General features: G+C 71.9%; 54 protein-coding genes, 2 CRISPR repeat arrays and 1 riboswitch (2 of these 57 running past the window's edge). Of the genes, 27 read left to right on the top strand and 27 right to left on the bottom strand.

Annotation, left to right across the window (positions count from 1 at the left end; genetic code table 11):
- The 5 genes from ACH4TL_RS31005 to ACH4TL_RS31025 all read right to left on the bottom strand — a co-directional run.
- Positions 1–623, bottom strand: the beginning of a protein-coding gene (locus ACH4TL_RS31005) for a putative cobaltochelatase (RefSeq protein WP_398323215.1). 1,558 nt of this gene lie to the left of the window's left edge; 623 of the gene's 2,181 nt are visible here — the first part of the coding sequence; the start codon lies at positions 621–623; its stop codon lies off the left edge, out of view.
- Positions 624–696: 73 nt separating this feature from the next.
- Entirely contained in the window at positions 697–2,226 is a 1,530-nt protein-coding gene (locus tag ACH4TL_RS31010) for a cobyric acid synthase (protein WP_398323217.1), read from the bottom strand.
- Positions 2,223–3,185, bottom strand: coding sequence for a cobalamin biosynthesis protein (locus tag ACH4TL_RS31015; RefSeq protein WP_398323219.1), 963 nt, complete (start codon positions 3,183–3,185; stop codon positions 2,223–2,225). The genes ACH4TL_RS31010 and ACH4TL_RS31015 overlap by 4 nt, the downstream gene beginning before the upstream one ends.
- Positions 3,186–3,329: 144 nt before the next feature.
- Positions 3,330–3,472: riboswitch (cobalamin riboswitch) on the bottom strand.
- Between the two features lie 177 nt (positions 3,473–3,649).
- A complete protein-coding gene (locus ACH4TL_RS31020) occupies positions 3,650–3,916 on the bottom strand; it encodes a hypothetical protein (RefSeq protein WP_398323221.1) in 267 nt (88 codons plus the stop codon).
- Between the two features lie 15 nt (positions 3,917–3,931).
- Entirely contained in the window at positions 3,932–5,221 is a 1,290-nt protein-coding gene (locus ACH4TL_RS31025; RefSeq protein ID WP_398323223.1) for an anion permease, read from the bottom strand.
- 288 nt (positions 5,222–5,509) lie between these two features.
- Here ACH4TL_RS31025 and ACH4TL_RS31030 point away from each other — a divergent pair, with 288 nt between their 5' ends.
- From ACH4TL_RS31030 to ACH4TL_RS31055, 6 genes are all read left to right on the top strand, one after another.
- Positions 5,510–6,187 carry a class II aldolase/adducin family protein gene (locus ACH4TL_RS31030; RefSeq protein WP_398323373.1) on the top strand — a complete coding sequence of 226 codons (678 nt, stop codon included), beginning with the start codon at positions 5,510–5,512 and terminating at the stop codon, positions 6,185–6,187.
- Positions 6,188–6,233: 46 nt separating this feature from the next.
- Positions 6,234–7,379 carry an alpha/beta hydrolase gene (locus ACH4TL_RS31035; protein ID WP_398323226.1) on the top strand — a complete coding sequence of 382 codons (1,146 nt, stop codon included), beginning with the start codon at positions 6,234–6,236 and terminating at the stop codon, positions 7,377–7,379.
- Between the two features lie 122 nt (positions 7,380–7,501).
- The gene (locus ACH4TL_RS31040) at positions 7,502–8,929 is read left to right on the top strand and encodes a hypothetical protein (RefSeq protein ID WP_398323228.1); all 1,428 of its coding nucleotides are present in this window, start codon (positions 7,502–7,504) and stop codon (positions 8,927–8,929) included.
- A gap of 162 nt (positions 8,930–9,091) precedes the next feature.
- Positions 9,092–10,690, top strand: a complete 1,599-nt coding sequence (abc-f, locus tag ACH4TL_RS31045) for a ribosomal protection-like ABC-F family protein (RefSeq protein WP_398323230.1) — start codon at positions 9,092–9,094, stop codon at positions 10,688–10,690.
- A 333-nt stretch (positions 10,691–11,023) separates the two neighbouring features.
- Positions 11,024–11,245 (top strand): helix-turn-helix domain-containing protein, encoded by a 222-nt coding sequence (locus tag ACH4TL_RS31050; protein WP_009718933.1) that lies wholly within the window; start codon positions 11,024–11,026, stop codon positions 11,243–11,245.
- A 129-nt stretch (positions 11,246–11,374) separates the two neighbouring features.
- A complete protein-coding gene (locus ACH4TL_RS31055) occupies positions 11,375–12,154 on the top strand; it encodes an enoyl-CoA hydratase/isomerase family protein (protein WP_398323232.1) in 780 nt (259 codons plus the stop codon).
- Positions 12,155–12,166: 12 nt separating this feature from the next.
- On the opposite strand, the gene ACH4TL_RS31060 is transcribed toward ACH4TL_RS31055, so the two are convergent.
- The 3 genes from ACH4TL_RS31060 to ACH4TL_RS31070 all read right to left on the bottom strand — a co-directional run bounded on the left by ACH4TL_RS31060 (position 12,167) and on the right by ACH4TL_RS31070 (position 16,771).
- Positions 12,167–13,309, bottom strand: a complete 1,143-nt coding sequence (locus ACH4TL_RS31060) for an NAD(P)-dependent alcohol dehydrogenase (RefSeq protein ID WP_398323234.1) — start codon at positions 13,307–13,309, stop codon at positions 12,167–12,169.
- A gap of 16 nt (positions 13,310–13,325) precedes the next feature.
- Positions 13,326–14,786: an aldehyde dehydrogenase family protein gene (locus ACH4TL_RS31065; RefSeq protein ID WP_398323236.1), complete on the bottom strand. Its 1,461-nt coding sequence runs from the start codon at positions 14,784–14,786 to the stop codon at positions 13,326–13,328.
- 128 nt (positions 14,787–14,914) lie between these two features.
- Positions 14,915–16,771 carry a SpoIIE family protein phosphatase gene (locus ACH4TL_RS31070; RefSeq protein WP_398323238.1) on the bottom strand — a complete coding sequence of 619 codons (1,857 nt, stop codon included), beginning with the start codon at positions 16,769–16,771 and terminating at the stop codon, positions 14,915–14,917.
- Between the two features lie 95 nt (positions 16,772–16,866).
- On the opposite strand from ACH4TL_RS31070, the gene ACH4TL_RS31075 reads away from it, so the two are divergent.
- Together ACH4TL_RS31075 and ACH4TL_RS31080 are read left to right on the top strand one after the other, a co-directional pair.
- Positions 16,867–21,177, top strand: coding sequence for a HAMP domain-containing protein (locus ACH4TL_RS31075; RefSeq protein ID WP_398323240.1), 4,311 nt, complete (start codon positions 16,867–16,869; stop codon positions 21,175–21,177).
- Complete coding sequence (locus ACH4TL_RS31080; protein ID WP_398323242.1) at positions 21,174–21,800, top strand: two-component system response regulator; 627 nt, start codon at positions 21,174–21,176, stop codon at positions 21,798–21,800. The genes ACH4TL_RS31075 and ACH4TL_RS31080 overlap by 4 nt, the downstream gene beginning before the upstream one ends.
- Before the next feature lie 26 nt (positions 21,801–21,826).
- Here the strand turns inward: ACH4TL_RS31080 and ACH4TL_RS31085 are convergent, their stop codons facing one another.
- A complete protein-coding gene (locus ACH4TL_RS31085; RefSeq protein WP_398323244.1) occupies positions 21,827–22,324 on the bottom strand; it encodes a MarR family winged helix-turn-helix transcriptional regulator in 498 nt (165 codons plus the stop codon).
- A gap of 161 nt (positions 22,325–22,485) precedes the next feature.
- On the opposite strand from ACH4TL_RS31085, the gene ACH4TL_RS31090 reads away from it, so the two are divergent.
- The 4 genes from ACH4TL_RS31090 to ACH4TL_RS31105 are packed head-to-tail and all read left to right on the top strand — an operon-like array spanning position 22,486 to position 26,273.
- On the top strand, positions 22,486–23,415 hold the full coding sequence (locus ACH4TL_RS31090; RefSeq protein WP_398323246.1) for an SDR family NAD(P)-dependent oxidoreductase: 930 nt from the start codon (positions 22,486–22,488) through the stop codon (positions 23,413–23,415).
- Positions 23,412–24,284, top strand: a complete 873-nt coding sequence (locus ACH4TL_RS31095) for an amidohydrolase family protein (RefSeq protein WP_398323249.1) — start codon at positions 23,412–23,414, stop codon at positions 24,282–24,284. Before ACH4TL_RS31090 ends, ACH4TL_RS31095 begins: the two co-directional genes overlap by 4 nt.
- 7 nt (positions 24,285–24,291) lie before the next feature.
- A complete protein-coding gene (locus ACH4TL_RS31100; protein ID WP_398323251.1) occupies positions 24,292–25,776 on the top strand; it encodes a long-chain fatty acid--CoA ligase in 1,485 nt (494 codons plus the stop codon).
- Between the two features lie 38 nt (positions 25,777–25,814).
- Positions 25,815–26,273 (top strand): MaoC family dehydratase, encoded by a 459-nt coding sequence (locus ACH4TL_RS31105; RefSeq protein WP_398323253.1) that lies wholly within the window; start codon positions 25,815–25,817, stop codon positions 26,271–26,273.
- On the opposite strand, the gene ACH4TL_RS31110 is transcribed toward ACH4TL_RS31105, so the two are convergent.
- Positions 26,261–26,971 (bottom strand): hypothetical protein, encoded by a 711-nt coding sequence (locus tag ACH4TL_RS31110; protein WP_398323255.1) that lies wholly within the window; start codon positions 26,969–26,971, stop codon positions 26,261–26,263. The two genes, ACH4TL_RS31105 and ACH4TL_RS31110, sit on opposite strands and share 13 nt — an antisense overlap.
- 87 nt (positions 26,972–27,058) lie before the next feature.
- Between ACH4TL_RS31110 and ACH4TL_RS31115 the strand changes: the two genes are divergently transcribed.
- Genes ACH4TL_RS31115 through amaP form a run of 5 tightly spaced genes read left to right on the top strand, consistent with a single transcriptional unit; the run spans position 27,059 to position 29,209 of the window.
- Complete coding sequence (locus ACH4TL_RS31115; protein WP_398323257.1) at positions 27,059–27,538, top strand: Asp23/Gls24 family envelope stress response protein; 480 nt, start codon at positions 27,059–27,061, stop codon at positions 27,536–27,538.
- A gap of 41 nt (positions 27,539–27,579) precedes the next feature.
- On the top strand, positions 27,580–27,771 hold the full coding sequence (locus ACH4TL_RS31120; RefSeq protein WP_358623384.1) for a hypothetical protein: 192 nt from the start codon (positions 27,580–27,582) through the stop codon (positions 27,769–27,771).
- Between the two features lie 9 nt (positions 27,772–27,780).
- On the top strand, positions 27,781–28,101 hold the full coding sequence (locus ACH4TL_RS31125; protein WP_398323260.1) for a hypothetical protein: 321 nt from the start codon (positions 27,781–27,783) through the stop codon (positions 28,099–28,101).
- On the top strand, positions 28,098–28,655 hold the full coding sequence (locus ACH4TL_RS31130; protein ID WP_398323262.1) for a DUF6286 domain-containing protein: 558 nt from the start codon (positions 28,098–28,100) through the stop codon (positions 28,653–28,655). The genes ACH4TL_RS31125 and ACH4TL_RS31130 overlap by 4 nt, the downstream gene beginning before the upstream one ends.
- Before the next feature lie 8 nt (positions 28,656–28,663).
- A complete protein-coding gene (gene amaP, locus ACH4TL_RS31135) occupies positions 28,664–29,209 on the top strand; it encodes an alkaline shock response membrane anchor protein AmaP (RefSeq protein WP_398323264.1) in 546 nt (181 codons plus the stop codon).
- 268 nt (positions 29,210–29,477) lie between these two features.
- Here the strand turns inward: amaP and ACH4TL_RS31140 are convergent, their stop codons facing one another.
- The 5 genes from ACH4TL_RS31140 to ACH4TL_RS31160 all read right to left on the bottom strand — a co-directional run bounded on the left by ACH4TL_RS31140 (position 29,478) and on the right by ACH4TL_RS31160 (position 34,242).
- Positions 29,478–30,233, bottom strand: a complete 756-nt coding sequence (locus ACH4TL_RS31140; protein ID WP_398323266.1) for an SDR family oxidoreductase — start codon at positions 30,231–30,233, stop codon at positions 29,478–29,480.
- 4 nt (positions 30,234–30,237) lie between these two features.
- Entirely contained in the window at positions 30,238–32,019 is a 1,782-nt protein-coding gene (locus ACH4TL_RS31145) for a glycoside hydrolase family 15 protein (RefSeq protein ID WP_398323268.1), read from the bottom strand.
- Between the two features lie 30 nt (positions 32,020–32,049).
- Entirely contained in the window at positions 32,050–32,871 is an 822-nt protein-coding gene (locus ACH4TL_RS31150) for an SURF1 family protein (protein ID WP_398323270.1), read from the bottom strand.
- Between the two features lie 78 nt (positions 32,872–32,949).
- Positions 32,950–33,183, bottom strand: a complete 234-nt coding sequence (locus ACH4TL_RS31155; protein WP_398300358.1) for a hypothetical protein — start codon at positions 33,181–33,183, stop codon at positions 32,950–32,952.
- A gap of 63 nt (positions 33,184–33,246) precedes the next feature.
- Positions 33,247–34,242 carry a DEDDh family exonuclease gene (locus ACH4TL_RS31160; protein WP_398323272.1) on the bottom strand — a complete coding sequence of 332 codons (996 nt, stop codon included), beginning with the start codon at positions 34,240–34,242 and terminating at the stop codon, positions 33,247–33,249.
- 162 nt (positions 34,243–34,404) lie between these two features.
- Between ACH4TL_RS31160 and ACH4TL_RS31165 the strand changes: the two genes are divergently transcribed.
- A complete protein-coding gene (locus ACH4TL_RS31165; protein ID WP_398323275.1) occupies positions 34,405–35,295 on the top strand; it encodes a sterol desaturase family protein in 891 nt (296 codons plus the stop codon).
- Entirely contained in the window at positions 35,292–35,945 is a 654-nt protein-coding gene (locus ACH4TL_RS31170; protein WP_398323277.1) for a lysoplasmalogenase, read from the top strand. The genes ACH4TL_RS31165 and ACH4TL_RS31170 overlap by 4 nt, the downstream gene beginning before the upstream one ends.
- Here ACH4TL_RS31170 and ACH4TL_RS31175 read toward each other — a convergent pair.
- Positions 35,920–36,366, bottom strand: coding sequence for a hypothetical protein (locus ACH4TL_RS31175; RefSeq protein WP_398323375.1), 447 nt, complete (start codon positions 36,364–36,366; stop codon positions 35,920–35,922). The two genes, ACH4TL_RS31170 and ACH4TL_RS31175, sit on opposite strands and share 26 nt — an antisense overlap.
- 165 nt (positions 36,367–36,531) lie before the next feature.
- Positions 36,532–38,079 carry a S8 family peptidase gene (locus tag ACH4TL_RS31180; protein ID WP_398323279.1) on the bottom strand — a complete coding sequence of 516 codons (1,548 nt, stop codon included), beginning with the start codon at positions 38,077–38,079 and terminating at the stop codon, positions 36,532–36,534.
- Between the two features lie 326 nt (positions 38,080–38,405).
- On the opposite strand from ACH4TL_RS31180, the gene ACH4TL_RS31185 reads away from it, so the two are divergent.
- The 3 genes from ACH4TL_RS31185 (at position 38,406) to moaA (ending at position 41,589) form a co-directional block, all read left to right on the top strand.
- Positions 38,406–38,762 (top strand): DUF485 domain-containing protein, encoded by a 357-nt coding sequence (locus tag ACH4TL_RS31185; protein WP_398323281.1) that lies wholly within the window; start codon positions 38,406–38,408, stop codon positions 38,760–38,762.
- Positions 38,763–38,877: 115 nt separating this feature from the next.
- Complete coding sequence (locus tag ACH4TL_RS31190) at positions 38,878–40,497, top strand: cation acetate symporter (RefSeq protein WP_398323283.1); 1,620 nt, start codon at positions 38,878–38,880, stop codon at positions 40,495–40,497.
- Between the two features lie 102 nt (positions 40,498–40,599).
- The gene (gene moaA / locus ACH4TL_RS31195; protein ID WP_398323285.1) at positions 40,600–41,589 is read left to right on the top strand and encodes a GTP 3',8-cyclase MoaA; all 990 of its coding nucleotides are present in this window, start codon (positions 40,600–40,602) and stop codon (positions 41,587–41,589) included.
- On the opposite strand, the gene ACH4TL_RS31200 is transcribed toward moaA, so the two are convergent.
- Together ACH4TL_RS31200 and ACH4TL_RS31205 are read right to left on the bottom strand one after the other, a co-directional pair.
- Positions 41,572–41,808, bottom strand: coding sequence for a hypothetical protein (locus tag ACH4TL_RS31200; protein ID WP_398323287.1), 237 nt, complete (start codon positions 41,806–41,808; stop codon positions 41,572–41,574). The two genes, moaA and ACH4TL_RS31200, sit on opposite strands and share 18 nt — an antisense overlap.
- A 193-nt stretch (positions 41,809–42,001) precedes the next feature.
- Complete coding sequence (locus ACH4TL_RS31205; RefSeq protein WP_398323289.1) at positions 42,002–42,403, bottom strand: DUF3099 domain-containing protein; 402 nt, start codon at positions 42,401–42,403, stop codon at positions 42,002–42,004.
- Positions 42,404–42,616: 213 nt separating this feature from the next.
- On the opposite strand from ACH4TL_RS31205, the gene ACH4TL_RS31210 reads away from it, so the two are divergent.
- The gene (locus tag ACH4TL_RS31210) at positions 42,617–42,898 is read left to right on the top strand and encodes a GlsB/YeaQ/YmgE family stress response membrane protein (RefSeq protein ID WP_398323291.1); all 282 of its coding nucleotides are present in this window, start codon (positions 42,617–42,619) and stop codon (positions 42,896–42,898) included.
- Positions 42,899–42,972: 74 nt separating this feature from the next.
- Here ACH4TL_RS31210 and tyrS read toward each other — a convergent pair whose 3' ends face one another.
- The 8 genes from tyrS to ACH4TL_RS31250 all read right to left on the bottom strand — a co-directional run bounded on the left by tyrS (position 42,973) and on the right by ACH4TL_RS31250 (position 51,485).
- A complete protein-coding gene (gene tyrS, locus ACH4TL_RS31215) occupies positions 42,973–44,391 on the bottom strand; it encodes a tyrosine--tRNA ligase (RefSeq protein WP_398323293.1) in 1,419 nt (472 codons plus the stop codon).
- 95 nt (positions 44,392–44,486) lie between these two features.
- Positions 44,487–45,881: a metallopeptidase TldD-related protein gene (locus ACH4TL_RS31220; RefSeq protein WP_398323295.1), complete on the bottom strand. Its 1,395-nt coding sequence runs from the start codon at positions 45,879–45,881 to the stop codon at positions 44,487–44,489.
- Positions 45,878–47,404 (bottom strand): TldD/PmbA family protein, encoded by a 1,527-nt coding sequence (locus ACH4TL_RS31225; RefSeq protein ID WP_398323298.1) that lies wholly within the window; start codon positions 47,402–47,404, stop codon positions 45,878–45,880. The genes ACH4TL_RS31220 and ACH4TL_RS31225 overlap by 4 nt, the downstream gene beginning before the upstream one ends.
- A 107-nt stretch (positions 47,405–47,511) precedes the next feature.
- Positions 47,512–47,845: direct repeats of the CRISPR family, unit length 29 nt; unit sequence CGGACCACCCCCGCCTGCGCGGGGACCAC.
- 258 nt (positions 47,846–48,103) lie between these two features.
- Positions 48,104–48,304 carry a hypothetical protein gene (locus ACH4TL_RS31230; protein ID WP_398323300.1) on the bottom strand — a complete coding sequence of 67 codons (201 nt, stop codon included), beginning with the start codon at positions 48,302–48,304 and terminating at the stop codon, positions 48,104–48,106.
- Positions 48,301–48,741: a hypothetical protein gene (locus tag ACH4TL_RS31235; protein ID WP_398323302.1), complete on the bottom strand. Its 441-nt coding sequence runs from the start codon at positions 48,739–48,741 to the stop codon at positions 48,301–48,303. Before ACH4TL_RS31235 ends, ACH4TL_RS31230 begins: the two co-directional genes overlap by 4 nt.
- A 93-nt stretch (positions 48,742–48,834) precedes the next feature.
- On the bottom strand, positions 48,835–50,007 hold the full coding sequence (locus tag ACH4TL_RS31240) for a helix-turn-helix domain-containing protein (protein WP_398323304.1): 1,173 nt from the start codon (positions 50,005–50,007) through the stop codon (positions 48,835–48,837).
- Between the two features lie 70 nt (positions 50,008–50,077).
- Complete coding sequence (locus ACH4TL_RS31245) at positions 50,078–50,716, bottom strand: HAD family hydrolase (protein ID WP_398323306.1); 639 nt, start codon at positions 50,714–50,716, stop codon at positions 50,078–50,080.
- A 244-nt stretch (positions 50,717–50,960) separates the two neighbouring features.
- Positions 50,961–51,485, bottom strand: a complete 525-nt coding sequence (locus ACH4TL_RS31250) for a MarR family winged helix-turn-helix transcriptional regulator (protein WP_398323308.1) — start codon at positions 51,483–51,485, stop codon at positions 50,961–50,963.
- A 212-nt stretch (positions 51,486–51,697) separates the two neighbouring features.
- On the opposite strand from ACH4TL_RS31250, the gene ACH4TL_RS31255 reads away from it, so the two are divergent.
- The 4 genes from ACH4TL_RS31255 to fabI all read left to right on the top strand — a co-directional run.
- The gene (locus ACH4TL_RS31255) at positions 51,698–52,771 is read left to right on the top strand and encodes an alkene reductase (protein ID WP_398323310.1); all 1,074 of its coding nucleotides are present in this window, start codon (positions 51,698–51,700) and stop codon (positions 52,769–52,771) included.
- A gap of 92 nt (positions 52,772–52,863) precedes the next feature.
- Entirely contained in the window at positions 52,864–53,250 is a 387-nt protein-coding gene (locus ACH4TL_RS31260; protein WP_398323312.1) for a nitroreductase/quinone reductase family protein, read from the top strand.
- Between the two features lie 10 nt (positions 53,251–53,260).
- Positions 53,261–53,587: direct repeats of the CRISPR family, unit length 16 nt; unit sequence CCTGCGCGGGGACCAC.
- A 347-nt stretch (positions 53,588–53,934) separates the two neighbouring features.
- Entirely contained in the window at positions 53,935–54,639 is a 705-nt protein-coding gene (fabG, locus tag ACH4TL_RS31265) for a 3-oxoacyl-[acyl-carrier-protein] reductase (protein WP_055554041.1), read from the top strand.
- A 5-nt stretch (positions 54,640–54,644) separates the two neighbouring features.
- On the top strand, positions 54,645–55,198 hold the 5' portion of the coding sequence (fabI, locus tag ACH4TL_RS31270) for an enoyl-ACP reductase FabI (RefSeq protein WP_398323315.1). It continues 217 nt past the right edge of the window; the window shows 554 of its 771 coding nt (coding positions 1–554); the start codon lies at positions 54,645–54,647; its stop codon lies beyond the right edge, outside the window.

A 55,198-nucleotide genomic window follows, 5' to 3' on the forward strand; every position in this document is an offset into this window, starting at 1 on the left:
GTGTCCCGCGACGCCGTGACCTCGACGGTGAGCCCGAAGCGGTCCAGCAGCTGCGGCCGCAGCTCGCCCTCCTCCGGGTTCATGGTGCCCACCAGCAGGAAGCGCGCGGCGTGCCGTACGGAGACGCCCTCGCGCTCCACGTAGGAGGCGCCCATGGCGGCCGCGTCGAGCAGCAGGTCGATCAGGTGGTCGTGCAGCAGGTTGACCTCGTCGACGTAGAGCACCCCGCGGTGCGCGTCCGCGAGCAGCCCCGGCTCGAACGCCTTGACGCCGTCCGACAGCGCCCGCTCGATGTCGAGCGACCCGACCAGGCGGTCCTCGGAGGCGCCGACCGGCAGCTCCACCATCCGCGCGGGGCGCGCGTCCCCGCCGGTGGTCTCGTGCGGTCCGTCCGGGCAGCCCGGGTCGGGCGCGGCCGGATCGCACGAGAAGCGGCACCCGGGGACGACCTCGACCGGCGGCAGCAGGGTGGACAGCGCGCGCACCGCCGTCGACTTGGCCGTGCCCTTCTCGCCGCGCACCAGCACGCCGCCCACGGCGGGCGAGACGGCGTTGAGGAGCAGGGCGAGCCGCATGTCGTCCATTCCGACGACCGCGGTGAACGGGTAGGCAGCGGTGGTCATGCTTCGGTACCTCCTACGGTGCGTGCGCGGTCGGTGCGTACGGGTGCGGGGCGTACGGGGGCGCGTCGTGTGCTCAAGACGTCCCTCCCGGCGCTCCGGGCGGTACGAAGGGCAGCTCGTCCGGTACGCCGCCCTCGATGAGCCGCAGCAGCGCGTCCGTGTCCGCGTGTTCCTCGATCAGATCGCCCAGCCGGTCCAGCTGCTCCTCGCGCAGCTCCCCGAAGCGGGTGTCGGGGGCGGGGACGAACGCCCGGCCCGCCGCCCGCGCGACCCGCCGCAGGAAGGCGCGGCGGAAGCCGTCGCTCTCCAGCGAGCCGTGCCAGTGGGTGCCCCACACCGCGCCCACCCGGCAGCCGTCCAGGAACGGTTCGTCGCCCCCGTCGAGCAGTTCGGCGACCCCGTGGTGGATCTCGTAGCCCTCCACCCGCTCGCCCAGCGCCTCGCCCACCGGCCGGGCCAGGGTCTTGTCCGTGGCGAAGCGGACCCGTACGGGCAGCAGTCCGAGGCCCGCGACCGTTCCGGCCTTCGACTCGACCTCGTCCTCGATGTGCTCGCCGAGCGCCTGGAAGCCGCCGCAGATGCCGAGCACCGGCCGCCCCTCCGCGGCCCGCCGCGCTATCGCGTCGGCGAGACCGCGCTCCCGCAGCCACTCCAGCGCCCTGACGGTGCCCCGGGTGCCCGGCAGCACCACCAGATCGGCGTCGGTCAGCTCCTCCGGGCGGTCCACGAAGCGCACGACCACGCCCGGCTCGGCGGCCAGCGCGTCCACATCGGTGAAGTTGGACATCAGCGGTACGGCGGCCACCGCGACCCGCAGTACGTCCGCGCCGTGCGGTGGTGCGACGACGCTCTCGCGCACCGTGCCGCGCAGCGAGACCCGCAGCCCGTCCTCCTCGTCGATGCCGAGGCCGTGGGCGTACGGCAGCACGCCGACGGTCGGCCGTCCGGTGAGGTCGCGCAGCATGTCCAGGCCGGGTTCCAGCAGGCTCACATCGCCGCGGAACTTGTTCACCACATAGGCGGCGACATGCCGCTGGTCCTCCCGGGACAGCAGCGCGGTGGTGCCGAAGAACGACGCGAAGACGCCGCCGCGGTCGATGTCCCCGACCACGACGACCGGCAGCCCCGCGGCCCGGGCGAGACCCAGGTTGACGATGTCGGTGCGGCGCAGATTGATCTCGGCCGGGCTGCCCGCGCCCTCGCAGATCACCGCGTCGTGCGTGCGCCGCAGCTCGCTCAGACAGCCGGTGACGGTCTCCAGCAGCCCTTCGCGCCGCTCCGAGTGATAGCCCCTGGCGCTCATCTCGCCCACCGGCTTGCCGAGCAGCACCACCTGGCTGCTGCGGTCGCTGCCCGGCTTCAGCAGGACCGGGTTCATCAGGGCGCTCGGTTCGACGCGCGCGGCGGCGGCCTGCATGGCCTGCGCCCGGCCGATCTCGGCGCCGTCCCGGGTGACGAAGGAGTTGAGCGACATGTTCTGCGCCTTGAACGGGGCGACCCGGAGCCCTTTGCGCGCCAGCCAGCGGCATATGCCCGCCGTGACGACGCTCTTCCCGGCGTCCGAGGTCGTCCCCGCGATGAGCAGTCCGCCCCCCGAGGTCATCGGGTCACCCCTCTCTGGCTTGCCGCGGAGCGCCCCACGGCGGTGGCGAGCAGGGCGAGCGCCGACACCTGCCGCGAGAGACGGATCGCCCGCGGAATGTCGGCCACCGCCACGGGACGGCCGCCCGGATTCAGTACGGGACGGTGCTCGACCCGGCCCGCGTACGCCAGGGTGCCGCCCAGCCGCACCCCCAGCGCGCCCGCGAACGCCGCCTCCACCGGGCCCGCGTTGGGGCTCGGATGGCGTCCGCCGTCGCGCCGCCAGGAGCGCCACGCGCCGCGCGGATCGGGCCCGGCGAGGGCGGCCAGGGCGGCGGTGAGCCGGGCGCCGGGCCAGCCCGCGACGTCGTCCAGCCGGGCCGCCGCCCAGCCGAACCTGCGGTAGCGGGCCGACTTGTGGCCCACCATGGCGTCCAGGGTGTTGACGGCGCGGAAGCCGACGAGCCCAGGCACCCCGGCCACGGCCCCCCACACCAGCGCGCCCACGACCGCGTCCGAGGTGTTCTCGGCCACCGACTCGACGACCGCCCGCGCGATCTGCTGAGCGTCCAGCGCCTGCGGATCGCGTCCGCACAGATGCGGCAGCCGCTCCCGCGCGGCGTCGACGTCCCCGGCGGCCAGCGCGTCACCGATGGCCCGGGCCTCCCGTACGAGCGAGGTGCCGCCCAGCACGGCCCATGTGGCGGCGGCGGTCAGCGCGGCGTCGGCCGTACGGCGGGGCCCGGTGAGGGTGCGTACGGTACGGGCCAGCAGCGCGGCACCGGCGGCCGCGCCGCCCGCGCACAGCGCGGTGTGCAGGGCCCCGGAACCGCGGTGGTCGCGCCACAGCAGCCGCTCGGCGGACGCGGCGGCGCGCCCGAACGCGGCCACCGGATGGCCGCGGCGCGGATCGCCCGCGGCGAGATCACCGAGGAAGCCGAGAGCGGCGCCGCACGCGTACGAGGCGTGGTCGGCACGCATCCCTCAGACCGCCGTCACGCCTCTGCGGACGGGACCGCCGCCGGGCATATGGACAACGGATGGAGCTGACGGCGTGGCAGTGCCGGGCATGGCGGTATGTCCTCACTCAGGGTCCGCGCCCTGGCTCGACGTGACCGGCGGTGCGAGTCTCCTGGCTCCCGGATCCGCGGCTCTCCCGGTCTTCCAGCCCTCCTCGTGTACGGACGGCCGTGACCCCTCGCGGTGAGGGGAGAGCGCTCCCCGGTGACAGTGGCGGGACCGCGCCGGATTCTCACCGGCTTCCTCTTCTGCCGCCGTTTGGCTCGGGAAGTCCACCATGGGGCGCGAATGGGCGTCAACTCGCATGTGACCTGCGATGCCGGAGTGTGCCGAGGCCCACAGGCGCCCATCCGGCAAACGGCCGCGGGGCGGTGGGCGCCGATCCGCACCCACCGCCCCGCGGCCTTCTGTGGCGTTCCGTGGCGTCAGGCCACGATCAGATAGATGCCGTACGCCACCACCGCGGCGCACAGCGCGAAGCAGGCGTACGCGCCGGTGCGCGCCACCTGGGACGCGCCGCCAGCGCCGCCAGCGCCGCCAGCGCCGCCAGCGGCGGACGCCGCGGCCTGGGGCTGCGGCTGTGCCGTACGGGAGGTGCCGATGATGCCCAGGGTGAAGACCCCTACGACGCCGACCGTCACCGCGAGGCTGACGCCGAAGACCTGGCCGAGGGCCGCCCAGTCGATGTGCATGGTGTGTGCTCCCTGTCAGCTGGTGGAACGGGTGCCCGCGGTGGCGGGGGTCGGGGCGGAGGCGGACGAGCCGTCGTTCGTGTCGTCGTCGCCATCGGTGGCGGACGCGGCGGACCCGGCGGACGTGGTCTTCCCGGCGGGCGGCGGGGACACCGTCCGCAGCGCGGTGGTGATGACACCGGGCGACTCGACGGGCTCCACGCTCGGCGCGTTGACGTTCCCCGCGTCCACCGGCTTGCGGCGCGAGAGCACCCAGATGACGCTGCAGCCCACCACCGCGAGGACGGCGACGGCGGCGATGCCCCCGTTGCCCTGGTCGGCCAGCAGCGCCGCACCCGCGGCCACCAGACCGGCGGCCGGGAGGGTCAGCACCCAGGCGGCGACCATGCGGCCCGCGGTCGACCAGCGCACCACACCGCCCTTGCGGCCGACGCCCGCACCCATGACGGCGCCCGAGCAGACCTGCGTGGTGGACAGCGCGAAGCCGATGTGGGAGGAGGCGAGGATGACGGTCGCGGCGCCGGTCTGGGCGGCGAAGCCCTGCGGCGGCTGGATGTCGGTGATGCCCTTGCCCATGGTGCGGATGATGCGCCAGCCGCCCAGGTAGGTGCCGAGGGCGATCGCGAGACCGGCGGAGACGATGACCCACATGGGCGGGTCGGAGTCGGGCGCGATGACGCCGCCGGTGACCAGTGCGAGGGTGATGACGCCCATCGTCTTCTGGGCGTCGTTGGTGCCGTGGGCCAGGGAGACCAGGGCGGCCGAGGCGATCTGCCCGGCGCGGTAGCCCTTCGCGGTGTCCTCCGCGGCCCGGTTGTGGGCCAGCCGATAGGTGAGCCGGGTGGCGGCCACCGTGGCGATGCCCGCCACGACCGGCGCGGCCACGGCCGGGATGAGGACCTTCATGACGATCGCGTCGCTGTTGACCCCGTCCATGCCCACGGAGACCACGGTGGCGCCGATGAGGCCGCCGAAGAGGGCGTGTGAGGAGCTGGACGGAAGACCGGCCAGCCAGGTCACCAGGTTCCAGAGGATCGCGCCGACCAGCCCCGCGAAGATCACTTCGGGCCGGATACCGGATCCCTCGTCGATGATTCCGCCGGAGATGGTCTTGGCGACCTCCACGGAGAGGAAGGCGCCGACGAGGTTGAGGACTGCCGACATCGCCACCGCGACCCGAGGACCGAGTGCTCCGGTGGAGATGGTGGTGGCCATGGCATTGGCCGTGTCGTGGAAGCCGTTGGTGAAGTCGAACACCAAGGCCGTGACGATCACGATCCCGATGAGAAGCGTGATGTGTTCCATACACCCGGTCAATCAGTTCGGAGGGCGGTCAGTGCACGGTGAACGTAGGGAAACTGGGTGAACGGGAGATGAACTGAGGCGGGCTTCACGGTGACGCGGGCGCGGGGGTGTGAAAACGGCTTGTTTTCGACCGTATTCCCTTTCGTCATACGGCATTTGGTGTCCGTACATCGACCCGGCGTAACGGGCTTCGCGCCCGGGTCCGTATGGAAGGATCGCGCCCGGAGGTGAGGGCCCGTGACGGAGCCGCGATCGGTGCGACGGCCGCAGCCGAGGCTGAGCCAGCCCCTGCGGCAGGCGTGGACGCATGTGGTGCGGACGGCCCGCAGGACCACCGCCGACGGGCTCGTCGTCGGCACCTCGGGCAATGTGTCGGCCCGGGTCGGCGACACCGTCCTGGTCACCCCGAGCGGCGTCCCGTACGACCGGCTCGGCCCGCGCGACATCGTCGGCGTCGACCTCGACGGCCGACAGGTGCTGGGCACGCTCTCGCCCACCAGCGAGCTGCCCATGCACCTCGCCGTCTACCGTCACACGGACGACGCCGCGGCCATCGTGCACACCCACGCGGTTCACGCCACCGCCGTCTCCACGCTGGTCGACGAACTCCCCGCGATCCACTACATGACCGCCGCCCTCGGCGGGCCGGTCCGGGTCGCTGACTACGCGCTGTACGGCAGCGATGAATTGGCCGAAAACATGCTGTCCGTGCTGCGCGACCGCTCGGGCTGTCTGCTGCGTAACCACGGCACCGTCGTATACGGCGCGACCCTGGACCAGGCGTACGACCGCACCGCCCAGCTCGAATGGATGTGCCAGGTCTGGCTGGCCGCGGCGTCCGTCCCCGGCCGCACCCCCACCCTCATCCCGCCCGCCGAGCTGGACCGCGCCGCGGCCAAGCTCAGCGGTTACGGCCAGCAGCGGGGCAGGGATACGGACGGTGAGGGAGCGGGCGGCTCGAAATAACCAGTTCCGCTGGCCGCCGCGCGGGTACCCGCCGACACTGGGAGGGATGCGTGTGCGGACAACGGCGGTCGCTGCCGCCACCACTCTGCTCGGTGTCGGCGCGGCCGCGGTGGCGGCGGGCCGGTACCTCACCGACGCTGCGCTCCGACCGGCCCCCGACCGGCCGCTGCCGAAAGAGCCGCCGCTCACCGTGCACGCCGTGGATGCCGCGGACGGCACGGACCCCGGGCGGATCACCCTCACCCGTTCGCTCGCCTCGCTGCGCCCCGGCACCTACGGGCTCGTCGGCCGGAACTGCCACGCCGTCGTCGGCCCGGTGGACGAGGACGTCGCGCACCCCGCCGACTGCGTCGTACGCCGCCTGGAGCGGGTCACCCACGGCACCCTCGACGCGGGCGCCCGGGTGCGGCTCACCCCGCAGGTGTACCTCGGCAACCCCAGGGACGCGCTCGGCATCGAGCACGCCGATGTCGACATTCCCGGTGAACTCGGTCCGCTGCCCGCCTGGTTCCTGCCCGGCGAGCGCGCCACCTGGGTGATCGCCACCCATGGCCTCGGCACCACCCGGGAACACCCCATGGTCGTCATGCCGCTGCTGCACCGGCTGCGCATCCCGGTGCTCGACCTCGCGTACCGCGGCGATCCCGGCGCCCCGCGCCCGCCCGACGGCATCGGCCACCTCGGCGAGACGGAGTGGCGCGATCTCGACGCCGCGATCCGCTACGCGGTCCGCTACGGGGCGCAGAGCATCGTCCTGCACGGCTGGTCCACCGGCGCCTCCATGGCCCTGCACGCGGCCGCCAACTCCGCACTGCGGCACCGGCTCAGCGGCATCGTCCTGGACTCCCCGGTGCTCGACTGGCGGGCCACCGTGCGCGCCCTCGCTGCGGCGCGCCGCGTCCCGGCCGCCCTGCTCCCGCTCGTCGTACGGGCCGCGGAGGGGCGCACCGGGCTCCACGACGGCAAGCTCGCGGAGGCGGCCGACCCCGAGAGCCTGCCGGTGCCCACGCTCATCGTGCACGGCCCCGGCGACACCCTCGCGCCCTGGGACGCCTCCCGCGAACTCGCCGACGCCCGGCCCGAGCTGGTCACCCTTCATCAGGTCCGGCACGCCCCGCACGCCGCCATGTGGAACGCCGACCCCCCGGGTTACGAAGAGGCCCTGCGCCGCTTCCTGACGCCGCTCCTCTAGCGCGTCGGGGCCGCGTCGTCCCGGGCCCGCGGCGGCCTCGGCTACCCGTCGGAATCCGGCCGCGGCGACCGCCGTACGGGTGCCGATTGGGCTTTCGGGCCGTCAACGGCGAGACTGCTTCTGTGACGTCCCGTACTCCGCGCGACTCCCGGCTCCGACTCGTCCGCCAGCGGCCGATGGCCACCGCCACCCGGCCCGCGCCGAACCGCTCCCGGCCGGCGCCACGCCCGCCCGAGGGCACGCCGCCCCGGCCGGAATTGGCCCGGCAGGCCCGTGCGGGGCTTGTCGGGGCCGTGGAGGTGGCGCGCTGGGCCGCGGCCGAGGACGACTCGCTCGGGGCCCTCTCCGACGAGGCGGCCGCCCGTGCCGCCGCCGCGCTGGGGCGCAGCTCGGAGGAGGTGCGCAGCGACTGGGACCGGGCCCGGCTCGTCGGGCTGGTCGATCTGCACGGCGGCACCGCCCGCCCCGGCTGGCGGCTCCAGGCGTGGGACCGTGACGACAGCGCGGTGCTGCGCGGCTGGGTCGCGCTGCTCGATGCCTGGTCGCTGGCCAGCCCCGCGCCGGAGACCGCCGAGCCCACGGCCGTCGCCGAGGTGGTCGAGGCCGTACCGCAGCTGCTCCCGCTGCTCCAGCTGTCCGCGGGTCCGGTGCAGATCTCCACGCTGCTGGACATGCTGCGCAAGCGGGTCGCCGAGCTGCGCACCGAGCGCTGCGAGGTGCCGTACGGGGTGGCCTCGCCGGTCGACGGCGACGCCCCCGCCCAGGCCCCGGACGCGGCCGACCACGGGGCCGCTCATGAGGAGCGGGACGGCGCCGAGGGCGACGACGAGGCGTTGGAGGACCTGCTCGGCTGGGCCCTGGACGCGCTGGCCTCGGTCGGGGCGCTCACCGTCCTCGAAGGCGACGCCGTCCTCACCGCGCTCGGCAACTGGGCGGTGTGGGTCAAGCTGGAGCAGATCTGCGTGGCCGCCCAGAGCCCCGCCGGGAACATCGAGCACCCCGCCGCCGACATGCTGCGCGGCTGCGCGGGCCTCACCCCCGGGCCCGCCCGCGCCGAGTACCGGGCCTGGCTCGCCGCCCGCCCGGTGGGCAGCGCCATCACCGAGCTGCTGGACGCGGCCCGCGGCGACGACGCGCTGCTGCGCGGGCTCGCGTTCGAGGCGCTGCGGGTCGCCGGGGCGCCCGCCGAGCCCGCGGTGCGGGCCGTCGTGGACGAATCGTGCCTGCGGCCGTACGCGCTGCTGTGGATCGCCGAGCACGAGGGCGCCGACCCCGAGGACGCGCTGGACGTGCTCACCCGCGAGGAGGCCACCTGGCTGTGGGTGGACACCGCCGCGGCCATCTCCGACCACGGCGAGAGCCCGCTGCTGGTGCGCCACCTGGAGTCCGCGGTGCAGGGCACGGTGCCCGCGCTGCTGGCGGAGGTACGCGCCGTCGGCCACCCCCGTACGGTGCAGGTGCTGGTGGCGCTGGCCGCCGCCCACCCCGATCCGGCCCTCGCCAAGGCGGTGCGTCGGGCGGCCTTCCAGGTCCACACCGGCGGTGTCTGACCCGGGGCCCGCAGGTGGGGGAGGTCCCGGCCCCCAGGGGAAAATCCGGTTGCCCGCACCGCTAAACTGGCCGCATGGCAATTCTCCTCGTGCATTAGACGGCGTCGGCCCCGCCCGCTGGTCCGTCCCGTCCGCCGTCCAATCTGCCCAGGAGTAATTCCCGTGATCACCGCATCCGGCGTCGAGCTGCGTGCCGGCGCCCGTGTTCTGATCGAGTCCGCCAACTTCCGCATCGCCAAGGGCGACCGCGTCGGCCTGGTCGGCCGCAACGGCGCGGGGAAGACCACGCTCACCAAGTGCCTGGCGGGCGAGGGCGTCCCGGCCGGGGGCAGCATCACCCGCTCCGGCCAGGTCGGCTATCTGCCGCAGGACCCGCGCACCGGTGACCTCGACGTCCTCGCCAGGGACCGCATCCTCTCCGCCCGCGACCTCGACTCCGTGCTGCGCAAGATGCGCGAGAACGAGGACCGCATGGCCAACGGCAAGGGCGCCACCCGCGAGCGCGCGATGAAGAAGTACGAGCGCCTGGAGACGGAGTTCCTGACCAAGGGCGGCTACGCGGCCGAGGCGGAGGCCGCGACCATCGCGGCCAGCCTGGGCCTGCCCGACCGGGTGCTCGGCCAGCCGCTGCACACCCTCTCCGGCGGTCAGCGGCGCCGCGTCGAGCTGGCCCGCATCCTGTTCTCGGACTCCGACATCCTGCTGCTGGACGAGCCGACGAACCACCTCGACGCCGACTCCATCACCTGGCTGCGGGACTACCTGAAGACCTACAGCGGCGGCTTCATCGTCATCTCCCATGACGTCGACCTCGTCGAGACGGTCGTCAACAAGGTCTTCTACCTGGACGCCAACCGCTCGCAGATCGACATCTACAACATGGGCTGGAAGCTCTACCAGGCCCAGCGCGAGGCCGACGAGAAGCGCCGCAAGCGCGAGCGCGCCAACGCCGAGAAGAAGGCCGCCGCGCTCAACTCGCAGGCCGACAAGATGCGCGCCAAGGCCACCAAGACGGTCGCCGCGCAGAACATGGCCCGCCGCGCCGAGAAGCTGCTGTCAGGACTGGAGGCGGTGCGGCAGTCCGACAAGGTCGCCAAGCTGCGCTTCCCGGACCCGGCCCCGTGCGGCAAGACCCCGCTGACCGCCGAGGGCCTGTCGAAGTCGTACGGCTCCCTGGAGATCTTCACCGATGTCGACCTGGCCGTCGACAAGGGCTCCCGGGTCGTCATCCTGGGCCTCAATGGCGCGGGCAAGACCACCCTGCTGCGGCTGCTGGCCGGGGTCGAGAAGCCGGACACCGGCCAGGTCACGCCCGGCCACGGGCTGAAGCTCGGCTACTACGCGCAGGAGCACGAGACGCTGGACCCGGACCGCACCGTCCTGGAGAACATGCGCTCGGCCGCCCCGGACCTCGACCTGGTCGACATCCGCAAGACGCTCGGCTCGTTCCTGTTCTCCGGCGACGACGTGGACAAGCCCGCCGGGGTGCTCTCCGGCGGTGAGAAGACCCGGCTGGCGCTCGCCACCCTGGTCGTCTCCTCGGCCAACGTCCTGCTGCTCGACGAGCCCACCAACAACCTCGACCCGGCCAGCCGCGAGGAGATCCTCGGCGCGCTGCGCACCTTCACCGGCGCGGTGGTGCTGGTGACCCACGACGAGGGCGCGGTGGACGCGCTCCAGCCGGAGCGGATCATTCTGCTGCCGGACGGGATCGAGGACCTGTGGGGCGCGGACTACGCGGATCTGGTCGCGCTGGCCTGACCCCCGGCCGGTAGATCATTCGGCCTAGGCGTGATCCGTCATCTGAGTGAGAACGGCTCGTATCGCGGCGCGCCGTCCACCACCGGCGCGCGACACGTGCCGTGCGCCGGTCGATATCCACCCATCCTCTGGCACATGGGCCTTGACCTGCTCTTTCTTAGATGATCAAGAACGAGTGGAAGGGCGGAAGTCGCCGGAATCCTGGATTCCGAAGGCTCGTACGGTGCCATTTCTCGGAATCCTTCCTCCATAGGTCTTGCCGAATGGGTGGCCAGGAAGCCGCCTAGGGGTGATCATGAGAGTCCAGAGCGCACTTCCCATGAGGAGGCACGGGTGGCCGAGACTCTGAAGAAGGGCAGCCGGGTGACCGGCGCCGCGCGCGAAAAGCTCGCGGCAGACCTGAAGAAGAAGTACGACTCCGGTGCGAGCATCCGGGCGCTGGCCGAGGAGACCGGCCGTTCCTACGGATTCGTCCACCGGATGCTCAGCGAATCAGGAGTGTCCCTACGTGGCCGCGGTGGCGCGACACGAGGCAAGAAGGCCGCATCGGCCTGATCGCGCGTCTCGCGTCAGCGGTTCGTCGCCGGAAGCAGGTGTGGACAGTGCCACCCGGTTGATCGTCCATTCGACCGGGTGGTTACTGTGCAGTCACTTGTACTGACTGCGGCCGACCGGAGGCTTCCTGTGACCCTGCTCGACAAGGACGGCGTATCGCTCATCGTCGATGACGCGGTCGCCACGGTGACTCTCACCAATCCGGCCAAGCGCAACGCCCAGTCGCCCGCGTTGTGGCGCGCGCTGGCCGAGGCGGGGTCGCTGCTCCCCGGCAGCGTGCGGGTCGTCGTCCTGCGCGCCGAGGGCATGTCCTTCTCGGCGGGGCTCGACCGGCAGGCGTTCACCCCCGAGGGATTCGAGGGCGAGCCGTCCTTCCCGGAGATGGCCCGCCGCCAGGACGCCGAGCTGGACGGGATCATCGCCGCCTACCAGGACGCGTTCACCTGGTGGCGGCGCAACGACATCGTCTCCATCGCCGCCGTGCAGGGCCATGCGATCGGCGCCGGTTTTCAGCTCGCTCTCGCCTGTGACCTGCGGGTCTGCGCGGAGGACGCGCAGTTCGCGATGCGCGAGACCAGCCTCGGGCTGGTGCCCGACCTGACCGGCACCCATCCGCTGGTAGGGCTCGTGGGGTACGCCCGGGCGCTGGAGATCTGCGCGACCGGCCGCTTCGTCCACGCCGAGGAGGCCGAGCGCACCGGCCTCGCCAACCTCGTGGTGCCCGCCGCCGACCTGGACGGGGCGGTCCAGGACCTGGCCGCCGCCCTGCTCGCCGCCCCCCGGGACGCGGTGGTCGAGACCAAGGCGCTGCTGCGGGGCGCCGCGGACCGTACGTACGACGAGCAGCGCGCCGCCGAGCGCGCCGCCCAGGCCCGTCGCATCCGCGACCTCGCCGGTCTTGCCGAATAGAGCGCTCGGCCGTCAGCCGAAGGTCAGCACCGGCTTGATCGTGGTGCCCGCGGTCATGTCGGCCGCCGCCTCCTCGATCCGGGCGAACGGATAGGTCCGGATCAGCTGGTCCACCGGCAGCCGGCCCTGCTGGTGGAGGGAGACCATCAGCGGGATCAGCTGCTCCGGTTCGCTGTCGCCGAGCGTGACGCCGGTGATGCGGCGGCCCGGCAGCAGGCCGTTGACGTCGACCGCGGCCTCGGTGCCCATGGGCGGCGCCCCGATGACGGCGACCTCGCCCCGGGGCGCGAGGGCGTCGACGGCGGTGCGCAGGACGCCGGGGTTGCCGGTGGTCTCCACGGCGCAGTCGAGGCCGAGGCCGTCCGTCAGCTCGACGAGGGCGGCCGCGGTGTCCTCCTCGGCGGCGTCGACGACGGCCGTGGCGCCCAGCTTCCGGGCCAGCGCCAGCCGCGGGGCCAGCCGGTCGACGGCGATCACCTGCCGGACCGGGCCCAGCACGGCGGCCATCAGGGCGGCGAGGCCGACCGCGCCGGTGCCGAAGACGCCGATCGTGCTGCCGGGCCGGGGCCGCAGGACGTTCAGGACGGCGCCGACCCCGGTCTGGATGCCGCAGCCGAACGGGGCGAGGGTGGTCAGCGGCACGTCGGCCGGGACCCGGACCACGCTGCGCTCGTCCACCAGCGCGTGGGTCGCGAAGGACGACTGGCCGAAGAAGTGCCCGCCCAGCCCGCCGCCCCCTGAGCCGCCCCCGGAACCCGAACCGGAACCGGAAGCCGGACGCAGCGTCGGGGTGCCGTCGCCGCGGGTGCCCCCGAGGAGGTTGAGCGGGAGCCAGGAGGCGCAGTAGGCGGGATGGCCGCCGCGGCAGGTGCCGCACGTACCGCATGAGGTGAAGGTCAGGACGACATGGTCGCCGGGCCGCACCCGGCCGACCCAGGACCCGACCCGCTCCACCACGCCCGCGCCCTCGTGGCCGAGGACGCCGGGGAGCGGAAACGGCAGCCCGCCGTCGCGCACGGTCAGATCGGTGTGGCAGACCCCGGCGGCGGTCAGCCGGACCACGATCTCGTCCGGCCGGGGCTCGTCCAGGGCGACGCGCTCCAGGGAGAACGGGGCGCCGGGCTTGTTCACCACGGCGGCGAGGGCTTCGGTCATCTCGGGGCTCCCTGGCTCAGAACGGGTAGCGCGCGGTGTCGCCCCGGAGGGTCAGCCACTGCGTCTCGGTGAAGGCGTCGAGATTGGCCCGCGCGCCGCCCACCCGGCCGAAACCGGATGCGGCCAGCCCGCCGAAGGGCGCGTTCGGATCGTCGTTGACCGTCTGGTCGTTGATGTGGACCATTCCGCTGGGAATCCGCTCGGCCAGCGCGAGCCCGCGCGCCGTGTCGGCGGTGAGGATGCCCAGGCTCAGGCCGTACGGGGAGTCGGCGGCCAGCTCCACGGCCTCGTCGTCGTCACCGTACGGGCGTACGCACGCCACCGGGCCGAACACCTCCTCCTCCCACGCGGGGACGGACGGGCCGCAGTCGGCCAGCACGGTGGGCCGGTAGAACCGGCCCCGGTGGGTGCCGCCGGTGACCACCCGGGCGCCCGCGGCCACGCTGCGCTCGACGACGTCCACGACATGGCCGAGCTGCCGGTCGTCGATGAGCGGCCCGAGGGCGACCTGTTCGCGGAAGGGGTCGCCCACGGCGAGCTGTTCGGCCTTCTTGGCCAGCAGGCCGACGTACTCCTCGTACCGCGACTCATGGACCAGGTGGCGGCCGACCGCCATGCAGATCTGCCCCTGGTGGAGGAAGTTCCCCCAGGCCCCGCAGGACGCGGCGGCGTCGATGTCGGCGTCGTCCAGCACGATCAGAGCGCTGTTGCCGCCCAGCTCCAGATGGGCCCGGGTCAGATGCTCGGAGGCCAGCGCCCCGACCGCGCGGCCCGCCGCGGTGGAGCCGGTGAACGACACGACCCGCACCGCAGGGTCGCGGACGATCGCGGCGCCGACGTCCGCGCCGCCGGGCAGGCACTGGAGCAGCCCCGGGGGCAGCGCGGCCTCCTCGAAGACGCGGGCGAGCACCACCCCGCCGGACACCGGGGTGCGCGGATCGGGCTTGAGGAGGACGGCGTTGCCGAGCGCGAGCGCCGGGGCGATGGAGCGGATGGACAGGATCAGCGGGAAGTTGAACGGCGAGATCACGCCGACCACCCCGACCGGAATCCGGCGCGCCAGGCTCAGCCGCGGCTGGGCCGACGGCAGCAGCTCACCGGTGGGCGCCCCGGGCAGGGCGGCGGCCTCCTCGCATTCCGCGGCGGCGACCGCCACCTCCAGTTCGGCCTTCGCCCGCGACGAACCGGCCTCCCGCACGATCCACTCGGCGATCTCGTCGGCGTGGCTCCGGAAGGCGTCGGCCGTGCGCCGCAGGGCCGCGGCCCGCTCGGGGAAGGGGGCCGCGGCCCAGGCGCGCCCCGCGGCCGCCGCCGTACGGGCCGCGGGGGCGACGTCCGCCTCGGTGGCCCGGCCCACGGAGCCGAGGCGCTGCCCGGTCGCGGGTTCGGTGATGTCGATGGTGCCGGGCCTGGCCGGGTGGTCCCAGCCGCCGGTGAAGATCCTGTCCGCCCAGTCGGCGGTGGAGAGCAGGCTCATCGCGGACTCCTTGAAGCTCAGGAATCCTGATGATGCCCGTCGGGGAAGGGTGCGACAAGGCCCGGGACGTACACATTTCAAGAACTTTGCGCTCGGGGCACCGGCGCTCCGGCCCGCCGCCGCTCGCCTCACGGCGGCCGCATCAGCTCCCGCGCCGACGTCGGCACGGCCTCCAGCACCAGCACCGCGAGATCGTCGTCGACCGGCTCGGTGCCGAACTCATGGGCGGCCAGCCGCACCCGCTCCGCGATGGCCTTGGCGCCGAGCCCAGCGCAGCCCCGCAGGATGTCCGCCAGCCCGTCGTCGTCGTCCAGCTGCCGGTTGCCGTCCCGCCGCTCGGTCACCCCGTCGGTCACGCACAGCAGCGTCTCGCCCGGCGCCAGGTCCAGGGAGTCGGCGTGGAAGTCGGGCTCGTCGTCGATGCCCAGCAGCATCTGCGGAAGCGCCGCCGGGGCCACCGTGCCGTCGGTGCTCAGCCGCAGCGGCAGCGGATGCCCGGCGCTGGCCAGGACGCAGTGCGCGCCGCCCGAGTGGGGATCGGGCTCCAGCTCCCCGTAGAGCAGGCTGAGGAAGCGCGACCGGGCCTGGTCGCCGCCCAGGGCCGCGGCCTCCGCCTCCTCCTCCACCAGCGCCTGGTTGAGCCGGGTGAGCACCGACTCCACGCCGTGCCCCTCGCGGGCCAGCAGCCGCACCAGATGGCGGGCGAGGCCGGTGACCGACATCGCCTCCGGGTCGCTGCCGCAGACGTCGCCCAGCAGGAAGCACCAGCGGCGGCCGCCCATCGGGAACAGGTCGTAGAAGTCGCCGCCGACCGTCTGGCCCTCGCCGTGCGGCTCGTAGACGATCGCGGTGTCCACGCCCGGGATGTGGGCCAGCGACACCGGCAGCTGACGGCGCTGGAGCGCCCGGCTGATGGTGGCCTGCTGGGTGTACTGCCGGGCCGTGGCCACGGCCTGGGCGATCCGCCGCGCCACGTCGTCGGCGAGCCGCACCACGCCCTCGGTCATCTGCGACACCCCCGCCCGGCCGAGCAGCAGCACCCCGTAGTCGCGGCCGCGGGCGATGAGCGGGAAGGTCAGCGCGGAGCCGCCCGCGCGGGAGGGGGCGGCGGCCTCGGGCCAGGGCCAGGGGGAAGCCACCCCGGGGGGCGGCGGATCGCGCTCCAGCGTGGCGCGCAGCGCCTCGATGCGGCGCTCGTCGTTGTGCCAGACCCGGCGCAGCTCCAGCCGGCCGCTCTCGCTGTTCAGCCACACCGCGCACCAGTCCGCCAGCCGGGGCACCAGCAGCTGCCCGGCGAGGGCGGCGACCATGTTCTCGTCCAGCTGCCCGGTGAGCAGTTCGCTGGCCTCGGCGAGGAACGACGGCCCGCCGCGGTCGATCCATTCGGCGGTCCGGTCGCGCCGCCCCCGCGGCGGGGCGGGGGCGCGGGGTGCGGGAGCGAGCGGCGCGCGACCGCGTGCCCCGGCGGATACGGAGTCGGGCTGGGCCGCCCCCGGGTCGGTGTCCAGGCGGAACCACACGGACTTACGGGTGCGGTGGTACGTCACGCCCCAGGACTCGGCGATCGCGCCGATCAGCTGGAGGCCGCGGCCCCGGCCGTGGCGCTGGGTGTCGGGCCCGCCCAGCACGACGCTGGCGGGGTGCAGATCGGCGACCTCGATGACGATGCCCGGCCGGTCCCGCGGCTCGGTGTCGGTGGCCGCGTCCCCGCCGGATTCCTCCGGTCCGCTCCCGGCCCGGAGGCGGCAGGTGACCTCGACCCGGGTGCCCGCGTGCAGCACGGCATTGGTGACCAGCTCGCTCACCAGCAGCACCGCGTCCTCGGTCACCCGCGCGCCGATCGTGTCCGGCCCCAGGATCTCCTTCGCGGTCTGCCCGGCGAGGGTGGTGCGGACGAAGGCGCGCGCAGCCCCGGGTGCGCGCACGCTTCCGGGCAGTGTCGTCCGGGCGACGGACTCGCGCGAAAGAGGAAGCAAGGCCCCCACGTGCGGCTCCAGGATAATTCGGGCGGATTAGGCCATCTAGGTGCCATATTATGACAGACGTAGGGATATTTAATGATCTTTAAAGGGACGGCGCCATGGCACGCGACCCGAACCCCGCGGAGTGCACTGCCGAGCTGAGGTCCCTGCTGGCCGCGATGAGCGCCTTGTGCGACGGCGACTTCACCGTACGTATGGACGGCACGGACGAGGGCGTGCTCGGCGAAGTGGCCGGGACGTTCAACCAATTGGTGGCGCGCAACGCCCACCTCGCCGGCGAGCTCCAGCGGGTCCGCCGTGAGGTGGCGCGCCAGGGGCGCCTGGACGAACGGATCACGGCGAGCCCCGGCCAGGGCGGATGGGCCGCCGCCGTGGACGACGCCAACCAGTTGGTGGACGCGCTGACCGGACCGGTCTCCAACGCCACCCGGGTGCTGGACGCCATCGCCGAGGGCGATCTGACCCGGCGGGTCGATCTGCACGACGGCAACCGCCAGCTGCGCGGCGATCTGCGGCGGCTGGCCCGTGGCGTCAACCGCACGGTCGAGCAGCTCTCCCTGTTCACCGGCGAGCTGACCCGGGTGGCCCGTGAGGTGGGCACCGAAGGGCGCCTCGGCGGCCGGGCGAAAGTCCAGGGGCTGTCCGGGGACTGGCGCGAGGTGACCGAGGCCGTCAACACCATGGCGTCCCGGCTGACCAGCCAGGTCCGCGACATCGCCGTGGTGACCACGGCCGTGGCCCGCGGCGACCTCACCCGGCAGGTGACCGTCGAGGCCACCGGTGAGCTGCTGGAGCTGAAGCTGACCGTGAACACCATGGTCGACCAGCTGCGCGCGTTCGCCGACGAGGTGACCCGGGTGGCCCGCGAGGTGGGCACCGAGGGCGAACTCGGCGGCCGGGCCCAGGTCCGCGGCGTGTCCGGGGTGTGGAAGGACCTGACCGACAACGTCAACTTCATGGCGGGAAACCTGACCAGTCAGGTCCGCAACATCGCCCAGGTGACCACCGCGGTCGCCACCGGTGACCTGTCCCAGAAGATCACCGTCGATGCCCGGGGCGAGATCCTCCAGCTCAAGAACACCGTGAACACCATGGTCGACCAGCTGTCGGCCTTCGCCGACGAGGTCACCCGGGTGGCCCGCGAGGTCGGCACCGAGGGCCGCCTCGGCGGCCGGGCCCAGGTCCGCGGCGTGTCCGGGGTGTGGAAGGACCTCACCCAGAACGTCAACTTCATGGCGGACAACCTGACCAGTCAGGTCCGCAACATCGCCCAGGTCGCCACCGCGGTCGCCGAAGGCGACCTCAGCAAGACGATCGACGTGGAGGCCAAGGGCGAGATCCTGGAGCTGAAGTCGACGATCAACACCATGGTGGACCGGCTGTCGTCCTTCGCCGACGAGGTGACCCGGGTGGCCCGCGAGGTGGGCACCGAGGGAAACCTGGGCGGTCAGGCGCAGGTCCGCGGTGTGTCCGGTGTCTGGAAGGACCTGACCGAGAACGTCAACTTCATGGCGCTCAACCTGACCTCCCAGGTGCGCAACATCGCCCAGGTGACCACCTCGGTCGCCAACGGCGATCTGTCCAAGCAGATCACCGTGGACGCCCGCGGCGAGATCCTGGAGGTGAAGGAGACCGTCAACACCATGGTCCAGCAGCTGCGGGCGTTCGCCGACGAGGTGACCCGGGTGGCCCGCGAGGTGGGCACCGAGGGCCAGCTCGGCGGCCGGGCCCAGGTTCCGGGCGTGTCCGGGGTGTGGAAGGACCTGACCGACAACGTCAACTTCATGGCGGGAAACCTGACCAGTCAGGTCCGCAACATCGCCCAGGTAGCCACCGCGGTCGCCCAGGGCGATCTGTCCAAGAAGATCGACGTGGACGCGCGCGGCGAGATCCTGGAGCTGAAGACGACCATCAACACGATGGTCGACACGCTCTCCTCGTTCTCCGCCGAGGTCACCCGCGTCGCCCGCGAGGTCGGCAGCGAGGGCCGGCTCGGCGGCCAGGCCCGGGTCGAGGCGGTCTACGGCACCTGGAAGCGGCTGACCACCAGCGTCAACGAACTCGCCCTCAACCTCACCACCCAGGTCCGCGCCATCGCCGAGGTCGCGTCCTCCGTCGCCCAGGGCGACCTGTCCGGCTCCATCTCGGTCGAGGCCCAGGGCGAGGTCGCCGAGCTGAAGAACAACGTCAACCTCATGGTCGCCAACCTGCGCGAGACCACCCGCGCCAAGGACTGGCTGGAGTCCAACCTGGCCCGTATCGCCTCCCTGATGCAGGGCCACCGCGATCTGGTCGAGGTCGCCGACCTGATCCTGCGCGAGCTGACCCCGCTGGTGAACGCCCAGTTCGGGGCGTTCTTCCTCGGTCAGCCCGGCGTCGAACCCGGCGAGGGCCTGAAGCTGATCGCCGGATACGGCACCGAACAGGACAACGGCCCGCTTCCGGCCACCGGAACCCCCGGCCGCGGACTGGTCGCCCAGGCCGCCCTGGAGAAGAAGCGGATCCTGATCACCAACGTCCCGTCCGACTACATCACCATCAACTCCGGACTCGGCTCTGCGCTCCCCGCCAGCGTCGTCATCCTGCCGATCCTGTACGAGGACCAGGTGCTCGGCGTCATCGAGCTGGCCTCCTTCAGCCGGTTCAGCGAGGTCCACCTCGCCTTCATCGACCAGTTCGTCAACACCATCGGCGTCTCGATCAACACCATCATCGCCAACGCCCGCACCGAGTCGCTGCTGTCCGAATCACAGCGGCTCACCACCGAGCTGCGGCAGCGCTCCAACCAGCTCCAGCGCTCCAACGCGGAGCTGGAGGAGAAGGCCGCGCTGCTGGCCACCGCCTCCCAGTACAAGTCCGAGTTCCTGGCCAACATGTCGCACGAGCTGCGCACCCCGCTCAACTCCCTGCTGATCCTGGCCCGGCTGCTCGCCGACAACGCCGACCAGCGGCTGTCCCCCCAGGAGGTGCAGTTCGCCACCACCATCCACCGCTCCGGATCCGATCTGCTCCAGCTGATCAACGACATCCTCGACCTGTCGAAGATCGAGGCCGGGCGGATGGACGTCCGCCCGAAGAAGCTGCCGCTGATGAAGCTGCTCGACTACGTGCACGCCACGTTCCGGCCGCTCGCCATCGACCGCGGCCTGTCGTTCGAGATCGCCGTCGGCGAGGACGTACCGCGCGAGCTGTACTCCGACGAGCAGCGGATCCAGCAGATCCTGCGCAACCTGCTCTCCAACGCCCTGAAGTTCACCTCGTCGGGCGGGGTGAAGCTGCGGGTGGAGCGGGCGGTCGCCACGGAGTTCCAGGAGGAGACGCTGCGCGACGCGGACGCGGTCGTCGCCTTCTCCGTCAAGGACACCGGCATCGGCATCGCGCCCGAGAAGCTGCCCGTGATCTTCGAGGCGTTCCAGCAGTCCGACGGCACCACCAGCCGCAAGTACGGCGGCACCGGCCTCGGCCTGTCCATCAGCCGGGAGATCGCCGGCATGCTGGGCGGCCGGATCATCGCCGAGAGCGAGCAGGGCGTCGGCTCCTGCTTCACGCTCTACGTCCCCGCGCACTACGCCGGGGTCGTCCCGCCGCCCGATGTGTCCGACCCCCGGGCCACCGGCGCGACCGTCCCGGCGGCGCCGCCCGCCACGGAGGAATCCCTTCCGGACACCGCCGACCACGCGCCCAGCGGGGTGTTCGGCGACCAGAGCGGGGTGCTCGGCGACCGTGGCTCGCTGGCCGGTCTGCTGGCCCCCCAGGAAGGCCCCGCCACCGGGGACACCGCGGCCGTGGCCGACACCGGGGACGAGGCCCCGGCGGACGCCCCCCGGCTCCAGCAGTGGCAGTGCGGCCGCCCCGGCCGGGTGCTGACCGGACGCCGCATCCTCATCGTCGACGACGACATCCGCAACGTCTTCGCGCTCACCCATGTGCTGGGCCGGGTCGGCATGACCGTGAAGTACGCGGAGAACGGCCGCGAGGGTCTTGAGGTCCTGCACCGCAACCCGGATGTGTCGCTGGTGCTGATGGACGTGATGATGCCGGAGATGGACGGCTACGAGACGATCCGGGCCATCCGCAGCACCCCCCGGCTCGCCGAGCTGCCCATCATCGCCCTCACCGCCAAGGCCATGCCCGGCGACCGCGAGAAGGCCCTCGAAAGCGGCGCCAACGGCTATGTGCCCAAGCCGGTGGACGTCGACCGGCTGATGACCACCGTCTGCGATCTGCTCGACCCCCTGAGCGGACCGGTCCCGGACGACACGGCGCAGGCTGTGGAGTCCGTCGACGACGGCGGTGAGCCCATGGAGACCGGCCACGAAACCGGCGAGACCGGCGACGCGACCGGCGACGGGACGACCGGCCCGGACGCGGAGACGCGCCCGCCGAGGCCGAGACAGGGGGAGCCATGAGCGCCGCAGCGCCCGACCGGGCCGGAATCCTGATCGTCGACGACATGGAGGAGAACCTGATCGCGCTGGAAGCCGTCCTGGGCCCGCTCGACCAGCGTCTCGTCCGCGCCCACTCCGGTGAGGAGGCGCTGAAGGCGATGCTCCGGCAGGACTTCGCCGTCGTGCTGCTCGACGTCCTGATGCCGGGCATGGACGGCTTCGAGACCGCCGCCAACATGAAACGCCTCGACCAGACCAAGGACGTCCCGATCATCCTGCTGACCGGCACCGACGCCGACTCCGACTATCCCTACCGGGGCTACGCCATCGGTGCCGCCGACTTCCTCACCAAACCCATCGACCCCTGGCTGCTGCGGACCAAGGTCAACGTCTTCCTGGACCTGCACCGCAAGAACCTCCAGCTCGCCGCCCAGGCCGAGCAGCTGCGCCGCCAGCTGGCCGGTGAACCGGACCCCTCGGACGAACGGCTGGAGAAGGTGTCCGAACAGCTCGCCCGCACCGCGGAGGTGCTGCGCGAGGGCGGGAGCGCTGAGGAGGCGGGCGGACTGGCCGACTGCGTCACGGAGCTGGCCCGCACCGTGGAGGACCTGCGGGCCGCCCGTCAGGCGTGCCAGGGTCGATGACCGTGCCGGGGTCGCCGACGGCCGCGCTACGGCGTCGGCGCGTCCCCCTGAGCAGGTGCCGCCTCCGGCGGCGCGTCCGACATCGCCCGGGTGCAGTCGATCAGCGCATGGCGCAGCTCCCCGCGCCGGTCCTCGCTCAGCCCGCCGAGCATCCGCTCCTCCAGCAGCCGCACCTGCTCGTCGTAGGCGCGCAGCGCCTCCCGGCCCCGGTCGCTGAGGCTGATGAGCAGCACCCGCCGGTTGGCCGGATCCCGGCGGCGCTCGATGAACCCCCGCTCCTCCAGCGTCTGGACCATCTCGTGCATCGTCTGCGGCTTGACGAACGAGCGCCGCGCGAGCTGGGCCGACGACAGCCCGTCCCGGCGCTCCAGGACGGTCAGCGCCGTGTACTGGAGCGTGGTCAGGCCGAGCGGGCGCAGCAGCGCGTCCAGATGGGCGCGTATCGCCTGCTCCAGCCGTTTCACCAGGTAGAGCGTGCCGACCTGGTCCAGCTGCGCGGTGTCGGACTGCTCGGAAGTGGTCATCCGGCCATCTTGCCCGACCGGTGGACCGGCCGGTCCACCGGTCGGTGGCCGGGACCCGCGTCCGGCCGCTGCTCCGCCCATTGACACCCGACCTCCCGGAGTGCTCCACTCACCATCAGGATCAGGAACCCTGATGATACTCGTGGAAGGATCCGAAGCCCATGGAGCTGACGGGGAAGACCGCCGTGGTCACCGGCGCGGGGCGCGGCCTCGGCCTCGCCTACGCCCGAGCCCTGGCCCGGGCGGGGGCCGGTGTGGTCGTCAACGACGCCGACGCCGCCACCGCCGAACAGGCGGTCAAGGTCATCACCGACGAGGGCGGCACGGCGGTCGCCGCGCCCGGGGCCGTCGGCACCAGCGAGGTCGCCGACGCGCTGGTGGACCGCGCGGTCGAGGCGTTCGGACGGCTGGACGTCCTCGTCACCAACGCGGGCATCCTGCGCGACCGGGTGCTGTGGAAGATGACCGACGAGGACTTCGACGCCGTCCTCGGCGTCCATCTCAAGGGCACCTTCACCTGCGCCCGCGCCGCCGTCCGGCACATGCGCGAACGCGGCGGGGGCGGCCGTCTGATCCTCATCGGCTCGCCCGCGGGCCAGCGCGGCAACTTCGGGCAGACCAACTACTCCGCCGCCAAGGCGGGCATCGTCGGCATGACCCGCACCTGGTCGATGGAGTGCGCCAAGGCGGGCATCGGCGTCAACGCGGTGATCCCCGTCGCCGCGACCGCCATGACCGCGACCATCCCCGCCTTCGCGCCGCACGTCGAGGCGTACGAGGAGCGCGGCGAGCCGCTGCCCGGCTGGCTGCGGCAGGGCGAGGGCTTCGGCACCGCCGACGACGTCGCCGGGCTGGTGGTCTTCCTCGCCTCGGACGCCGCCGAGGGCATCACCGGGCAGGCCATCGGCATCGGCGGCGACCGGCTGAGCCTGTGGACCCACCCCGAGGAGCGGTCGGCGGTCTACCGCGAGGGCGGCTGGGACGCGGACGCCGTCGCGGGCGTCTGGGGTACGTCGCTGGGGCGGCACCCGGAGGGCGTGGGCATCCCCGCGCCCGTCGACCCCGACAGCGCGGAGGGGGCCGGGCGGTGAACCTCGACGATCTCGTCGCCATCGACGTCCACACCCACGCCGAGGTCTCGGCGGACGGCCACTCCTCGCTGAGCGGCGAACTGGCCGCCGCCTCCGCCGCGTACTTCAAGACCCATGGCTCCCGGCAGCCCACCATCCCCGAACTGGCCGCCCACTACCGCGAACGCCGCATCGCCGCCGTCGTCTTCACGGTGGACGCGGAGAGCGCCACCGGCCATCCGCCGATCAGCAACGAGGAGGTCGCCGCCGCCTGCGCGGAACACGCCGACGTCCTCATCCCCTTCGCGAGCGTCGACCCGTGGAAGGGCCGGGCGGCGGTACGGGCGGCGCGGCGGCTGGTCGAGAGCCATGGGGTGCGCGGCTTCAAGTTCCATCCCTCCCTCCAGGCGTTCCACCCGAACGACCAGCGGTTCTACCCGCTCTACGAGGCCATCGAGGAGCTGGGCGTGCCCGCGCTCTTCCACACCGGGCAGACCGGGATCGGCGCGGGCGTGCCCGGGGGCGGCGGAATCCGGCTGAAGTACTCCAACCCGATGGACGTGGACGACGTCGCCGTGGACTTCCCGGAGCTGCGGATCATCCTGGCCCATCCGTCGTTCCCCTGGCAGGACGAGGCGCTGGCCGTCGCCACCCACAAGCCGCACGTCTACATCGACCTGTCCGGCTGGTCGCCGAAGTACTTTCCGCCGCAGCTGGTCCGCTACGCCAACTCGCTGCTCAAGCACAAGGTCCTGTTCGGCTCCGACTACCCGGTGATCGACCCGGACCGGTGGCTGGCCGACTTCGACAAACTTGAGATCAAGCCCGAGGTTCGGCCGCTGATCCTCAAGGACAACGCGGCGCGGCTGCTCGGCCTCACGAAGGAGTGAGCGGGAGATGATGCTCGAGCAGCAGGGGATCGGCATCGGCTCGTGGCCGCGGCGGCGGGCCCGTAAGACGCCCGGGCGGATCGCGATCGTCCACGGCGACGACACCCAGACCTACCGGGAGCTGGACGAGACGGTCACCCGGTACGCCCGGGCGCTGCGGGCGCGCGGGATCGGGCGCGGCGACCGCGTCGCCTACCTCGGCCCCAACCACCCCTCGTTCCTCCACGCGCTCTTCGCCACCTGCGCGGTGGGCGCCGTCTTCGTCCCGCTCAACACCCGGCTCGCCGCGCCCGAACTGGCCTATGTGCTCGGCGACTCCGGTGCGATGCTGCTCCTCCACGACCCGCGCTGCGCGGAGACCGCCGAGGAGGCGGACGGGGGCCTCGCGGTGCCGGTCGGGGAGCTGGGGGACGGGGACGGGGACGGGGACGACCGGGCGGACGAGGTCATGGCCGCCGACGACCCGTGCATGATCATGTATACGTCCGGCACCACCGGACACCCCAAGGGCGCCGTCCTCAGCCACGCCAACATCACCTGGAACAGCCTCAACGTCCTGGTCGACACCGATCTGGCCTCGGACGAGATCACCCTCGTCACCGCGCCCCTCTTCCACACCGCCGCGCTCAACATGACCTGTCTGCCGACCCTGCTCAAGGGCGGACGCGTGGTCATCGAGCCGGGGTTCGACGCGGAACGGATGCTCGACCTGATCGAGAACCAGGGCGTGACCTGCCTGTTCGGCGTCCCCACCATGTTCGCGGCGGTCGCGGAATCGCCGCGCTGGGAGACGGCCGATCTGTCCTCCGTCCGTACCCTCATGTGCGGCGGCTCGCCCGTGCCCAAGGCGCTGATCGACGTCTATCTGCGGCGCGGCCTCTCCTTCATCCAGGGGTACGGGATGACCGAGGCGTCCCCCGGGACGCTGCTGCTCGACCGCGAGATGAGCGCGGTCAAGGCGGGCTCGGCGGGAGTGCCGCACTTCTTCACCGACGTCCGGCTGGTCCGTTCCGACCTCACTGGAGAGGCGGCCCCCGGCGAGCCCGGCGAGATCCTGGTGCACGGCCCCCACGTGATGCGCGGCTACTACGGCCTGCCGGACGCGACCGCGGACGCGCTGCTGGAGGGCGGGTGGTTCCGCTCCGGCGATGTGGGAGTGCGGGACGAGGACGGCTATGTGTCCATCGTGGACCGCGTCAAGGACATGATCATCTCGGGCGGTGAGAACGTCTATCCGGCCGAGGTCGAGAACGCGCTGTACGACCACCCCGATGTCGTCGAATGCGCCGTCATCGGCATGCCGGACGAGCGGTGGGGCGAGGTCGGCAAGGCCGTCGTGGTCCTGCGCGCCGGAGCCACCACCGAGCCGCAGGACCTGCTCGACCACCTCGCGGGCCGCCTCGCCAAGTACAAGGTGCCGAAGGCGGTCGAGTTCCGGACCGCGCTGCCGCGCACCGCCAGCGGAAAGATCCGCAAGTCCGCCCTGCGCTGACGAGCTGACGATACGCACCACAGGAATGGAGACCGTGCATGCCCACGACCGTGAACAGCTTCGACGAGCTGAAGCAGCTGGCCGGACAGCACCTCGGCCACAGCACATGGCACCGGATCGAGCAGAACCGGATCGACACCTTCGCCGACGCCACCGGCGACCACCAATGGATCCACGTCGACCCCGAGCGCGCCAAGGACGGCCCCTTCGGCGGCACCATCGCCCACGGCTATCTCACCCTGTCCCTGCTGATCCCGCTGTGGGGCGAGATCCTTGAGCTGGGCGGCGTCCGGATGGCCGTCAACTACGGCCTCAACAAGGTGCGCTTCCCTGCGCCGGTCCCGGTCGGCGCCCGGATCAGGGCCGGGGCGACGCTCGTCGCCGTCGAGGAACTCGGCGACGGCGGCGCCCAGGCCGTCATCGACCTGGTGGTAGAGCAGGAGGGCGGCGACAAGCCGTGCTGTGTCGCCCAGGCGGTGCACCGCTACCACTGGTGAGGGCCCTGAGGGTCTGGTGAGGACTCGTCCACGGCGGTGACGAGGACGGCCACCGTCGCCGGGGACGGCGCGGTGGCCGCGACCGCCGCGCGCACCGCGCGGACCACGTCCAGGGCGCGGTGGCCCGGCGCGACGGCCAGCTCGACGCGGAGGTGCGTGCCCTCGGTCCGTACGGCGCCGTGGCCCAGCACCGGGGCGAGCCGGGCCACGCCGGGCACGGCGGCGATCACGCCGCCGAGGCCCGAGCCGTCGCCCGGCTGCTCGTCGGTCGGCTCCTCCCCGCTCGGCTTACGTTCCGGAACCTCCCCCAGCACATCCGTCACCCGCAGATCCACCGCGCCGACCGCCAGCCCCAGCCGGTCCGCCGCGGCGTCCAGCAGGGCCCCGCGCAGCCGGTCCGCCGTCACCGGCAGTGGCCGGTCCACCGTCGCCCCGAACTCCGCCGCCACCCGCAGCGGCCCCGGCGGCAGCGCGCTCGGCGGCGCCGGGACCGCGGGCGGCCCGGCGGCGTCCGGGTCGGCCAGGGCGATACGGAGCGCCCCGAGCCGTACGCCGGGCACCGCGTCGGCCGCCCGGCGGAGCACCGCGTCCGCCGCGCGCTCGGTCAGCCAGGCGCCGTCCTCCAGCCCGCCCAGCGGGAGGAGACGGCCGAGCCGCAGTTGCTGCCGTACGGCGTGCGCGAGCCGGTCCGTGACCATGTCTGAATGATGCACAACGTGCGCATTGCGGGCCAAGCGCCATTAGTGTGGCAAGTAGGGCGAATCGAAAGAAAGGGGTGATCGGTGATGTCCCAGACCGCGCCACGGAACCGGCCCCGGACCCCCGCCGAGGAGCCGTCCGCCGATACGCCGAAGACCCTCGGCGGTGGCCGTGTCGACCCGGGAGCGCGGGGGCGTACCACCATCGCCGACGGTGTGGTCGAGAAGATCGCCGGAATGGCCGCCCGCGATGTCGTCGGCGTCCACGCCATGGGCGGTGGTTTCGCCCGCACCTTCGGGGTCGTCCGCGACCGGGTGCCCGGCGGCGGCCGATCGGCCGCCCGCGGGGTGAAGGCCGAGGTGGGCGAGGTGCAGACGGCCCTCGACCTGGAGATCGTGGTGGACTACGGGGTCTCGATCGCCGACGTCGCCCGGGCTGTGCGGGAGAACGTGATCACGGCGGTCGAGCGGATGACCGGCCTCGAGGTGGTCGAGGTCAACATCGCGGTCAGCGATGTGAAGTTGCCGGATGAGGAAGAGGAATCGCCGGAGCCCAGGCTGCAATAGCCGCGACAGCGGCTCCGGTCGGGTCCAGCAGGGAGCACACGATGAGCATGGCCGTGATCGGGATGATCGCGGGGATGGCGCTGGGTTTCGCCGGATACTTCGGTGGTTTCGGAGCCTTTCTGCTGGTGGCGGCGTTGGGTGCCGTCGGGTTCGTCGCGGGCCGGTTCCTGGACGGCGATCTGGAACCGGGCGACTTCTTCCGCACCCGCGACCGCGGCGAACGGCGGCGGTGACGGTGCGCCGTGAGTGAGCCGGGGGAGCGGGGAGCGACACGGATCGCGGACCGCGTCGTCGCGAAGATCGCCTCGCGGGCGGCGCGGGAAGCGCTCGGCGGCGGACACGGGCTGCTGCCGTACGCGGTCGTCGCGGTCCGCGGGGGCGTCACGCGCGTACGGGTCGCCGTCGAGCTGGGCTATCCGTCCGACATCGGCGCGCAGTGCGGGGCGGTACGCCGCCGGGTGGCGACGCGGCTCGGCGAACTGACGGGCATGGAGGTGCCGGACGTGGCGGTCACCGTGGAACGGCTGCACTCACCGCAACTGGACCGGGGGCAGGTGCGATGAGCGGCCCCCGTCGCTTCTGGTCGGCCCGGCGCGTACCGGCCGGGCTGACCGCCCTGGTGCTGCTCGGCGCGCTCGGGCTGCTCCTGTACGACATCGCGTCCCAGCGCACCGGCCACCCCGTGATGGAGTGGCGCCGCTGGCTCGCCGACCAGCTCGCCACGCGGCCGCTCGGCGACGGGTGGATCGTGGGGATCGCGGCGGCCCTGGTCGTGCTGGGCGGGTGGATGGTGGCGCTGGCCGTGACCCCGGGCCTGCGGAGCCTCCTGCCCATGCGCGACGACGAGCACGCCGACGAAAACGCCGACCTCCGGGCCGGAATCGACCGCACCGCCGCCGGTCTGGTGCTCCGCGACCGGGCGATGGCGGTGCCGGGCGTACGGGCCGTACGCGTCGACGTCGGCCGCCGCCGGATCCGAGCCCGCGCCCAGGCGCACTTCCGCGACCTCGACGAGGTACGGGCCGACCTGCTGACCGCGCTCGGCGACGGCATCCGCCAACTCGGGCTCGCCCGGCGGCCGGGCCTCTCCGTCCGCGTACGGCGACCGGCGAGGTGATCCGGAGCGTGCGCATCGTGAACCGAGTGCTGCTGGGGCTGCTGGGCCTGGCCGTCGCCGCCGGGGGCGCGACGGTGCTGCTCGCCGGGCGGCGGACCCCCGACGCGGTGCTGCTGACCCACGCGGACCGGGTGCGCTGGCGCGACGAGGGCTGGTGGTGGCCGGTCGTCATCGCGACGCTCGGCGTCCTGGTGCTGCTGGCGCTGTTCTGGGCCCTGGCCCAACTGGGACGCCGCCGTCTGGACCACGTATCGATCCCGGTGGACGACGGAACGGACGCCCGCCTCCAGGGCCCCGCCCTGGAAGCCGCCCTCCGAGCCGACGCCGAGTCCCTCTCCGGCGTCACCCGAGCCCGCGTCCACCTCCACGGCCACCGAACGGCCCCCAGGGCCCAGGTGGGCCTGACCCTGGACCCCGGAGCGGAGCCGCTGGCGACCCTACGAGCCCTGGAAGCCGCCCCCCTGACCCAAGCCCGCACCTCGACCGGCCTGCCCCGCCTCCCCGCAGAGGTCCACCTCCGCGCAACCCCCCAAGCCCCGGACCGAGCCCACTAGGTGGGTGCGCGGTCGCGGTTGCGGGGGTGGGTGGTGCCGGGTGCGGGGTCTCCGGGGCAGGGCCCTGGACTCGTATATTTCTGGCGCCGGTGCCCGGAGACGTGGGGTGGGCCGGAAGTAGGCGCCGCAAATACACGTCATCGTCCAGGACCCCACCCCTGCGGCCCCGCCCCCTCCCGTCGACTGGCGGCCACCGGCCCGATGGCTCCCGGCCCGGTCCGGTTCGGGTTCGCCCGGGAAGGGGCGGGGTGGGGAAAGAGCCCCGCCGTCACCACCCGTGCAGGGCGCCGCCGTCCACCGGGAGCATCAGGCCGGTCAGGTAGGAGGCCGCCGGGGACAGAAGGAACGCGGCGGCCTTGCCGAATTCGTCAGGCGTCCCGTACCGCCGCAGCGGAATCGCCGCACTGTTGCGCTCGCGCGCCGCATCGGCGTCGCCGGACAGCCCGTCCAGCTCCCGGACCCGGTCGGTGTCGATACGGGCCGGGAGGAGGCCGACGACGCGGACGCCGCGCGGGCCCAGCTCCAGGGAGAGGTTCTTGGCGAAGCCCGCGAGCCCCGGCCGGAGGCCGTTGGAGACGGTGAGGCCGGGGACGGGCTCGTGGACGGAGCCGGAGAGGACGAAGCCGATCACCCCGCCGGGGGTCAGCTCGGCCGCGGCGGCCCGGGCGAGCCGTACGGCCCCGAGGAAGACCGAGTCGAAGGCGGCCTGCCACTGCGCGTCGGTGATGTCGGCGGTGGGCCCGGCGGGCGGCCCGCCGACGCTGATGAGGATGCCGTCGAAGCGGCCGAACCGCTCGCGGGCGGTGGCGATGAGGCGTTCGGCGGCGTCGGGGTCGGCGTTGTCGACGGCGACGCCGACCGCGTCCGGCCCGAGGTCGGCGGCGGCCGCGGCGGCCGTGTCGGCGTCACGGCCGGTGATGACGGCCTTGGCGCCGTCGGCGATCAGCTCCGCCGCGGCGGCGCGGCCCAGCCCACGGGTGGCTCCGGTGACGATGTACACGCGGTCTTTGAGTCCAAGATCCATGGGTTCAGTCTGCCTGGGGCAGGTCCGCGAGGGTGAAGGCGGTCCCCACAAGACCGATGTGGCTGAAGGCCTGGGGGAAGTTGCCGAGCAGCCGGTCGGCCCCGGGGTCGTACTCCTCGGCGAGCAGTCCGACGTCGTTGCGCAGCGACAGGAGCCGGTCGAACAAGGCAGCGGCGTCCCGGCGGCGCCCGGTGAGGTGGAGGGCGTCGGCGAGCCAGAAGGAGCAGGCGAGGAAGGCGCCCTCGGTGCCGGGGAGCCCGTCGTCGCTGTCGTCGGTGGAGTAGCGGCGGATCACCCCGTCGTGGCTCAGCTCGCGGCGGACCGCGCCGACGGTGCCGATGACGCGGGGGTCGTCGGCGGGCAGGAAGCCGACGCGCGGGATGAGGAGGGTGGCGGCGTCGAGCGCGGTGGAGCCGTAGGACTGGGTGAAGGTGTTACGGGAGGCGTCATAGCCCTTCTCGCACACCTCGCGGTGGACGGCGTCCCGCATGGCCCGCCACCGGTCGGCGTCGCCGCTCAGCTCGGGGTGGGCCTCGATGGTGCGGACGGCGCGGTCGGCGGCGACCCAGGCCATGACCTTGGAGTGGACGAAGTGGCGGCGGGGCCCGCGGACCTCCCACAGGCCCTCGTCGGGGTCCTGCCAGGCGGATTCGAGGAAGTCCATGAGGGCGCTCTGGATCTTCCAGGCGTGCGGCTCGGGCGCCATGCCGTGGGCGCGGGCGACGTGGAAGGTGTCGAGGACTTCGCCGTAGACGTCGTGCTGGCGCTGGGTGACGGCGCCGTTGCCGACGCGGACGGGCGCGGAGTGGCCGTACCCCTCCAGCCAGGGCAGCTCGTGTTCGGGGAGCCGCCGCTCGCCGCCGAGCCCGTACATGATCTGGAGTTCGGCGGGGTCGCCGGCGATCGCGCGGAGCAGCCAGTCGCGCCAGGAGGCGGCCTCCTCGCGGTATCCGGCGGCGAGCAGGGCGTTCAGGGTGAGGGTGGAGTCGCGCAGCCAGCAGTAGCGGTAGTCCCAGTTGCGCACCCCGCCGAGCCGTTCGGGCAGCGAGGTGGTGGGGGCGGCGACGATGCCGCCGGTGGGGGCGTAGGTGAGCGCCTTGAGGGTGATGAGGGAGCGTACGACGGCGTCCCGGTGGGGGCCGCGGTAGCGGCAGCGGGCGGCCCAGGCGCGCCAGTCGTCCAGGCTGGACCGCAGGGCCTCGTACGGGTCGATCAGGCGCGGCCGGGGCTCGTGGGAGGGATGCCAGGTGAGGACGAAGGCGACCCGGTCCCCGGCGGCGACGGTGAAGTCGGAGCGGGTGCTGAAGTCCTTGCCGTAGGTGTGGGTCTCGGGTTCGGAGCGCAGCCATACGGAGTCGGGCCCGGCGACGGCGATGCGGTGGCCGTCGGTGCGCCGCACCCAGGGGATGACGCGCCCGTAGTCGAAGCGCAGCCGCAGGACGCCCGCCATCTCGACGCTGCCGGAGACGCCCTCGACGATGCGGATGACATCGGGCGCGCGGTCGCGCTGCGGCATGAAGTCGATGACCTTGACGGTGCCGGAGCCGGTCTCCCAGACGGACTCCAGGACGAGGGAGTCCTCCAGGTAGGCCCGGCGGGTGCAGGCACCGGCGCCCTTGGGAGCGAGCCGCCAGTGGCCGTTGTCGTCGTCGCCGAGGAGAGCGGCGAAGCAGGCGGCGGAGTCGAAGCGGGGCAGGCACAGCCAGTCGATCGAGCCCTCGCGGCTGATCAGGGCCGCCGTCTGGTGGTCCCCGATGAGCGCGTAGTCGTCGATGTCCTGTGCCACGTCGGAGCACCTTCCCGGGGAGCGGGAAGGCTAGTCCGCATTGGCCGCCGCGGGGGTCTTCGGTTCGGTGGCCCCGGCGTCGGCCCCGGCGGCTTCGGCGGCCTCCGCGGCCCGGTCGCGGCGCTCCCGGCGGGCCAGGACGAACCACCCGAAGGGCACTCCGGCGGAGAACAGCCACCACTGGACCGCGTACGCCATATGGGGGCCGATGTCGCTGTGCTCCGGCTCTGGCACCGGGTCGGGCTGCTTGGCGCCCTTGGGCGAGGACGAGGTCAGCTCGACGTAGCCGCCGAGGACGGGCCGCCCGAGCGTCTTGGCCTGCTGCTCGCTGTTGATCAGCATGACCTGGCGCGGCGGCAGCCCCTGCTTGTCCTTGATGCCGCTGCCCGCGGTGGTCTCGTCGGCCTTGAGGCGGCCGGTGACGGTGACCTTGCCGCGGGGGGCGGCCGGGACGTCGGGGAACTTGGTGAGGTCGGCCCCGGCGGGGATCCAGCCCCGGTTGACGAGGACGGCCCGCTTGCCCTCGATCAGCGGGGTGAGGACGAAGTAGCCGATGCTCTGCTCGTCGGAGCCGGTGCGCTGGCGGACGACGACCTCATGGGCCGTGTCGTACGTCCCGGTGGCGGTCACCGTGCGGAAGGTGTCGTCGCGGGGGACGGTGCGGCCGGGGGCGGTCAGCTTGTCGACGGGCACGGCGGGGGCGCCGAGGTTGTTCCCGATCAGCTGATTCTGCGCGACCTTGGCCTCGTGGCGGTGCAGCTGCCAGAAGCCCAGCCTGATCATGGTGGGGATCAGAGCGAGCGCGATCAGCGTGAGAATCACCCACTGCCGGGTCAACAGGAAGCGGTACACGTCCTTGACACTACTCGGCGTGGATTGTCCCCCGGCCACGGGGGGCACCGGACGACAATCCACGCATCCGGCCCGTGGTCATACCTTGTCGACGATGCCCACCTTCCCTTCCGCGCGGGAGCAGTGGGCGCCGCAGTAGTAGTGGCCGTCCACCTCCACGCCCTGGCCGATGATCTGGCACCGGCAGTGCTCGCAGATGGGCGCCATGCGGTGGATCGCGCAGGCGAAGCAGTCGAAGACGTGCACATTGCCCTGGGCGTGCACCTCGAACGTCATGGTGTAGTCGTTTCCGCAGACCTCACAGCGTGCCATGCGCCACAGCGTGCGGGCCGGGGCGGTGGCGGGCGAGCGGCGGGCGGGCGCGTCGCGCGGGTTTCACCTGATTGTCGGCTCGGCTGGAGTGACATCCAGGAGGAGCTGGGTGAAGGCGGCCTCGTCGACGACGGGCGTGCCGAAGGAGCGGGCCTTGACGGTCTTGGAGGTCGCCGCGTCCGGATCGTTGGTGACGAGCAGGCTGGTGAGCCGGGACACGCTGGTGGCCACGTGCAGCCCGGCCTCGACGGCCCGGTCCTCCAGCAGCTCCCGGTCGACCGAGGTGTCCCCGGAGAACGCCACCCGCATGCCCTGGGTCAGCAGCCCGCCGGGCTGGTAGCGCCCCGGGTTGGGGTAGGGGCAGGCGGGGCGCTTGCGGTTGGGGCGCCAGCTCTGCTGCCCGTACGAGCGCTGGGCGCCGATCCCGCGGGACGGCGGGTCGGTCCACTCGGTGAGCGGCTGACAGGCCAGCAGCGGCAGCCGCACCCCGGTCTCGGCGGCCCGGTGGAGGCTCGGCCGGAACGTCTCGGCGAGCACGCGCGCGTCGTCCAGCGCGTGGTGGGCCCGCTCCTGGACGACCCCGTAGTGCGCGGCCAGAGTCTCCAGCTTGTGATTGGCGAGCGGCAGCCCCAGCTCCTTGGACAGCGCGATGGTGCACAGCCGCTGACGCACCGGCGCCTCGGTCCTGGAGCGGGCGAACTCGCGGGCGATCATCGACCAGTCGAACGCGGCGTTGTGCGCGACCAGGACGCGCCCGGCGAGGCGTTCGGCGAACGCGGCGGCGATGTCCGGGAAGAGCGGGGCGTCGGAAAGGGTCTCCCGGGTGAGGCCGTGGATCCACACCGGGCCCGGATCGCGCTGCGGGTTGACCAGCGTGTACCAGCTGTCCTGGACCGCGCCGCGGGCGTCGAGCTGGTAGACCGCCGCGGAGATGATCCGGTCGTCGCGGGCGAGACCGGTGGTCTCGACGTCGACCACCGCGTACCCCTGCGGATAGCCCTCCGGCCACGAGGGTGTTGACGCGGTTCGCGGTGCGGCTGCCGTGGGGTCTTCGAGCATGGTCCCTGAGGATACGGGCCCGGCCCGACACTCCGGACCGCCGGGCCCGCGCGGGGACGTGCCGTCAGCCGTCCGGCCGGGGGCCGTTGTTGACATCACGTCTAACATACTTCTTGGTAACTCCCTCTGGCGGCGAGGCGAAACCGGTTCTATGTTGCCGGTATGCCGCATTTGTCCAACGCCGTGCTGTGGTCGATACCCGCCTTCGTGCTGCTCGCCCTCGTGGAGATGGTGAGTTACCGCCTGCACCCCGATGAGGACGCCGCGGGCTACGCGGCCAGGGACGCCGCGACGAGCGTCACCATGGGGCTCGGCAGCCTCGTCTTCGACCTGGTGTGGAAGATCCCGATCGTGGCGGTCTACACCGCCGTCTACGAACTCACCCCGCTGCGCGTCCCGGTGGAGTGGTGGACGCTGCCGCTGATGCTGCTCGCGCAGGACTTCTTCTACTACTGGTCGCACCGCGGCCACCATGTGATCCGCATCCTGTGGGCCTGCCATGTGGTGCACCACTCCAGCCGCAAGTTCAACCTCACCACCGCGCTGCGGCAGCCGTGGACCACCTGGACGGTGTGGCCGTTCTACGTACCGATGATCTCGCTCGGGGTGCATCCGGCCGCGGTCGCGTTCTGCTCCTCGGTGAACCTCGTCTACCAGTTCTGGATTCACACCGAGCGGATCGGCACCCTGCCGCGCCCGGTCGAGTTCGTCTTCAACACGCCGTCGCACCACCGCGTCCACCACGCCTCCCAAGGGGGCTATCTGGACCGCAACTTCGGCGGGATCCTCATCGTCTGGGACCGGCTCTTCCGGTCGTTCGTCCCCGAGACCCACCGTCCGGTCTTCGGGCTCACCAAGAACATCGACACCTACAACCCGCTGCGCGTGGCCACCCATGAGTACGCGGCCATCGCCCGCGACATCGCGGCGGCGCGCGACTGGCGCGAGCGTGCCGGGCGGGTCTTCCGCGGGCCGGGGTGGGCGCCCGCCGCGCCGCCTGCCGCGGCGCCCGGCAGAACGGCGGGGGAGCGGGAGCCGGAGCGCGCCGTATGACCGCCGCGCGCGCCCTGTCCGGGCTCTTCGCGCTGCTGGCCGCGCTCCATCTGGGCGCGCTGCTCGCGGACGCCACCACGCTCGTCCAACTGACCAAGCCCGCGCTGACGCCGGTCCTCGCGGCCTCCGTCCTGCTGCGCGGCGGACCGCGGCCGCTGGTGGCGGCGCTGTTGTGCGGCTGCGGCGGCGACGTACTGCTCCAGATCGGCGGCGACACCGCCTTCCTGGCCGGGATGGGCTGCTTCGCGGCCGGGCACCTGTGCTACCTCGCCCTGTTCACCCGGTCCGGGCGGCCGCGTACGGCGTGGTGGGTGGCGGCCGGTTGCGGCGCGGTGTGGCTCGGCAGCACGGCCGCGCTGTGGCCCGGGCTCGACCCGGGGCTGCGGGTGCCCGTCGCCGCGTACAGCCTGCTGCTGACGGCGATGGCGCTGGGCGCGCTGCGGGCGGGCCGGTGGACCGGGCTCGGCGGGGCGCTGTTCCTGCTCTCCGACGGGCTGATCGCGGCCGGTCTCGCGGACTGGCCGCGGCCTCCCGCACCCCAGTTCTGGATCATGGCCACCTACCTCGCCGCGCAATATCTGCTGACCGCGGGGCTGCTGCGTGTCGCGGCCCGCGAAGCGCCGCTCAGGGCGCTTCCGGCAGCCGCCTGAGCCGGATGATCCGGGCCGGGTCGGAGGGCAGGTCGTGGCTCAGATCCCAGCCCTGTGCCCGCGCCATGCCGACGACGTAGCCCGCGCCCACGGCACGGTAGTGGCGCACCGGCACGTCGTACGGCCCGGGCGGCGGCGGCTTCCTCGCCTCCCGGGCGGCCAGCTGCCTGCGGGTCAGACCGGCGACCTTCTTCTCGGCCCGCGCCCGGTAGTAGTCCGCGTCGCCCTCGTGCCGAAGCTCCGGCCAGGTCACGCACCAGGCGGGCCACACCGGCACCCAGTCCACGAAGCGGCTCATCGTCCGGTCGAAGCCCTTCTCGAACCCGGGGATCACGGTGAGGATCTCGGCCACGAGGGCGAAGGCGAGCAGCCCCAGGAGGAGCACGGCCAGCAGCAGCCACCACAGGGGCAGGAACAGCACGGTCAAGCCGAAACGGAGCCACAGTGCGAAGGGCGGCCGAGGGTGCGGTGGGCCCCAGGAGTCGTCGTGGTGCACGGCGGCGGATCCTCTTCAAGGCTTCCCGGGAACGCGTACGGGCCGCCGGGCGGAAGCGCTGCCCGGCGGCCCGTACATCCTGTCAGCGGGTCACTTCTTGACCGCGTCCAGGGCGTCCACGAGTCCGGCCCCGTAGAAGCCGTTGTAGCCCTTGCCGCCCTCGCACACCGCGTCGATCTTGCCGTCGCCGTCGATGTCGTACGACGTCGGGCAGGCGGTGTCGTCGGCCTGGCCCTTGAGGAGGGCCTTCACCATCGCGGCGGAGGCCTTCGGGTGGGTGCTCTTGATGAGCGCCGCGACGCCCGCCGCGTGCGGGGACGCCATCGAGGTGCCCGCCATGTAGCCGTACTTGCCGCCCGGGAGGGTGTTGTAGATCCGGCCGTCCTCGGCCGGGGGCGCCGGCTTCTGGTACGCGGTGCTGTCGCCGCCGGGGGCCGCGACGTCGATGACGCCGAGACCGTGGTTGGAGAACGACGACTTGAGCCCCTTGGCGCCGGTCGAGGCGGTGGTGACGACGCCCGGCAGCTGGGTCGGGATGTCGAAGCAGGTCTTGGTGTCTATCACCCGCTCACCCGGGGTGGTGTCGTTCGGGCTGGAGGTGTCGGTGATCTTGTCGGAGGTGAGGTCGTAGTTCTCGTTGCCCGCCGCCGCGACGTTGACCACGCCCCTGCGCTCGGCGTACGACGAGGCCCGGCGCACCGCGTCGACCAGGGCCTTCTGGTCCGGGTCGCCGGTGCAGTTGAAGTACCACGGGTCGGTGTAATAGCTGTTGTTGGTGACGTCGACACCGTGCTCGGCGGCCCACATGAAGCCGCAGACGACGGCCTCGGTGTAGAAGAACCCGGCGGTCGTGGACACCTTGATGCCGGACACCTTGACGCCCGGGGCGACCCCGGTGACGCCGATGCCGTTCTTCGCCGCGGCGATCTCACCCGCGACATGCGTGCCGTGCGGGCTCTCCTCCGCGCTCGGCCGCCAGGCGCCGTCGGCCGTGTTCGGCTTGCCGCCCACACAGTTGACCGAGGCCTTGCGGTCGAAGTTCGGCGCCAGGTCGGGGTGGGTGTCGTCCACTCCGGTGTCGATGACCGCGACCGTCACGTCGCGGCTGCCGAGGCTCTTCTCATGGGCCTTGTCCGCCTTGATGGCGGGCAGGTCCCACTGGAGCGGCTCCAGCGGGTCCTGACCGGCCTTGGCGCGCGCCGCGACCGCCTTCTGCTCCTTCTCGCTCAGCAGCTTCGGCGTGCCGACGTCACCGGTCGACTGGGCGGGCAGCGGCGCGGTGCGGGTGGCACCGGCGGAGGCGACGCCACGGACCGTACGGAGCGTCTTGGCGAAGTCCGGGTTCGCCGAGTGGGCGACGATGACGCCGATCCGGTCGTACGAGATGACGACCGTGCCGCCGGCCTGCTTGATGGCCTTCTCGATCCGCGAGGAGTCGTGGTGGCCCGGGCGGACGTTGACGACGTAGCTCAGCGACGGGCCGTCGGCGGTCGCCGCGACCGGGGCGGTGGGCTGGTGGTTGTCCTGCCCGGTGGCGCCCGCCGAGGTCGGCAGGAACGCCAGCGCGCCGGTCAGCGCCAGGGCGGCGGGGATGGCGAGGGCGCGCGGCGTCAGCCCCCGCGATCCGGAAGACGTCATTCCCGCAGTGGAACTGGTCCCGGGTCTGGGAGCATCCGATCTCAGCTGAGCCATGGGGTCTCCACCTCATCCGAAGCGACCGCCGCAGCGCGGATGCGCGTGGGCGGGTACATGACGAGCGAAGCTATCGCTGATCATCGCCGGGTATCAATACATTCCGGAAGAAAGCCCGCCACAGCGCCCGGATTCAAACGCATCAGCGATTCCTTCTCTTGGTCTTTCAACCACCAGACCCTGTCGCAGACTTGGCTCCCGCTTTACGATGCGTGATCTGGATCACTATCGCCGCCGTACGTCCCGCTCGGACCCACTCACCAGGAGAGACCGTGGATACCGCACCGGCCAGCGATCGTCCTGACGATCAGCGGCAGCACCACCGCCCCCCGTACGACGAGGTGCAGGCGAGCCCCGAGTTCGGCGAACTGCGCACCGCACACCGCTCGTTCGCCTTCCCGCTGACCGTCGCGTTCGTCAGCTGGTACCTGCTCTACGTCCTGCTGTCCAACTACGCGGACGGCTTCATGGACACCCGGGTCGTCGGCAACATCAATGTCGCCCTGGTGTTCGGGCTCGCCCAGTTCCTGACCACCTTCCTGATCGCCTGGTGGTACTCCCGGCACGCCGCCGCCAAGCTCGACCCGCGCGCGGAGGCCATCAAGGCCCGTCTGGGGGATAACCCATGAGCGACGCACACGCGGCCGCTCGGCCGCAGACGACACACAAAGCCGCGCCTCTGCGCCGCGTGGGCGGCAGTGACATCAGCCGCTACCGCGGCGGGGCGAATGAAAGGGGCACGGCATGAATACGTATCTGCTGGCGGCCGAGAGCGCGTCGGACAACCGGCCGCTGATCATCACGCTCTTCAGCGTCTTCGTCGTGGCGACCCTGGCCATCACCGTCTGGGCGGGACGCCAGACCAAGGACGCCAACGACTTCTACGCGGGCGGCAGACAGTTCTCCGGCTTCCAGAACGGGCTCGCCATCTCCGGCGACTACATGTCAGCCGCGTCCTTCCTCGGCATCGCCGGGGCCATCGCGCTCTCCGGCTACGACGGCTTCCTGTACTCCATCGGCTTCCTCGTCGCCTGGCTGGTCGCCCTGCTCCTGGTCGCCGAACCGCTGCGCAACTCCGGCCGCTACACCATGGGCGACGTGCTCGCCTACCGGATGCGCCAGCGCCCGGTGCGCACCGCGGCGGGCGTCTCCACCATCGTCGTGTCGATCTTCTACCTGCTGGCCCAGATGGCGGGCGCGGGCGTCCTCGTCTCGCTGCTGCTGGGCATCACCAGCGAGGCCGGGAAGATCCTCATCGTCGTGCTGGTCGGCGTCGTGATGATGCTCTACGTCACCATCGGCGGTATGAAGGGCACCACCTGGGTGCAGATGGTCAAGGCCGTCCTCCTCATCGCCGGAACGCTGCTGATCACCTTCCTGGTGCTGCTCAAGTTCGACTTCAACGTCTCGCATCTGCTGGGCGAGGCCGCCAAGAACAGCGGCATGGGCAGCTCGTTCCTGGAGCCGGGCCTGAAATACGGGGTCAACGCCACCTCCAAGCTCGACTTCCTCTCCCTCGGCATCGCGCTGGTCCTCGGCACCGCCGGACTGCCGCACATCCTCATCCGCTTCTACACCGTCCCCACCGCCCAGGCCGCCCGTAAGTCGGTCAACTGGGCGATCGGCATCATCGGCGGCTTCTACCTGATGACGATCGCGCTCGGCTTCGGCGCGGCGGCCCTGCTGGACCGGGACGCCATCATCGCGTCCAACAAGTCGGGCAACACCGCGGCGCCCCTGCTCGCCGAGGAGATCGGCGGCGGCGCGGACTCCACCGGCGGCGCGATCCTGCTCGCGGTGATCTCCGCGGTGGCCTTCGCCACCATCCTCGCCGTCGTCGCCGGGCTCACCCTCGCCTCCTCGTCGTCCTTCGCCCACGACCTGTACGCCAATGTGATCCGCAAGGGCCAGGCGACCCAGAAGGAGGAGATCGGGGCCGCCCGCTGGGCCACCGTCGGCATCGGCACCGTCGCCGTCGTCCTCGGCGTCTTCGCCCGAGATCTCAACGTCGCCGGGCTCGTCGCCCTCGCCTTCGCGGTCGCCGCCTCCGCCAATCTGCCGACCATCCTCTACAGCCTCTTCTGGAAACGTTTCACCACCCAGGGCGCCCTCTGGTCGATCTACGGAGGGCTCATCTCCTCCGTCTTCCTGGTGCTCTTCTCGCCCGTCGTCTCCGGCAAGCCCACCTCGATGTTCCCGGACGTCGACTTCCACTGGTTCCCGCTGGAGAACCCCGGCCTGATCTCCATCCCGCTGGGATTCCTGCTGGGCTGGGTGGGCACCCTCGTCTCCAAGGAGGAGCCGGACAAGGCCAAGTACGCCGAACTGGAGGTCCGCTCCCTCACCGGACACGGCGCCCACTGACGCCCGAACACCCCCCGGCGGCCCCTCGCTGTCAGTGCCTTCGCGTACGGTGCGGGACAATTGACCGCAGCGCACGCAAGCGAACCGTGAGGGGCCGCCGACATGCTGATCGACACCTATGGTCGAGTCGCCACCGACCTGCGTGTCTCCCTGACCGACCGGTGCAATCTGCGGTGTACCTACTGCATGCCCGAAGAGGGGTTGCAGTGGCTCGCCAAGCCGGATCTGCTCACCGACGACGAGATCGTCCGGCTGATCGGGATAGCCGTCACCGACCTCGGCGTCACCGAGGTCCGCTTCACCGGCGGTGAGCCGCTGCTGCGCCCCGGGCTCGTCTCCATCGTCGAGCGCTGCGCCGCCCTGGAGCCGCGTCCCGAGATGTCCCTGACCACCAACGGCATCGGCCTGGAGCGCACCGCGGAGGCCCTGCGCGACGCGGGTCTCGACCGGGTCAACGTCTCGCTCGACACCCTGCGCCCCGACGTCTTCCAGGCCATGACCCGGCGCAAGCGCCACGGCGACGTGCTGCGCGGCCTCGCCGCCGCGCACTCCGCCGGGCTCACCCCGGTCAAGGTCAACGCCGTGCTGATGCCGGGGCTCAACGACGACGAGGCGCCCGATCTGCTCGCCTGGGCCCTGGAGAACAGCTATGAGCTGCGCTTCATCGAGCAGATGCCGCTCGACGCCCAGCACGGCTGGCAGCGCGAGGGCATGATCACCGCCGGGGACATCCTGGAGAGCCTGCGCACCCGCTTCACCCTCAGCGAAGAGGGCGAGGGCGAGCGCGGCTCCGCTCCCGCCGAGCGCTGGCTGGTCGACGGCGGCCCGGCCCGGGTCGGCGTCATCGCCTCCGTCACCCGCCCCTTCTGCCGCGCCTGCGACCGCACCCGGCTCACCGCCGACGGACAGGTGCGCACCTGCCTGTTCGCGCGCGAGGAGTCCGACCTGCGGGGCGCGCTGCGCTCCGGCGCGCCGGACGAGGAGATATCCCGGCTGTGGCGGCAGGCGATGTGGGGGAAGAAGGCCGGGTCCGGGCTGGACGACCCGTCGTTCCTCCAGCCGGACCGCCCGATGTCAGCGATCGGCGGCTGACCACTCCTCCAAGGTCACGACGTCCTTGAGGAAGCCGCGCATGCCCAGGAACTTCGACAGATGCTCGCGGTGCTCCTCGCAGGCCAGCCAGGTCTTCCGCCGCTCCGGGGTGTGGAGCTTGGGGTTGTTCCAGGCCAGCACCCAGACGGCGGGGGCGCGGCAGCCCTTGGCGGAGCAGATCGGGGTGTCGGTCTCGGTGGCATTGTCGAGGATGTTCACACCGCAGACTCTACGGAAACTGCCGCAGACATGACGACGCCGGGCAGCCACGGGGGGAGCCGCCCGGCGTCGGTCTGTCGCTCCGACGGGGGATGCGGAGCGCGTACGAAGTATGTCACGAGGCACCGGGCGCGGTGCACCGGAACTGCACGATTGATCTGAGCTTTTCCTGAGCTTCAGGAAACGCGGCAGGTCAGCCGTGTCCTCCGCGTCCATCCTCGCTGGTATGTGCGGCATCTTCCGGACCGGATTCCGCCGACGCCGTCTGCGGCTCCGCGTCCGGGGGAGCCTCGTCCTGACGGGAGTTGAGCATCGGGCGCAGCGGCGTCGGAATGAACGTGGAGGGAAGTGACGGGACGTTCTCCCGGCCCGCGTTCGCGATCACGACCGCCACGTACGGCAGCAGCACACCCAGCACCAGGGCAACGATGGCCACATGGCGCTCGACGTTCCACAGGACGGCCGCCAGCACGACCGCCAGCGTCCGCACCGACATCGAGATCACGTAGCGCCGCTGCCGGCCGCGCACATCGTCGGCCAGCCCCTGACGGGCCCCGGTGATCCGGAAGACCTCGGCCTCACTGTGCTTCCGCATCACGTTCCACCACCTGGTCCCCGAGCAGGTATCCCCCGCTCCGATACGTACTCAACGTTACGCCGCGCCCCCACACTGTTCGAGACCGGGGCACCCCGACGGGTGGCGATGCCGGTACGGCAAGGGGCGTACGGGATACCCCGACATGCGCCGTAGTGAAAACGGTCGAACACTAGGAGGAAACGCGCATCCCCCGCCGCGTCAGGAGGCGACATGAACTGGCTGTGGGCGATCGTCGTAGGAATCATTCTCGGTGTGATCGCCAAGGCGATTCTGCCCGGCAAGCAAGACATCCCGCTGTGGCTGACCTGCATCTACGGCATCCTCGGGGCCATCGTGGGCAATGCGGTGGCCGGGTGGATCGGGGTCAGGCACACCGGCGGATTCGACTGGATCCGGCACCTGCTCCAGCTCGCCGGGGCCATCGTCATCGTCGCCCTGGGCACCCCGCTGTGGCAGACGATCCGCCACGGCGGCAGGAGAGAGCGGGCCTGAGCGAGCCGCGGCGGCCGGTGCGCCCTGGTGGAAGCGCTCCGGCCGCCGCTCGGGCTCTCAGGGGCCGCGTCCGTTCAGACGCCCTGGAGCTGGGCGATCTTCCGTCCGGCCTTGAGGTAGATGCCACCGGAGGCCGCCGTGAGCCCGGCGTCCGCCAGCACCTCCGCGACCACCTCGGCCAGCGGCCGTACCGCCTGGGCCTCGGCGAGCACGATCGCCTTCTGACCGCCCTCGGCCTCCACGACCAGCCGCAGACCGTTCTGCTTGGCGACCCGGCGGGCCGCCGACGCGCTCGGCTGGAACTCCAGCACCTTGCTCAGCACCGTCGCGATGGTCTCGCCGCCGTGCTCCGCGGCGTCGACCACCGGCAGCGTCCCGACGTCGGTGAAGCTCTTCTTGGAGAACTGCGCGATGAACCCGGCGCGCGCCGCCATCGCCGCCTCGACGCCGTACAGCGCCGCCACGACCTCACCCGCCAGCACCTTCTTGAGGTCCATCGGGTGCAGCGACTTCGTCTCCAGCCGGGTGGTCACGGCCGCGATCTCCGCGTCCGTCCACTCCGTCCACGCCTCCAGGTACGGCTTCATCAGCCGGTCCGGAATCGACATGATCTTGCCGAAGACATCGTCGGCGGTCGCGCTGAGCGCCACGTAGTTGCCCTTGGACTTGGACATCTTGGCGCCCGTGCCGTCCGTGCCCTCGATCAGCGGCATGGTCACGACCAGCTGCGGCTGCTGGCCGCGCAGCTCCATCAGCTTGCGGCCCATCTGGAGATTGAGCAGCTGATCGGCGCCGCCCAGCTCCACATCGCTCTCCAGCGCCACCGAGTCCAGGCCCTGTGCGATCGGGTACAGCAGCTCGGACATGGTCAGCCCGGACCCCGCGGCCAGCCGGTTGCGGAAGTCCTCGCGCTGGAGCAGCTGCGACACCGGTACCTGCGCGAGCAGCCCCAGCAGCTCAGGGAAGGTGTACGGCGCCAGCCACTCGCTGTTCTGCCGGAAGCTGACCTTCTCGAAGTCGAAGAACGGCCGGACCTGCTGCTGGTAGCCCGCGAGGTTCCGCGCGATGTCGTCGTCGGTGAGCGGCGGGCGCTCGGCCGTACGGCCCGACGGGTCGCCGATCTTGGCCGTGAAGTCGCCGATCAGCAGGGTGACGTCGTGCCCCATCCGCTGGAAGCGGTTGAGGACGATCATCGGCACGGTGTGGCCGAGGTGCACATCGGCGGCCGTCGGGTCGATGCCCAGCTTGATGGCGAGGCCCTGGCCAGCGGCCCGGCGCTTGTCGATCCGCTCGGCCAGCTCCTTGACCCCCGGCAGGACCTCGACCGAACGGGAGGCGATCAGCTCGGCCTGCTCCTGTGCCGACAGGTCGCTCAGATCGAGTGAGCGCCGCGCGGACGTCTCGGCGAGCAATTGCTCGACGGTCTTGTCGGAGGAGAGGTCCTGGTCGAGCAGCTCGCGGGCGCGGGCGACGGAAGCGCCGAGGCGTGTCATGGGGTTCCTGGTGGGAGTCACGAGGCGGACGGATGGGCGGGACCAGTCTATTAGCCGCTCTCCCGCGACCGGTCCCGAATATCGCGCGGCCGGTCTCACACCCCCTTGCTGACCGAACTCATGTTGAAGTCGGGAATCCGCAGCGCGGGCATCGCGGCGCGGGTGAAGTAGTCGCCCCACTCGCGCGGCAGCGTCGGCTCGGTGCGGCCCGCCTCGGTGGCGCGGGACAGCAGGCTCACCGGCGACTCGTTGAAGCGGAAGTTGTTCACCTCGCCCACGACCTCGCCGCCCTCCACCAGATACACCCCGTCCCGGGTCAGCCCGGTCAGCAGCAGGGTGGCCGGGTCGACCTCGCGGATGTACCACAGGCAGGTCAGCAGCAGGCCCCGCTCGGTCGAGGCGACCATCTCCTCCAGCGAGCGGCTGCCGCCCGCGTCCAGGATCAGATTGTCGATGCCCGGGGCCAGCGGCAGCCCGGTCAGCTCCGCCGTGTGCCGGGTGGTGACCAGGTGCTTCAGCACCCCGTCCCGGATCCAGTCGGTGGCGGGCAGCCGCAGCCCGTTGTCGAACACCGACGCGTCGTCCCCTGAGGAGTGCGCGATCACGAACGGCGCCGCCTCCAGACCCGGCTCGTACGGGTCGCTGCGCAGCGTCAGCGGCAGGTCCGACAGGGTGTCGCCGACCCGGGTGCCGCCGCCCGGCGTGCTGAAGACCGTACGGCCCTCCGCCGCGTCCCGGGCCGACGAGGACCACATCTGGTAGATCAGCAGATCGGCGACGGCGGTCGGCGGCAGCAGCGTCTCGTAGCGGCCCGCCGGAAGCTCGACCTTCCGCTCGGCCCAGCGCAGCCGCCGCGCCAGCTCGGCGTCGATCGCGGCCGGGTGTACATCCGTGAAGTCGCGGGTCGCCCGCCCGGCCCAGGCCGAGCGCGTCATGTCCGGCGACTTGGCGTTCAGCTCCAGCGTGCCGCTCGGCTGGTCATGGCGCAGCCGCAGCCCGCCGGAGGTGCCCAGATAGCTGGAGACCACCTCATGGCTGGCGAACCCGTACAGCTCCCGGCCGCCCGCGCGGGCCTGCCCGAACGCCTCGCCGAGCGCCGGGGCGAACGCCGCGAACACCTCCGATGAGGTCTCGGCGGGGGAGTCGGCGAACCCGGCGGAAGCGGGCGCGGCGGACTCGGGCCCGACCAGCGGCCGGGCGTCCTCGGCCGGACCCGCGTCCCGCGCGGCCGCCTCGGCGGCCCGCACCAGCGGCTCCAGCTCCTCCGCGGTCACCGCCGACCGGGACACCACCCCGGAGGCCGTGCCCTCCGCGCCGTCCACCGTGGCCACCACGGTCAGGGTGCGGCCCCGGGTGACGCCGTTGGTGGTCAGCGCGTTGCCCGCCCAGCGCAGATTGGCGGTCGACGTCTCGTTCGCGATCACCACGCAGCCGTCCGCACGGGACAGCTCCAGGGCGCGCTCCACGATCTCGTGCGGCTTCACGCTCATGCTCCCGCCTCCTGGGTGGTGTTGAGGATGTTCACGCCACGGAACAGCGCGGACGGGCAGCCGTGCGACACGGACGCGACCTGGCCGGGCTGCGCCTTGCCGCAGTTGAAGGCGCCGCCCAGGACATACGTCTGCGGGCCGCCGACGGCCGTCATCGAGCCCCAGAAATCGGTCGTCGTCGCCTGATACGCGAAGTCCCGCACCTGCCCCGCCAGCGCCCCGTTCCGAATCCGATACGCCCGCTGCGCCGTGAACTGGAAGTTGTAGCGCTGCATATCGATCGACCACGAGCGGTCGCCGACCAGATAGAGCCCGTTGTCGACATCCCCGATCAGCGCCTCCGTGGAGGGCCCATCCGGATCGGGCCGCAGCGACACGTTGGCCATCCGCTGCACCGGCACATGCCCCGGCGAATCGGCATAAGCACAGCCGTTGGACCGTCCAAGCCCGCTCAGCCGGGCGATCCGCCGATCCAGCTGATACCCCACCAGCCGACCGTCCTTCACCAGGTCCCAGGACTGCGCGGCCACGCCCTCGTCGTCGTACCCGATCGTGGCCAGCCCGTGCTCGGCGGTCCGGTCACCGGTGACGTTCATGATCTCCGAGCCGTACCGCAGGCTGCCCAGCTGGTCGAAGGTCGCGAACGACGTCCCCGCGTACGCCGCCTCGTACCCCAGTGCCCGGTCCAGCTCCGTCGCGTGGCCGATCGACTCATGGATCGTCAGCCACAGATTGGACGGGTCGATCACCAGGTCGTACGAGCCCGCCTCGACCGACGGCGCCGCCATCTTCTCCGCCAGCAGCCCGGGCAGCTCGGCCAGCTCCGCGTCCCAGTCCCAGCCGCCGCCCCCGGTCAGGTACTCCCACCCCCGCCCGACCGGCGGGGCCAGCGTCCGCATCGAGTCGAACTCCCCGCTCACCGGGTCCACCGCCACCGCGGTCAGCTGCGGATGCAGCCGCACCCGCTGCTGGGTCGTCGTGGTGCCCGCCGTGTCCGCGTAGAACTTGTTCTCATGGACGGTCAGCAGCGACGCGTCCGCATGCGCCACGCCCTTGGCCGCCAGCAGCCGCCCGCTCCACTCCGCCAGCAGCCCGGTCTTCTCCGCGTCCGGCACACCGAACGGATCGACCTCGTACGACGACACCCACGTCCGGTCGGCGTGCCCCGGCTCATCCGCCAGCTCCACCCGCTCGTCCGACCCGGCCGCCTCGATCACCTTCGCCGACAGCTTCGCCATCGCCACCGCCTGCGACGCCACCCGCGCCGCCGCGTCCATCGTCAGATCCACCCCTGACGCGAACCCCCAGCTCCCCCCGTGCACCACCCGCACCGCATACCCCAGATCCGTGGTGTCGGACGACCCCGCAACCCTCCCGTCCCGCAACCGCCACGCGGCACCACGCACCCGCTCGAACCGAAAGTCCGCATGCCCAGCCCCCAAAGCCCGCGCCCGCGCCAACGCCGCATCGGCGAGCGCCCGCAACGGCAACGCGAGGAAGGACGGATCGATCTCGTGCGACACGGCGACCCCTTCGTCGATGGATGTCCGTCGGAAGTGAACCACGCCGCTACGACACCGGGGGCGTCCATCGCATGACCCGGCGGGAGACGGGGCGCCGATACGTTGACGCGACCACCCCCGCCTGCGCGGGGACCACGGGTTGAACGTGGCGTAGTCCTGGCCGGTGTACGGACCACCCCCGCCTGCGCGGGGACCACCACTACCGGGGAAGTCGCGCCCGCGGTTACGGCGGACCACCCCCGCCTGCGCGGGGACCACCGCCGCCCAGGCCGAGAGCGCTAAGGAGGCTGCGGACCACCCCCGCCTGCGCGGGGACCACGCGCCGGGCCGACGCGGAGCGACCACGACGGGCGGACCACCCCCGCCTGCGCGGGGACCACCCGCTGTGGCATCCGATCTCGTCGGACTGGTACGGACCACCCCCGCCTGCGCGGGGACCACACTTCGTCACCTGCGGATTCAGAAGCCCTTTGCGGCTTCTTGACCAAGTGCGTTCATCTCTCGCTCATCATGGCAGACACACCTCACAGCGTGGGGGCCATCCAGCTGTTGGCGGCATAACAGCAGGAGGTGTGTCCGTTCCCTGGACGACGGTCAGTGGTCTGACGCGCTGAAGACGGTTTCGCATCCGTCGCCCGGGACGCGGCAGTCCGCAGCGTGGTTGAGGGCCGCGTCCCAAGGTCTTGGCGATGCCGGGGGTCATGAGGTGCGCCTGACGGGTACGTCCCGGGTGGGCAGGGCGTGGTGGCCGAAGGGGTCGCGCTGGCGCGGGAAGCTGTCGGCGCACTGGCCGGGGCAGGCGTAGACGGTGCCGCCGCCCGCACTCGCGCCGTACCCGATCGCGACGACGACCGGGGCGCTGGTCGGCTTGTCGCAGCGGGCGCAGACCTGCGACGTCATCGAGCCGTCACCCCCTCGGCGGACTCGGTGGCGATTGCCCGGGCGAGCGCTTCGCGCAACTGGTGCGGGTCGGTGAGGTACCGGCAGGGGCCCACCGGGATGAGCCAGTGGAGGCGCGGCCCGGTGGTGTGGGAGGCAGGGGGTACGCCGACGTAGGTGACCGTGGCGTCGTGCGCGCCGAGGACGTTGACGTTCCTCTGGAGGCGTTGCCAGCGCTGGGCACTGCCCGGAGGAGTGAGCCAGTACATGAGGCTGTAGTCGGCGATGACGGCGCCGGTCGCGTCGCCGAGTAACGCCAGGGCGCGTTCGCCGATGGCCGCGGGGGCGCGTACGACGTCCCAGTGCGGGCCGACCTCGACCAACTCCACGTCCGTGCCGCTCGGTGGTACCCACGATGTGGGGATGTCTACCGTCGGGAACCCGTTGGGGTCAGCCATGGCTGTCGCCGTCCCATCTGCCTGGTCGGTGTGGACAGGTAGATGGTTCGCGGCTGCGAGAGCCGCAAGTGACCCAGCGAGGGTCAGTCAGGGTCACTCGCCCGCGTGACACCACTCGGCGAAGCTGCTGAGGTCGTCGGCGTCAGCGCGCCGCAGCCGACGCAACGTCGCGGCGTCCTCACGCACCCACGGGTGGTCGCGAGTGTGCTGCGGTGCGATCCGGCACGCCGCCTTCAGCGATTCGAACGCATCGCAAGGGATCCCGGACCACAACTGGGCGCGCGCCTTTTCGATGTAGAACCCGCTCCGGCGTTCGGCAGGCAGGTCCCGCGGCGGCACCCATTCGCCGACGGCATCGAGCGCTCGGTGAACGTGATCATCACCGAGGCTGACGGCGACGGATACCTCGTGAATGCGCACGCTGACCGGTCCGAACGCCGTGCCCGCATAGACGCTCTCCGGTACGGCGTCCCCCAGGCGTCGGGCCTCCGCGAGGTGCCGATCCGCGGCCTCTGCCAGCCCGGCACGCCCTGCGATCACGGCCGCCCGCATGTGGAGGGCGCCCCGAACAGCGAGGTCCGCATCAGCACCTCCAACGGGAACATCGTCCACAGCGGCCTCAAGCGCCCGCAGACCAGCGGCGTACGAGCGGGCGGCGAAGAAGGTCTCCGTACGGACGTAAGCGACAGCTGCCTCCAGGAGCGGGTCCCTGGCGTGCGGTACAGCCCATCGCATCAGCTCCACCAAGCGGGCGGACAGGTCCCGGGCACCGTATTTGTACGCCACGGCGTCGGCTGTCCTGAGTGCGGAGACAAGGAGGCTTGCGGTCTCGGCTTCCTCTTCGGGGCTCGCTAGATGGAAGCCGCGCATCAATTCGCCGACGAGGAGCGGTAAGTGGCGAGCGATGCGGACGTACTGGGCTGCCAGGCGCCAGGTCACGGCCTCGTCCGCTGATGCGCGCAACTCGGCCAGCGGCCGGACTGGTCCGTCGTCCGGCGTGTCGTAGGCGGCGATGACGGCCGACAGCGTCGGCATGGCGGCGTGTACCCGGGCGTCCGCTCGGTCCCGGCTTCCCAGCAGGAGGGAGGGATCGACGCCGAGGGCAGCGGCAAGGGCCTCGATCACGTCGTCACTCGCGCCCCTCGCGCCTCGCTCGATCTTCCGCAGTGTCCCCACGTGTACCCCGGCGGCGTCCGCCAGCTCTTGCTGCGTCATACGCGCGATGCGGCGCTGGTAGGCCACGCGCCGCGCAAGCTCGGTGGGCATGCTCGTGCTCCGTTCGGTGTGTCCGCTCCGAACGCTACTGAGCGCCCACCTCCAGCGCGGGCCGTTCGCCTCAAGCGGCGACGAGTCGTACGAGGTCGTGCAAGGAGTCGAGCTGCCAGTCAGCGGCAGCCACCTCGGGCGTGCCCGACCAGAGATGCCCCCAGGGCCCCCGGCGCAAATGCGCGGCGCGCAGGCCCGCGGCCTTCGCCGGGCCCGTGTCGTTCGCGGGGTGATCGCCTACGTAGACGGTCTCACCGGGAGCCGTTCCCGCAAGCTCCAGGACGCGGGCGAAGAACCCGGGTTCCGGTTTGGCCACACCCCACTCTCCCGAGGTGGCGATCGCGTCAACCGGTAGCGCGAGGTCCCGCAGCAACTCTCCGGTACGCGTCGTCTGGTTGCCCGCGATGACGACGCGCACGCCACGTTGACGAAGAGCCGCGAGGGCTGGACGTACATCGGGATAGAGGTCGGACTCGTCCAGCTGCTCGTTGATGCCGCTGGCCTCCATGGCGGCTCGCTCGGCAGCGATATCGATACCGGGTCGGACGAGCCGCAGCGCCTCCGCGTTGTCGCGCCCCTGCGCCACGACAGCGCCAACCAGCGCCGAGAGGGTATGCCGGGGAATACTCAGCCAGTCGGCCCAGGCTGCCCAGCCACGGTCATCCCGGATCAAGGTCTCGCCGACGTCGAGCACCACCGAGCGAATCATCCGGGCAGCGTAGCCAACGGCCCTTCGCTGGCTGCGCCCCGGCCTGCGCTGGGATCACGGGTCACGATGGGGAGGGAAGCTCGCGGCGCGCGGACCACCTCGCCTGCGTGGGGGCCACTTTGCCACCTGCGGATTCAGAAGCCCTTTGCGACTTCATGACCAAGTGCCTGCATCTCCTGCTCGTGATGACAGACACCGCCCAGCGCCGAGGGGCAGCAACCAACCGTTGGCCTCGGCACACCAGCTACGCGAGGGGCGGCTGGTGTTCGGCTGCTCGGCCGAGGCTGTCCTCGATGCGGGCCAGGGCGCGGATCGTGGCTTCCTGCTCCTCCTCATCCAGGCCGTCGACGGTGCTTTCCTCGAGGTCCGCCCAGACCTGTTCGACTTCCTTGCGCAGGGCGAGGCTGGCGGCCGTGGGTTCGATGATGGTGGCGCGCCTGTCGGTCTCGCTGGGGCGGCGGCGGACGAAGCCCGCGTGTTCCAGTCGCTTGACCGTGCGGGTCATGGTGGCCGCGTCCGAGCCGAGGAGGCGTACGAGGTCGGTCTGACGCTGTGGGCCGAGGTCCCACAGCTGCATCATGACCAGCTCCTGTCCGGGGTGCAGTCCCACGCGGCGCAGGAGCTGTCCGGCGAGCATCCGGTGCAGGCGGGCCACGCGGAAGATCGCGTGGTTCATGGCGCCCGCCTGGATCAAGGGCGGCATCGGCGGGCGGGCCATGTCCGCGGCGGAGCAGTCCGCGGGTGATGCGGCGCCGGGGTCGTTCGACAAGTCCTTGAACCCTCTCGCAGTGATGATTGCCTGGGCAGGGACATTCTATCGTCGCCCCTGAGGTCGCCCAAGAGTGGTTGCCGGATGCCCAGATAGGCGTAAGAGAGTGGCACACATCACGGCCCTCGGGGAATCGAACCCCGCATTTACTTGTTCGGACAGGCAATGGCATCGTGTGGTGCCGCGCATCCCAGCCGAACAGGAGCCTGAACATGACCACGGCCTTCGCCCCCTACGACCTCGGCGGCATCCGCATGTCCAGCCGCATCGTGATGGCGCCCATGACCCGCAGCCGTGCCTATGGGCCCGGGCAGAGCCCCACCGATCTGATGGCGACGTACTACCGGCAGCGGGCCAGCGCCGGACTGATCGTCACCGAGGGCACACAGCCGTCGGCGATCGGCCAGGGCTACCCGGACACCCCCGGCATCCACTCCGCCGAGCAGATCGCGGCCTGGCGCAAGGTCACCGACGCCGTGCACGCCGAGGGCGGCAGGATCTTCCTCCAGCTCATGCACACCGGCCGGGTCGGGCACCCGAGCCTGATGGGGCTCACTCCGGTCGGCGCCTCCGCGGTCGCCGCCAAGGGCCAGGTCTATACGCACGACGGTCCGCAGGACTTCGTCACGCCGCACGAGCTGACCGAGGCGGAGATCGCGGAAACCGTCGCCGACTTCGCGGCCGCCGCGCGCAACGCCGTCGAGGCGGGCTTCGACGGCGTGGAGCTGCACGGCGCCAACGGCTACCTGATCCACCAGTTCCTCGCCCCGAACTCCAACCGGCGCACCGACGCCTGGGGCGGCAGCCCCGAGCGGCGGATCCGCTTCGCCGTCGAGACCGCCCGGGCCGTGGCCGAGGCCATCGGCGGGGACAAGGTCGGCTTCCGCATCTCGCCCGGCAACCCCTTCAACGACATCGACGAGAGCGACCGCGCGGACGTGGAGGCCACCTACACCGCCCTCGTGGACGCCCTCGCCCCGCTCGGCCTGGCCTACCTGCACCAGATGGAGGCCCCCGACATCCGCGACCTGACCGTGCGGCTGCGCAAGGCATGGCCGAGTACCTTCGTCCTCAACCCCTTCACCGGTACGGAGCCCACCGGACCCGACGCGCTGACGCTCATCGAGGACGGTACCGCCGATCTGATCGCCTACGGGGCGCTCTTCCTCGCCAACCCCGACCTGCCCGCCCGCCTCGCAGCGGGCGGCCCCTTCAACACCCCGGACGGCGCCACCTCCTTCGGCGGCGACCACCGTGGCTACACCGACTACCCGGCCCTCGGCTGAACCGGAGACGCACCATGAGCTTTACGACCCGCCCCGGAACGTACGGGGCACGCCAGCCCGGAGCCGCCGTTCGCTGGCTGAACAAAGTGACCATGCGCCAGATCGTCCGCAAAGGCGGCGGGAAGATGCTCGGCGGCTTGGACGCGCTCGTTCTGACCACGGTCGGAAAGAAGAGCGGAGAGCCCCGTAAATCCCCGGTGTGCTGGTTCCCCGGGGAGGGCGGAAGCTGGCTGATCGTGGCCTCGGCCAACGGAGCCGCGAAGAACCCCGCCTGGTACTACAACCTCGCCGCTCACCCCGACCGGGCGTCCATCACCCTCGGCGGCCGGACCGTGCCCGTCGCCGCCGAACAGCTGCACGGCGAAGAGCGCGAACGTGCCTGGCGGGGGATCGCCGATGCGTCGGCACGCTTCGCCCAGTACCAGCGGAAGACCGATCGCGAACTGCCCGTCATTCGCCTCACCCCGCGATCCGCATAGCACCATGGGACAGCGTGACCTGCGCGGGGACCACGTGCAGGCGTCCGCATGGTCCCGCACTACGAACGAATCACCCCCGCCTGCGCGGGGACCACCCGGACATCCCCGAGCACGACCCCCGCCGCACCGGACCACCCCCCTGCGCGGGGACCACTCAGTAGCCCGCGTGGCCTCTTGCTGGGCTTGCGGACCACCCCCGCCTGCGCGGGGACCACATCAAGAACAAGGTCAAGGGCGTCGGGAACTTCGGACCACCCCCGCCTGCGCGGGGACCACGCAGCCGCCGATCACCAGGCCACGCTCGACGACGGACCACCCCCGCCTGCGCGGGGACCACTCGGCCACGGTCACCGGTGAGACGGCCGCGGGCGTGCTCCCCGCGCAGGCGGGGGTGGCCCGCCCTCCTGGCAGTCCTTCTGGAACCACTCGACGTGCTCCCCGCGCAGGCGGGGGTAGTCCGCATATCAGGGGCCGAGTGAGGCGAACATTAAGTGCTTCCCCGCGGGCCGGGTATCGGCGCCCAGGGCGCGGCTTCTGTAGGAAGTCGACAGGGTCCGACACATGCCCCTGTGCGCGCTCGATTCTCCGAACCCGTCCGTAGCCCGATAGTTTTCTCGCGAGGATCGACACACGTACGGACACCGCGTGGGGTCGAGCATGATTTCTACAAGAGAAGGTGGTCCCTTGAGCCGCTCGGTTCTCGTCACCGGAGGCAACCGCGGCATCGGCCTCGCCATCGCCCGGGCCTTCGCCGACGCAGGCGACAAGGTCGCCATCACCTATCGGTCCGGTGAGCCGCCGGCCGGCTTCCTCGCGGTGAAGTGCGACATCACCGAGCCCGAGCAGGTCGAGCAGGCGTACAAGGAGATCGAGGAGAAGCACGGCACGGTCGAGGTGCTGGTGGCCAACGCCGGCGTCACCCGGGACCAGCTGCTGATGCGCATGTCGGAGGAGGACTTCTCCGCCGTTCTCGACACCAACCTGACCGGTACGTTCCGCATGGTCAAGCGGGCCAACCGGGGCATGCTGCGGGCCCGTAAGGGGCGTGTGGTGCTGATCTCGTCGGTGGTCGGCCTCATGGGCTCCGCCGGGCAGGCGAACTACGCCGCGTCGAAGGCGGGCCTGGTGGGCTTCGCCCGGTCGCTCGCCCGGGAGCTGGGCTCGCGGAACATCACGGTCAACGTGGTCGCGCCCGGTTTCGTCGACACGGACATGACGCGCGCGCTCAGCGACGAGCAGCGCGAGAACATCGTCAAGCAGGTGCCGCTCGCGCGCTACGCGCAGCCCGAGGAGATCGCCGCCTCGGTCCGCTTCCTGGCCTCCGACGAGGCCGCGTACATCACTGGAGCCGTCATCCCTGTCGACGGCGGATTGGGCATGGGTCACTGAACGTCATGAGTGGAATTCTCGCCGGTAAGCGCATCCTCGTCACGGGCGTCATCACCGAGTCCTCGATCGCCTTCCACGCCGCCAAGCTGGCCCAGGAGGAGGGCGCCGAGGTCATCCTGACCGGCTTCGGCCGGGTGTCCCTCGTCGAGCGGATCGCCAAGCGGCTGCCCAAGCCCGCCCCGGTCATCGAGCTGGACGTGCAGAACCAGGAGCAGCTCGACGGGCTCGCCGACAAGGTGCGCGAGCACCTGGGGGAGGGCGTGGACCTCGACGGTGTCGTGCACTCCATCGCCTTCGGCCCGCAGGGCGCGTTCAACTTCCTGGAGGGCAGCTGGGAGGACGTCGGCACGGCCGTAAACGTCTCGGCGTACTCCCTGAAGGCGCTCACCGTGGCCTGCCTGCCGGTCATGCCGCGCGGCGGCTCCATCGTCGGGCTGACCTTCGACGCGCAGTTCGCGTGGCCGAAGTACGACTGGATGGGCGTGGCCAAGGCCGCCCTGGAGTCCACCAGCCGTTACCTCGCCCGCGACCTGGGCGAGAAGAACGTGCGCTGCAACCT

The sequence above is a fragment of the Streptomyces sp. NPDC021115 genome, assembly GCF_044333065.1.
Classification (GTDB): Bacteria; Actinomycetota; Actinomycetes; order Streptomycetales; family Streptomycetaceae; genus Streptomyces.

What these genes read in the sequence shown, in the direction of transcription:
- ACH4TL_RS31010 (WP_398323217.1), bottom strand. Translation starts at nt 2,226, where the DNA reads ATGACCTCGGGGGGCGGACTGCTCATCGCGGGGACGACCTCGGACGCC.
- ACH4TL_RS31015 (WP_398323219.1), bottom strand. Translation starts at nt 3,185, where the DNA reads ATGCGTGCCGACCACGCCTCGTACGCGTGCGGCGCCGCTCTCGGCTTC.
- ACH4TL_RS31020 (WP_398323221.1), bottom strand. Translation starts at nt 3,916, where the DNA reads ATGCACATCGACTGGGCGGCCCTCGGCCAGGTCTTCGGCGTCAGCCTC.
- ACH4TL_RS31025 (WP_398323223.1), bottom strand. Translation starts at nt 5,221, where the DNA reads ATGGAACACATCACGCTTCTCATCGGGATCGTGATCGTCACGGCCTTG.
- ACH4TL_RS31035 (WP_398323226.1), top strand. Translation starts at nt 6,234, where the DNA reads ATGCGTGTGCGGACAACGGCGGTCGCTGCCGCCACCACTCTGCTCGGT.
- ACH4TL_RS31060 (WP_398323234.1), bottom strand. Translation starts at nt 13,309, where the DNA reads ATGACCGAAGCCCTCGCCGCCGTGGTGAACAAGCCCGGCGCCCCGTTC.
- ACH4TL_RS31065 (WP_398323236.1), bottom strand. Translation starts at nt 14,786, where the DNA reads ATGAGCCTGCTCTCCACCGCCGACTGGGCGGACAGGATCTTCACCGGC.
- ACH4TL_RS31075 (WP_398323240.1), top strand. Translation starts at nt 16,867, where the DNA reads ATGGCACGCGACCCGAACCCCGCGGAGTGCACTGCCGAGCTGAGGTCC.
- ACH4TL_RS31080 (WP_398323242.1), top strand. Translation starts at nt 21,174, where the DNA reads ATGAGCGCCGCAGCGCCCGACCGGGCCGGAATCCTGATCGTCGACGAC.
- ACH4TL_RS31085 (WP_398323244.1), bottom strand. Translation starts at nt 22,324, where the DNA reads ATGACCACTTCCGAGCAGTCCGACACCGCGCAGCTGGACCAGGTCGGC.
- ACH4TL_RS31090 (WP_398323246.1), top strand. Translation starts at nt 22,486, where the DNA reads ATGGAGCTGACGGGGAAGACCGCCGTGGTCACCGGCGCGGGGCGCGGC.
- ACH4TL_RS31100 (WP_398323251.1), top strand. Translation starts at nt 24,292, where the DNA reads ATGATGCTCGAGCAGCAGGGGATCGGCATCGGCTCGTGGCCGCGGCGG.
- ACH4TL_RS31105 (WP_398323253.1), top strand. Translation starts at nt 25,815, where the DNA reads ATGCCCACGACCGTGAACAGCTTCGACGAGCTGAAGCAGCTGGCCGGA.
- ACH4TL_RS31110 (WP_398323255.1), bottom strand. Translation starts at nt 26,971, where the DNA reads ATGGTCACGGACCGGCTCGCGCACGCCGTACGGCAGCAACTGCGGCTC.
- ACH4TL_RS31115 (WP_398323257.1), top strand. Translation starts at nt 27,059, where the DNA reads ATGTCCCAGACCGCGCCACGGAACCGGCCCCGGACCCCCGCCGAGGAG.
- ACH4TL_RS31120 (WP_358623384.1), top strand. Translation starts at nt 27,580, where the DNA reads ATGAGCATGGCCGTGATCGGGATGATCGCGGGGATGGCGCTGGGTTTC.
- ACH4TL_RS31130 (WP_398323262.1), top strand. Translation starts at nt 28,098, where the DNA reads ATGAGCGGCCCCCGTCGCTTCTGGTCGGCCCGGCGCGTACCGGCCGGG.
- ACH4TL_RS31140 (WP_398323266.1), bottom strand. Translation starts at nt 30,233, where the DNA reads ATGGATCTTGGACTCAAAGACCGCGTGTACATCGTCACCGGAGCCACC.
- ACH4TL_RS31155 (WP_398300358.1), bottom strand. Translation starts at nt 33,183, where the DNA reads ATGGCACGCTGTGAGGTCTGCGGAAACGACTACACCATGACGTTCGAG.
- ACH4TL_RS31160 (WP_398323272.1), bottom strand. Translation starts at nt 34,242, where the DNA reads ATGCTCGAAGACCCCACGGCAGCCGCACCGCGAACCGCGTCAACACCC.
- ACH4TL_RS31165 (WP_398323275.1), top strand. Translation starts at nt 34,405, where the DNA reads ATGCCGCATTTGTCCAACGCCGTGCTGTGGTCGATACCCGCCTTCGTG.
- ACH4TL_RS31170 (WP_398323277.1), top strand. Translation starts at nt 35,292, where the DNA reads ATGACCGCCGCGCGCGCCCTGTCCGGGCTCTTCGCGCTGCTGGCCGCG.
- ACH4TL_RS31180 (WP_398323279.1), bottom strand. Translation starts at nt 38,079, where the DNA reads ATGACGTCTTCCGGATCGCGGGGGCTGACGCCGCGCGCCCTCGCCATC.
- ACH4TL_RS31190 (WP_398323283.1), top strand. Translation starts at nt 38,878, where the DNA reads ATGAATACGTATCTGCTGGCGGCCGAGAGCGCGTCGGACAACCGGCCG.
- moaA (WP_398323285.1), top strand. Translation starts at nt 40,600, where the DNA reads ATGCTGATCGACACCTATGGTCGAGTCGCCACCGACCTGCGTGTCTCC.
- ACH4TL_RS31205 (WP_398323289.1), bottom strand. Translation starts at nt 42,403, where the DNA reads ATGCGGAAGCACAGTGAGGCCGAGGTCTTCCGGATCACCGGGGCCCGT.
- ACH4TL_RS31210 (WP_398323291.1), top strand. Translation starts at nt 42,617, where the DNA reads ATGAACTGGCTGTGGGCGATCGTCGTAGGAATCATTCTCGGTGTGATC.
- tyrS (WP_398323293.1), bottom strand. Translation starts at nt 44,391, where the DNA reads ATGACACGCCTCGGCGCTTCCGTCGCCCGCGCCCGCGAGCTGCTCGAC.
- ACH4TL_RS31220 (WP_398323295.1), bottom strand. Translation starts at nt 45,881, where the DNA reads ATGAGCGTGAAGCCGCACGAGATCGTGGAGCGCGCCCTGGAGCTGTCC.
- ACH4TL_RS31230 (WP_398323300.1), bottom strand. Translation starts at nt 48,304, where the DNA reads ATGACGTCGCAGGTCTGCGCCCGCTGCGACAAGCCGACCAGCGCCCCG.
- ACH4TL_RS31235 (WP_398323302.1), bottom strand. Translation starts at nt 48,741, where the DNA reads ATGGCTGACCCCAACGGGTTCCCGACGGTAGACATCCCCACATCGTGG.
- ACH4TL_RS31240 (WP_398323304.1), bottom strand. Translation starts at nt 50,007, where the DNA reads ATGCCCACCGAGCTTGCGCGGCGCGTGGCCTACCAGCGCCGCATCGCG.
- ACH4TL_RS31245 (WP_398323306.1), bottom strand. Translation starts at nt 50,716, where the DNA reads ATGATTCGCTCGGTGGTGCTCGACGTCGGCGAGACCTTGATCCGGGAT.
- ACH4TL_RS31255 (WP_398323310.1), top strand. Translation starts at nt 51,698, where the DNA reads ATGACCACGGCCTTCGCCCCCTACGACCTCGGCGGCATCCGCATGTCC.
- ACH4TL_RS31260 (WP_398323312.1), top strand. Translation starts at nt 52,864, where the DNA reads ATGCGCCAGATCGTCCGCAAAGGCGGCGGGAAGATGCTCGGCGGCTTG.